Consider the following 57,671-nt stretch of genomic DNA (forward strand, 5'->3'; position numbering starts at 1 on the left):
AACCATTTCAGTAGAAGATGTAACTGGTTTTCCAGAAATTCTTGATGGACGAGTAAAAACGCTGAATCCATTTATTCATGGAGGATTACTCGGACGAAGAGATTTGCCAGAGCATGTCAAAACAATGGAAAAATTGCATATTCAACCTATTGATTTGGTTTGTGTTAATCTTTATCCGTTTAAAGAAACAATTGAGAAACCCGATGTAACTCTCGCTGATGCAATTGAAAATATTGATATTGGTGGACCAAGTATGTTGCGGAGTGCTGCCAAAAATTATCATGATGTAACAGTAGTTGTTGATAGTGCTGATTATCAGGTTATTGCAAATGAATTGGACGAATTCGGAGATACAAAGTTAGAAACACGTGCCAAATTTGCCGCTAAAGTTTTTAGACACACAGCTGCTTACGATGCGCTGATTGCAAGTTATTTAACCGAAAAAGCTGGTATTGTTGCACCAGAAAAACTAACGCTGACCTATGATTTAGAAGATTCAATGCGCTATGGTGAAAATAGCCACCAAAAAGCATGGTTTTACAAAGATGCTTTACCAAAGGAATATGCAATTACAAATGCTAAACAATTACATGGTAAGAAGCTATCATATAATAATATTAAGGATGCAGATGCTGCAATTAGGATTGCTCGCGAATTTTCTGAACCAACAGTCGTGGCACTTAAGCACATGAATCCTTGTGGAATTGGCAAGGGAAATACGATTGAGGAAGCTTGGGATAGAGCCTACGCAGCAGATTCCATCTCAATTTTTGGCGGTGTAATTGTTTTAAATCGCAAAGTTGATTTGGCAACAGCCAAAAAAATGCATGCGTTATTCCTAGAAATTATTATTGCACCTGCTTACACAGATGAAGCTTTTGAAATCTTAGCTAAGAAGAAAAATATTCGTTTACTGCAGTTAGATTTTGTAAATAAAGATGAACAACCTCGTAAGGAAACTGTTTCTGTAATGGGTGGTTTACTTGTACAGGAACAAGATGTTTTGGAAGAGGATCCAGAAACATGGACAGTAGTAACAGAAAAGCAACCTACAGCGCAACAGTTGAAAACACTCTTATTTGCTTGGAAGGCAGTTAAACATACCAAGAGTAATGCAATTGTTGTGACAAACGATGATCAAACACTTGGAATTGGTGCGGGACAACCTAATAGAATTGATTCAACCAAAATTGCTATCAAGAATACAGGAAATAATTTGGATGAGACAGCTGTATTAGCCAGTGATGCATTTTTCCCTATGGATGATTGTGTTGAATATGCTGCTGAACATGGAATTAAGGCAATTGTACAACCTGGTGGTAGTATTCGTGATAAAGACTCAATTGCAATGGCTAACAAATACGGAATCACAATGGTAATAACAGGTATCCGTCATTTCAGACACTAAGCTGGGGGATGTAATTGTGAGTAAAAAACTTAATCTATTGGTAGTTGGTTCTGGTGGACGTGAGCATGCCATCTGTAAGTCGTTTAGTAAAAGTCAAAAAATTGCTAATATATATTGTGCTCCTGGAAATAGTGGGATGGAATCAGTAGGAATCAATACGATAAATATTTCAGAGCTAGATTTCAGAGCTTTAGCTGATTTTGTAGTTGAGAAACAAATTGATTGGACTTTTGTCGGACCAGAAGATGCTCTTGTTGCAGGAATTACTGATTATTTTGAAGAACGTGGACTTGCAATTTTTGGGCCAAATAAATTCGCTGCTCAATTAGAAGGATCAAAAGATTTTGCGTTGAAATTCATGATAAAACATGGCATTCCAACAGCTGATTATCAAACTTTTCAAGATGCGGATGAAGCTAACACAGCACTTAAAGATTTTGTTACTCCCATCGTGATTAAAGCCGATGGTTTGGCTGCTGGAAAGGGAGTAACTATTGTGAAGTCAAAAGAAGATGCACAAATAGTTATTAGCAAGATGTTTAAGAATGGGGAGAAACAGATTGTTCTCGAAGAGTTCTTAAATGGTCCTGAATATTCTTTATTTGTTGTAGTCAATGGAAATGATTTTCAAATTTTACCAATGGCACAAGATCACAAACGGGCTTATGACAATGATGAAGGTCCTAATACAGGTGGGATGGGTGCCTACAGTCCAGTTCCACAACTTTCAGATGAAGATTACCAAAAAATGATTTCAAAGGTAGTTGCCCCCTCAATTGCTGGCCTAAATAAAGACAACTTTGATTATCATGGTATTTTGTATATTGGCCTAATTTTAACCAATCAAGGTCCAAAGGTTATTGAATATAATGTTAGGTTGGGTGATCCCGAGACTCAGGTAGTACTACCGCGATTAGAGTCAGATTTTGCAGAATTAATTGATAATTGTCTTAACGGTGTAAAAATGCAACAAATAAAAGTCAATTCGAAAGCATGTCTTGGGATTGTTCTGGCCGCAAAGGGGTATCCGAACTTGCCCGTTAAGGGTCAGGCACTTCCTCATTTTGATGAAGAAGAAGGAATTTCAATTGATTATGCTAATGTAATTGCCAAAAATGGTCGTTTATATGGTAATGGGGGAAGAATCCTAAGTATTGTTGCATTACAGGATACAATTAATAATGCACAACTTAAAGCTCGTAAATACATTAGTACCCTTGTGCTTAATGACTGCTACTACCGTAACGACATTGGAAACAAAGCGCTAAAATAATAATATAGCTGAATTCAAAATAATTGTATGAAAAAAAGAGGAGATAGATCAAAATTTGACTTTTGACCTACTCTCCTTTTTAAAATAGAATACTATCTGAAATCCAAGCAAAGTCAAAAAGACTAGATTGCTAGTGACAAAAGAGCATGCTTGATGGTATTACCAAGGTCGATACAACCTTCTTTAATTTGTTTTTCTGTAATTCCAGTAAAGTTAAGTCTAAGGTGATTTGTTTCCTTAGAAGTTGCAAATAGCGATGATCCTTCTAAAAATGTTACTTTTCTCGTTTTATTTAACAACTCGCGCGCATCAAGTGATTCAGGTAAATTTACCCAAATGAAGAAGCCACCTGTTGGCTTAGAAAAACTACATTCCGTAGGGAGATTTTCTGAAAGGCCAGTCAACATTGCATTCATTTTGTGTTGATAGACATCGCGCAATTTAGAGATATGTGTTGCAATATCATTATGATCTAAGTATTCATCTATTCCTTCCAATAAAATGTTTGAGGACTGGCAATCATACGATAGTCTTAATGAAGACAATTGATCAACGATTTCTTTAGCGCCAATTAACCAGCCACACCGAAGAGCAGGTGATAAAATCTTAGAAAAACTTCCCAAGGTAACAACATTTTCAGTTAAGTCGAAGGATTTAATTGAAGGAAGAGCATTGCCAGTATAGCGCAGTTCACGATAAGGGTCATCTTCAATAACCATAACATTGTGTTTGGAAGCAAGCTTAGCAAGGCGTTTTCTTTTTTCAATTGACATACAGTATCCAGTTGGATTTTGAAAATTAGGAATTGTATAAATCAACTTAACGTTATTTTCTTCTAATGTTTTTTCCAAGATATCTATGTTCATACCATCATCTTCCATTGGTATTTCATAATAAGTTGGTTTGTGATCATTAAATGCTTCAAGCCCACCAGCATAAGTAGGTGCTTCAACGACGACGCCATCAAAATCATCTAGAAAAAGACCTGCAAGTAGCTTAATTCCTTGTTGTGCTCCTTGTGTAAGCATAATGTTTTCAGGTTGACAAGTTATGCCAGTTGTTTCAGCATAATTAGCAATTCTTTTGCGCAATGGCTCGTAACCCAAGATTGAGCGATATTGAAAAATTTCAGAGGAAGATTTTTTAATTCTGTTTTCAAATGCATTATTGAGTTCTTTTTTTGGAAATAGAGCAGGATCTGGATAGCCACCAGCGAATGAAATCAAGTCAGCTCGACCACTCAACGCGAATAAGGCGTCAAGGCTAGTTGGTTCTTGATTTATGCGACTAGAAAAAGTTGGTATCATAATAAATCCTCCTCGAATAATTTTTACTTGTTTTGTTGATGTTTAAAGTGTACCGTTATTTCTAAGTTAAGTAAAATTCATTTTTTTCAATCTAAGATGAAGATAATTCATTATTAAAATATTGAGGTGTTGATCATGTCCACATTTTCCTATGAAGTTTTCAGTGAAGTTGCAAAGCGTAAGACATTTTTTGCCGCGGCAACACAATTAAATGTTACTCCTTCAGCAATTAGTCATTCAATTGCAGGACTAGAAAAAGAACTTGGTTTTGCATTATTTATTCGTAATCGAACAGGTGTGAAATTAACACCAGATGGGCAGAAGATTTTACCGGTTGTTCAAGATATCTTAAATTCAGAGGCAAAATTGGTAGAAGAGGCTGCACGAATTAATGGATTAAATCAGGGACGGATTCGAATTGGAGCGTTCAGTAGTGTCTGCATTAATTGGTTACCAGACATTATTCAGAGCTTCAAAAAGAAATATCCAGATATTGGTTTATCAGTTACACAGGGTAATTTTAATGAAGTTGCGGAACAAGTGAGACTAGGAATGCTTGATATAGGGTTTAGTGCACTACCAATCAAAGAAAAACTAGAAGTTTTACCGTTGCATCGTGACCCGATTTACTGCATTGCCCCTGAGAGCTTCAATCCGCAAGCTGGTGTGGTCACAAAAGATGATATTAAAAATGAAAACTTCATTTTGCAACAAATAGATTATGATCGTGATACCAAGAGGGCGCTGGACACATATGATGTTTCTGTTAATTCAATCCAGTATAGTATTGATGATGCTTCCATTATTGCAATGGTAGAAAGTGGACTTGGGTTAGGCATTCTACCTGAATTAGCCTTGCAGAAATTATCGGGGAATGTAAATCATTATCCCTTTAAAGAACATTTTTATCGCACAATTTGTTTAATTTCTCATTTTGAAACAAAACAAACACCTTCTACAAGAGCATTTGTTAATGAAATTCAAAACTATATTGCAAAGCGATATCCACAAGAATAAATCTGTTAGAAATTTTTTTGAGTTAGGTCTTCATTTGTTTTTTTTCATATGCTACCATGATAAAATATGATCTTAATAAAACGACATTTATTGTAAATTTTGAATTGGGGGTAAACGATTGAAGGAGCTAACAAAAGGAAGTCCAATAAAACTTATTTTAATGTTTACCATTCCATTGTTGGTAGGCAATCTTTTTCAACAATTATACAGTATCTCTGATACGTTGATTGTTGGACAGACGCTTGGAGTCAATCAATTAGCAGCGGTTGGAGCGACCGGTAGTATTCAGTTTTTGATAATCGGGTTTGCTCAGGGACTAACTGCGGGACTTTCCATTATTACAGCCCAATATTTTGGTGCGGGTAATTATCGCAAAGTTCGGCAAAGCTTTGCAGTAAGCATTGTTATCAGTGCTATTGCAACTGTCATTTTAACTTTTTTAAGCCTTTATTTTATTGGTGATATTTTAAATTTAATGCAAACACCTAAAGCAATTGAAGCAGATGCACAACTATTTATCTCAATTATTTTTGGAGGAATTTTTTCCTCTATGGCGTTTAATCTCTTAGCAAATGTTATTCGTGCTCTTGGCGACAGTCGGACACCTCTTTATTTTCTGATTGTTGCGGCTGTTGTTAATATTGTTCTTGAGTTGATTTTTATTTTGGTGTTTCACATGGGGGTTGATGGTGCAGGGTATGCAACAGTTATTGCACAAATTTTCTCAGTGGTATTGTGTATTATTTATATTATGAGAAGAATTCCTTTACTACAGGTTAGAAAAAAGGACTTTACAACTTTTTCAGCGAAAGACTTTAAACAGCATCTTTATATTGGCTTACCAATGGCCTTTCAAGCATCAATTATTGCAATTGGTGGTATTATGGTTCAATCAGCTTTAAATGGATTAGGGACAACTGCAGTAGCTGCTACGACAGCAGCAAGCAAAATTGACCAATTGGCAATTCAGCCGATGATGTCCTTTGGCGTTGCAATGGCAACTTTTACTGCTCAAAATTATGGTGCTGGAAAATATGGCAGAATTATAAAAGGTGTGAAGCAGTGTCTGTTGGTCTCAGGGTTATTTAGCATTATTGCAGGTGCACTCGTTATTTTTTTTGGAAGAGATTTAGTTGTATTATTTGTCGGCAATTCAGAAGAAAAAGTATTGCAGTTATCGCAAGTGTACTTTAATGCAAACAGCAGCCTATATGTCCTTTTAGCAACATTATTTATTTTACGATACACGTTGCAAGGGTTAGGTCGCAGTATTATCCCTACTATTGCGGGTGTTATGGAATTATTAATGAGGTGTTTAGCGGCAATATTCTTGGCAACAACAGTTGGGTATGTTGGTGCATGTTTTGCTAATCCCTTGGCATGGCTGGGTTCGTGTTGTGTATTGATTGTATCTTATTTTAAAGCAATGAAAATGTTGAAAAAGAAACAATATGAAAAAGATCAGCAAATATCGTAATTTTTTGAAAAACATAATAAAAAATAGTTTGATTTGTTGATTTGCATATCTAAATTTGATATTATGCTAAAGATTATTGAATGAAGGTAGGTAAAGCAGATGGAAACAGAGTTTAAAATTGGCGAAAAGGTCAAGTGCAAAAAATTCGGAACGTTAAGTCATGATTTTGTTGGTGCTGTGGAGAAAATCTATGAAAACTCTGCGATGGTGGCAATTGTTGAACATGATATAACTGACGAAGTGGCTGTTAACGATTTTCATAATCGAGTAATTGTAAGACTGAAAGATATGAAGAAAATCACTGTAAAATAATGCTGACAGCGAGAATATTTTATGCTATACTACTACTTGTTCTGCGGGTGTAGTTTAGTGGTAAAATCCCAGCTTCCCAAGCTGATGTCGCGAGTTCGATTCTCGTCACCCGCTTTTATAGTAGATATATTTATATAATTCCAATCATGAAAAATAGTAGATTAGTGAATTTTCAAGCGACCTTGGGTTGATGTGAGCCAGGGATTGAAACTAATACGAAGCGTACTTTCTAGGAAGAAAATTTAATAACGAGTGGATTACTAATCAATTAGAGTGGTACCGCGGGTTTAACTCGTCTCTTACATTTTTTTAAATGTAGGAGTTTTTTTATACACAAAAAAGGAGAAGGTTATGGATTACAAAAAATTAGTTACAGATGCATTAGTGAAGGTTTTAGATGGGCAGATTGCTGCAGATAAAGTATATCAATTACTTGAAAAACCAAAGAGTTTAGAGTTAGGTGACTATGCATTTCCTGCATTTCCATTAGCTAAAGTGATGCATAAAGCTCCACAAATGATTGCAACAGAGATTGTGGAGAACATTAATCAAGATGGATTTCAAAAGATTGAGGCAGTAGGACCATATGTTAACTTTTTCTTAGATAAGAGTAATTTCAGTGCGGAAATTTTGCATCAAGTAATTACAGAAGGCTCAAAATATGGGGATCAAAATATTGGTAATGGTGGAAGTGTGCCTATTGATATGTCTTCACCTAACATTGCAAAACCAATGTCGATGGGTCATTTGCGTTCAACAGTTATTGGAAATTCAATTGCCAAGTTGTTAGAAAAGACCAATTATGAACCTATCAAAATTAATCATTTGGGTGATTGGGGCACACAATTTGGGAAATTGATAGAGGCGTATAAGCTTTGGGGAAGTGAAGAAGAAGTTAAAGCTGATCCAATCAATAAATTACTTGAATATTATGTAAGATTTCATAAAGAAGATGTTGATCATCCTGAACTGGACGAAGAAGCACGGGCTTGGTTCAAGAAATTAGAGGATAACGATGAAGAAGCAGTTCATTTATGGAAATGGTTCCGGGAAGAGTCGCTTAAATCATTTATGAAAATCTACGGTGTATTAGGTGTTGAATTTGATTCATACAATGGTGAGGCTTTTTATAATGATAAGATGGATGAAGTGGTTTCAATGCTTGAAGAACATCATCTGCTTAAGGAGAGTCAAGGGGCACAGATTGTTGATCTTGAAAAATATAATCTTAATCCAGCATTAATTAAAAAGACAGATGGAGCAACTTTGTATATTACAAGAGACCTAGCAGCTGCAATTTATCGTAAACGAACTTATGACTTCGCACAATCACTTTATGTTGTTGGCAATGAACAAACAAATCATTTTAAGCAATTAAAAGCAGTTTTGAGCGAAATGGGTGAAGATTGGTCTGATGATATTCACCATATTCCATTTGGTTTGATTACTCAAGGAGGGAAGAAACTTTCTACTAGAGCTGGTCGTGTTATTTTGCTTGAAGAAGTTTTAGATGATGCTGTTAAGTTAGCAGAAGAACAAATTGCTGCAAAAAATCCAAATTTAAAAAATAAGGAAAAAGTTGCGGATCAAGTTGGAGTAGGAGCAGTAATATTCCATGATTTAAAAAATGAAAGAATGAATAATTTTGATTTTGACTTGGAAGAAGTTGTACGCTTTGAAGGTGAGACTGGTCCATATGTTCAATACTCACATGCTAGAGCAATGAGTATCTTGCGGAAAGCAAATAACCCTGAATTTGATTCCAAAATGAAATATCAATTGGCAGATGAAGACTCATGGGAAGTGATTACTAAAATTGCCACATTCCCAGATATAATTAAGCGTGCGACTGAAGAATATGAACCCTCAGTCGTTGCGAAGTATTCTTTGCATCTTGCAAAAGCATTTAATAAATATTATGCACATACAAAAATCTTGGTTGAAGATGAAAATAAGCTGGCACGCCTTGCTTTAGTAAAGAGTGTTGCAACGGTGTTAAATGAGTCGCTACGCTTATTAGGAGTTCAAGCACCAGAGGAAATGTAATTTTATGCTCTAGCTTATAAAAATTAAATTGGTTATTATAAAGTTCTAGCAGATGTAATATTACCTAATTCTGTCAGGACTTTTTTTGTGATTAAAACTGATTTTAATATTGTGATTATGAACATTTGTATTATACAAAAGAGCATGTTTTATGTTGACATAACATAGTTTTACAACGTAGAATACAGTGGTATGGATAAATTAAATACATCTAAAAAGTAATGATTATTTATTTGTTAATCATTTTTTGACGATGTGGAGGTGAAAGTTTGATTTCAACAATTATTATCCTCGCCATCGCTATTATAACTTTTGGAATTGGATTTGCTGGGGGCATCGTGGCTCATAAGAAGAGTTACGAGAAAACACTCGATATTGCTACGCAAACTGCGCAAGGAATTTTGAAGAATGCTGAAAAAGAGGCAGAGACACAAAAAAAAGAAGCTATTTTAGAAGCTAAGGATGAAAGTCATCGTTATCGTGGCGAGATAGAAAATGAATTAAAGGAACGTAGATCGGAAGTTCAAAAACAAGAAAATCGTTTACTGCAAAGAGAGGAAAACCTAGACAGGAAAGACGGTATACTTGAAAAACGTGAACAAGGATTGACCCAAAAAGAGAATCATATAGAGCAGCAGCAAAAAGAAATAGAAAAAAAAGAAGCTAAAGCTGATGCATTGGTTCATGAACAAGAGTTAGAGTTAGAGAGAGTCGCAGAGTTAACGCATGAGGAAGCTCGTAAGGTAGTGATGTCTGAGACTAAAGAAGCATTGAGCCATGAGATGGCAGTTATGATTAAAGACAGTGAGGATGAGGCCAAAGCTAGTGCTGACCGAACTGCTCGAATTTTAATTGCACAGGCTATTCAAAGAAGTGCAGCGGACACTGTTTCAGAGACAACCGTATCGGTGGTTTCATTACCGAACGATGAGATGAAAGGACGTATTATTGGTCGTGAAGGTCGAAATATTCGAACGTTAGAAACATTAACGGGGATAGACTTAATTATTGATGATACTCCAGAAGCGGTTGTTTTGAGTGGATTTGATCCAATTCGAAGAGAAATCGCTAAAATGACACTTGAAAAATTAATTCAAGATGGTCGAATTCATCCTGCTAGAATTGAAGAGATGGTCGAAAAATCAACAAAAGAGATGGATGCGAAGATTCGCGATATTGGTGAAGAAGCCATCTTTGAATTGGGATTACACTCAATTCATCCTGATTTGATTAAAACAATTGGTCGTTTGAAGTTTCGGACTAGTTATGGTCAAAATGTTCTTGATCATTCGATTGAGGTTGCAAAAATAGCAGGTGTATTGGCCTCTGAATTAGGCGAAGACGTTACTATGGCAAAGCGGGCAGGTTTATTGCATGATATCGGTAAGGCTATTGATCATGAGGTTGATGGGTCACATGTTCAGATTGGTGTTGAACTTACCAAAAAGTATCATGAAAGTGACACCGTTATTAATACAATTGCTTCACATCACGGTGATGTTGAAGCTAAGTATACAATTGCTGTTTTAGTTGCAGCTTCAGATGCAATTTCTGCTGCGAGACCTGGTGCTCGAAGTGAATCACTTGAAAGTTATATTCATCGTCTTGAAAAACTTGAGGAAATTACTAATGCTTTTGATGGTGTCAAGAAGAGTTATGCAATTCAGGCTGGACGTGAAGTGCGTGTAATTGTAAAACCTAATGAAGTTAGTGATTTAGAGTCAACGGTGTTGGCACGAGATATTAAAAATCAAATTGAAGAAGAGATGGAATATCCTGGACATATCAAAGTTACTGTCATCAGGGAAATTCGTGCGATTGAGTATGCCAAATAACTGACTGTTTATAGCTTTAGGGCTACTTTGTACCAAGAACAGAGTAAAAGATCTAAGTGATAATTTGGACTGAATAAAAAAGCTGTGACGTTATAATAAAGATGTCGCAGCTTTTTTGATTGTGCAAATAAAATTAGCAAAAAAATACTTCAAGATACACAACAATTCAAGAAAAATGCTAAAATTAGGATTATGAGTTTTGTAGAAAAGAGGAAAAGAATGCGAATTTTGTTCATTGGTGATGTTATGGGTAATTCAGGTCAAAATATGATTGAAGAATATCTCCCAAAATTAAAGAGAAAATTTCATCCGCAAGCAACAATTGTTAATGCCGAGAATGCAACCAGAGGAAGAGGGATCAATGAAAAGGTCTATAAAAAAATTCTAAGTCTGGGTGCAGATGTTATCACAATGGGTAATCATGTCTGGGATAATCCAGAAATAAATGAATTCATAGGAAGTGCAAAAAAAATGGTACGACCCGCTAATTTACCTGCGGGCAAGGTTCCAGGTGTTGGATATACGATAATGCAAATAAATCAACAAAAACTTGCTGTAATTAATATGCAAGGAAGAGTCTTTATGACACCTTCTGACGATCCTTTTGCTGTTGCAACAAATTTAGTTGAAAAATTAAAAAAAGAAACAGATTTTATTTTCGTTGATTTTCATGCTGAAACAACGAGTGAGAAACAGGCATTTGCCTGGTTCTTTGATGGTCAAGTTTCTGCGGTAGTTGGGACACATACACATGTTCAGACTAATGACGCGCGCGTTTTACCACAGGGAACTGCATTTTTAGCAGATGTTGGAATGACAGGACCTTATGACGGTATTATAGGGATGCGGCGTGAGAATGTAATTGAAAGATTTCTTAATCAAATGCCAACAAGATTTGAAGTTGATGAGAGTGGAAGACAGACCTTATCAGGATGTTTAATTGATTTAACAGACGATGGAACTGCGAAGAAGATTCAAACAATTCAGATTAATGCAGATCATCCTTTTGAAGACTAAAAAAGTAAAGGAGATTAAAGGATGCCGCAAAAGACAAAGAATACCCCTATGATGGAACAGTATTTGAAGATTAAGGAGCAATATCCTGATGCTTTCTTGTTTTATCGCTTGGGTGATTTTTATGAAATGTTTTACGATGATGCGATTAAGGGATCACAGTTATTAGAACTCACCTTAACAACACGAAATAAAAATGCTGCTGACAAAATTCCAATGTGTGGTGTTCCCCATCATGCCGCACAAAACTATATTGATATTTTAATTGAACAAGGTTATAAGGTTGCAATTTGTGAGCAAATGGAAGATCCAAAACTTGCACAAGGAATGGTGAAACGTGAAGTAATTCAATTAATTACACCTGGTACAGCGATTGATAGTTCTGTAAACGAGGCTAAAGAAAACAATTATTTGACTGCACTTCATCAACAGGGAAAAGCATATGGTTTTGCGTATACTGACTTATCCACGGGAGAATTAAAATCTGCAAGTTTGAATTCACTTGAACAAGTAATAAATGAATTAATTAGTTTACAAACAAAGGAATTGGTTGTGGATCAGACTGTAACAACAGCTACACTAGAAGATTTAGCACCATTGAAGATATTGATTTCAAAACAAACTGAAACTACCGAAAATTCTGAATTGAATTATGCAATACAAGATTTGAAGAATATATTGGAAGTTGATACAGTCCGACACTTAATTAGTTATTTAAGTGCTACTCAAAAACGTAGTTTGGGTCACCTACAACGAGCTATTCATTATGAGCCAAGGTATTTTCTTAAAATGGATCATTATTCAAAGAGAAACTTGGAACTTCTTGAAAATAGCCGTACAGGAAAAAAAGCAGGAACCTTGCTGTGGTTACTAGATGAAACAAAAACAGCAATGGGAGGAAGACTTTTAAAACAATGGATTGATCGGCCTTTATTAGAAAAAGATAAGATTACAAACCGCTATAATATGGTTAAGCTGTTGCTTGATCATTACTTTGAGCGAAGTGCATTGCAAGAAGATTTAACGCAAGTATATGATTTAGAAAGACTTGCTGGCCGAGTTGCTTTTGGAAGCGTTAATGGGCGCGATTTGATTCAATTAAAACAGTCTTTGCAACAAGTTCCTAAGATTAAATATGTCCTAGAAACAATTAATGACGATTCTTTAACTTCAATTATTGAAGAACTTGATCCAGTTGAAGATGTAGTTGACTTGATAGAACAAGCGGTAGTTGATGAACCGCCTTTGTCAGTTACAGATGGAGGTCTGATCAAAGAAGGATATAATGCTGAACTTGACAGCTACACGGATGCCATGAAGAATGGGAAAAAATGGCTGGCACAAATGGAAAAAAGAGAACGGGACGAAACTGGAATATCGACACTTAAAATAGGTTTTAATAGGGTTTTCGGATATTTTATTGAGGTATCAAAAGCAAATTTAGCTAAGTTACCGGAGGAACGGTATCAACGCAAACAGACGCTGACAAATGCTGAAAGATTTATTACACCAGAATTGAAGGAAAAAGAAGAATTGATTCTTGGTGCACAAGGTAAGGCTACTGACTTAGAGTATCGTTTGTTTGTGGATATTCGTGAACGGATTAAAGATCAAATTAAGCGACTACAAAGGCTTGCAAAGGCGATTGCAGCTTTAGATGTAGTGCAAGGATTTGCAGTAGTCAGTGAACGTCAGCATTTTGTTATGCCAAAATTGGTAAAGAATGGAAATGATATTGAAGTAAAAGATGGTTGGCATCCAGTTGTGCAAGAAGTTATGGGTAAACAAAGTTATGTACCCAATGATGTTGTAATGCCTGGAAACTTGAGCATTTTATTAATTACTGGGCCAAATATGTCTGGTAAAAGTACTTACATGAGACAACTTGCCTTAACGGTTGTGATGGCTCAAATTGGTTGTTTTGTACCGGCTAGTTCCGCAAAACTGCCGATTTTTGATCAAATTTTTACAAGGATTGGTGCAGCTGATGACTTGATAGCGGGCCAATCTACATTTATGGTAGAGATGAAAGAAGCCAATCAGGCACTGGCACATGCTACAAAAAACTCACTTATTTTGTTTGATGAAATTGGTAGAGGAACTGCAACATATGATGGAATGGCGCTGGCACAAGCGATTATTGAATATGTGCACGATCACGTTCATGCTAAGACACTCTTTTCCACGCATTATCATGAACTCACAGGTTTATCGGAAACTTTATCTGAGTTAGAAAATATACACGTTGGTGCAGTTGAAAAAAATGGTGATTTGATATTTTTGCATAAAATGCAGGCGGGTGCAGCAGATAAGTCTTATGGAGTACATGTGGCAAAATTAGCAGGAATGCCGACAGATTTATTGGAACGTGCAACCGAGATTCTTTCCACGTTGGAAAGCGATACTAAAGATCTTTCTAAGACAGTACCTAAAAAAAATGACAAACAACCGGAATATGCAGAAAAAGTGCAACATGATTCTGAATTAATCGAAGAAGAACAATTATCCTTATTCGGCCCTCCTGAGAAGAAAAACTCAAGTAAAAAAGAAAAAGTGATGTCTAAAATTAAAGAAGCGGATTTAATGTCTTTAACACCACTTGAGGCTCTTAACAAATTATATGAGTGGCAAAAAGAATTGAAAAAGTAATAAGACTGGCAAAAAGAGGTGATTTTCTTGGGAAAAATCCATGAATTAACAGATATTTTGGCGGATCAAATTGCAGCTGGTGAAGTGCTTGAGCGCCCTGCATCTGTTGTCAAGGAGTTAGTTGAGAATGCGATTGATGCCAATAGTTCGCAAATCGATGTTTTGGTTGAAGAAGGCGGATTAGCTAAGATTCAGGTCATTGATAACGGAGAAGGCATTGATAGCAGTGATGTCGAACTTGCTTTCAAAAGACATTCAACTAGTAAAATTTTGACAAAAAAGGATCTATTTAAAATAAAGACACTTGGTTTTAGAGGTGAGGCCCTTCCAAGTATTGCATCAGTATCGGAAGTCGAACTAGAGACGTCTGCTATGAATACTGCTGGAACTGCCATTAAGATTAAAGGTGGAAAAATTCTTGAAAAAAAAATGACATCACGGTCACAAGGAACAACCATCACAGTAGCTGAGCTGTTTTTTAATACACCTGTTAGACTAAAATATCTTAAGAGCATTCAAACTGAGCTAGCTGCAATTAGCGATATCATGAATCGGTTGGCATTAAGCAACACAGACATAGCTTTTTCATTTTCAAGTAATGGCAAGAACTTGTTACAAACTGCTGGTAATGGAAACTTACAACAGACAATTAGTGCGATCTACGGAGTTAATAATGCCAGAAAAATGCTGGCTTTTTCGAATGAAGATCTTGACTTTAAGATTAGTGGATTTGTGTCTTTGCCTGAATTAACAAGAGCATCAAAAAATTATATTAGTATTTTGATTAATGGTAGATATATAAAAAACTACCAATTGACAAATGCGATTATTAAAGGGTATGGATCTAAGTTGATGGTTGGAAGGTATCCATTTGCGGTTCTTGCAATTTCGCTGGATCCGCTTCTAATTGATGTGAATGTTCATCCTACAAAACAAGAAGTTAGAATCAGTAAGGAAGAACAGCTTGGAAAATTGATAAAAAAAAGCATTGCTCAAAGGATTGCGCCAGAAAATCTAATCCCTAATGCATTGAAAAATCTTGAGAAAAAAGAAAAATCAACAGTTGATTTAAAACAATTAGAAATCGATTTGAACGAATCATCTAGGCTTTACCAAACCAAAAATGATAATTACTTAAATTTATCTAAAAATGATAATGCTACAGAAACAGTAAATGATCAAGTACGAGAAAAAAAGGAAGCATACAAAGAAGTTAGTCCTGAGGTTTTTGTAGTTCAAAAGAGAAAGGATTTAACAACTAATTTAGGTGCATGGGATAAAAAGTATGGTATTGAAGTTAATGCAAAAAAAGACGATAATGAAACTTCGATAGGAAAAACCGAGATACTAAAAGAAAGGCCAAGCAAAAGATTTCCAGATTTAGTTTATATTGGTCAAATGCATGGGACATACCTTTTTGCACAGAGCGATGATGGTTTATATATTGTTGATCAGCATGCGGCACAGGAACGTTGTAAGTATGAATTTTATCGCAAAAAAATTGGTGAGGTTGGGACTAGTCAGCAAAGCTTGTTGGTACCGATTGTATTAGATTATTCTACTAGTGATATTTTGTTGATAAATCAAAATCTCGATAAGCTCGCTGCGGTTGGAATTGAGCTTGAAGAATTTGGTAAAAATAGTTATATTGTTCATCAGCATCCCACTTGGTTTAAAGCGGGCCAAGAGGAATCAATTTTACGCGAATTAATTGATTATATCCTAAAAGACGGTAAGATTGATATTGCAACTTATCGTGAAAAAACAGCAATTATGATGAGTTGTAAAAGATCAATAAAAGCAAATCATCATTTGGATGACTTGCAGGCAAAAGCGTTGTTAGAAGAATTAAAAAAATGTGAAAACCCATTTAATTGCCCTCATGGCCGACCAGTTTTGGTACATTTCAGCAATGCGGATATGGAACATATGTTTAAGCGGATTCAAGATTCACATCAGAGTCAGCGTTCGCTGGATTAAGGAAGGAATAAATCATGTACGAATATTTTGATGGGTTAGTTACAAGCGTTACGCCATATTACATTGTTGTTGAAATTCAGGGCATTGGTTACCAAGTTTATGTTGCAAATCCATTCAGGTACCATGCTGACTCCAAAAAGAAGGTATATATATATCAAGCGGTGCGTGAAAATGCAATTACATTATATGGATTTTGGAATCTTGCTGAGAAGAATCTTTTTTTAAAGTTATTAAATGTTTCCGGAATTGGACCTAAAAGTGCTTTAGCTATTTTGGCGAATGATAATCATTTAGGGCTAGTAGAAGCAATTAATGGTGAAAACATCACTTACTTGACTAAGTTCCCAGGGGTAGGTAAAAAAACAGCACAGCAAATCATCTTGGATTTAAAGGGAAAACTCGAGGACTTAGATGAACAGAGTGACTTTATAGGACAACAGAGTTTGGAATTTAAAGAGGATGCCACTAATAGTAACCTAGTAGAGGCACTCGCAGCCTTAGATGCTTTAGGGTATACTAAAACGGAAACTAAGAAGATAACGAAACAATTAAAGCAGCTGAATGCTGATTCAACTGATGATTATTTGCGGGCAGCGCTTAAATTGTTGATGCATAATTAATTAACAGGAAAAAGGAGGCCTTTTAATGGTTGATAAAGATCGCGTTGTTTCAGGTGATTCACAAATCGAAGATGATGAAAATGAATTGTCCTTGCGACCACGATTCTTTGCACAATATATCGGGCAACAAGATTTAAAAAATGAATTAGCAGTATATATTGAAGCAGCCAAAACTAGGGAAGAAGCACTTGATCATGTTCTCTTATATGGTCCTCCAGGCCTTGGTAAAACCACGCTTGCGATGGTGATAGCAAATGAGATGCAAGTCCAAATAAAGACAACAAGTGGGCCAGCAATTGAGCGTCCAGGTGACTTAGTTGCACTTTTGAATGAACTTGAGGCAGGGGATGTGCTATTTATTGATGAAATCCATCGTTTGCCCAAAGTAGTTGAAGAGGTTTTGTACTCAGCGATGGAAGATTACTTTGTTGATATTGTAATTGGACAAGGGCCAACTGCACATCCAGTTCATTTTACATTGCCTCCTTTTACATTAATTGGAGCAACAACGCGTGCAGGGTTGCTTTCAGCACCTTTAAGAGATCGTTTTGGAATAATTGCACATATGAATTATTATTCCGAAACGGAACTAGCTCAAATTATAATACGTTCAGCAGGGATATTTGATTCAAGAATTACTCCTGAAGGAGCAAAGAAGATTGCATTACGCTCGCGCGGGACACCACGAATTGCTAATCGCTTATTAAAGCGCGTTAGGGACTTTGCACAAGTGGCCCAAAAAAAAGTAATCGAAGCAGAGATTGTTAATTCTTCGTTAGATTTGCTGCGTGTAGATGATAAGGGACTGGATGCTACAGATCGTAAGATGTTGAAAATGATGATTACTTTTTATGGTGGTGGTCCAGTAGGTGTAAATACAATTGCTGCAAATATTGGTGAAGACGTTGAGACGATTATTGATATGGTCGAGCCCTATCTTCTTCAAATTGGTTTTATTAAGAGAACTCCAAGAGGACGAGTTGCGACAACAGCAGCATATGAGCATCTTGGAATAGCAATAGGAAAAAATAATTATTGAAAAGGGTGGCTATTTTGTCAGAGAAACATCTAACAACAGAAGATTTTGATTATGATTTACCACAAGAATTGATTGCACAAACTCCATTGAAGGAACGTGATCATTCTAGAATGTTGATTTTGGATAGTAAGTCAGGTGAATACCGGGATGATGTTTTCTACAACGTGATTGACCAATTAAATCCTGGTGATGCGCTTGTAATGAATGATTCACGAGTTATGCCTGCACGTATTTATGGCACAAAACTAGATACAGATGGACATTTGGAAGTCCTTTTACTTAATAATACAGAAGGGGACAATTGGGAGACATTAGTGAAACCTGCCAAAAGAGCAAAAGTCGGTACTAGAATTAATTTTGGTGATGGACAGCTTAGTGCTGTGGTAACAGAAGAATTAGAGCATGGTGGACGCATGATTCGTTTTGAGTATGATGGTATTTTTATGGAAATTCTAGATAAGTTAGGTGAAATGCCATTACCTCCTTATATTAAGGAAAAGTTAGATGATCCTGAAATGTATCAAACTGTTTATTCAAAAGAAATTGGATCAGCAGCGGCTCCAACTGCAGGGTTACATTTCACAAAAGAATTGTTGCAAAAGATTGAAGACAAAGGTGTTCATCTTGTTTATTTGACCCTCCATGTTGGCTTAGGAACTTTTAGACCTGTTAGTGTTGATAATATTGAAGATCATAAAATGCATAGTGAATTCTATCGTTTGAATGAAGAAGCTGCAAAAGTATTGAATGATGTTCGAAAAAATGGCGGTAAAATTGTTGCGACAGGAACTACTTCTATTAGAACTCTTGAAACAATTGGGTCTAAGTTTGACGGTGAAATTAAACCTGATAGCGGTTGGACAGATATTTTTATTAAACCAGGCTATGAATGGAAAGTTGTACAAGCATTTATCACAAACTTTCATTTACCAAAATCGACGCTTGTGATGCTTGTTTCTGCGTTTACGGGACGTGAAAATATCTTGAATGCATATAAACATGCAGTTGACGAGAAGTACCGTTTCTTTAGCTTTGGGGACGCAATGTTTATTAAATAATTGTTTTTAGAAATGGAGAATTTAAATGACTGAACCGGCGATAAAGTATCGTTTAATAAAAAAAGAAAAGCATACTGGGGCACGTTTAGGAGAAATTATAACGCCCCATGGAACTTTCCCTACACCGATGTTCATGCCTGTCGGAACGCAAGCATCTGTTAAATCTTTAGCACCTGAAGAACTTGATGAAATGGGAGCCAATATAATTCTTTCTAATACGTATCATCTTTGGTTGAGACCTGGAGAGGATCTTGTAGAAGAAGCTGGTGGTTTGCATCAATTCATGAATTGGAAGAAAGGAATCTTGACGGATTCGGGTGGATTCCAAGTATTTTCACTTGCTAAGATGCGTGATATTACTGAAGAAGGAGTTCATTTTAGGAGCCATTTAAGTGGTGAAAAACTCTTTTTATCTCCAGAAAAGGCAATTCATATTCAAAATGCACTTGGTTCAGATATCATGATGAGCTTTGACGAATGTCCGCCTTTTTTTGAGAGTTATGATTATATTAAAAAGTCGGTTGAACGTACAAGTCGTTGGGCTGAACGCGGATTAAATGCACATTTACATCCCAATCGTCAAGGCTTATTTGGGATTGTTCAAGGTGGAGGACATAAAGATTTGCGTGAATTAAGTGCGAGACAGTTGGTCTCACTTGATTTTCCAGGTTATTCCATTGGTGGGCTTTCTGTTGGTGAAAGTAAGGCGGAAATGAATCATGTTTTAGATTTTACAACACCACTTCTCCCAGAAAATAAGCCACGATATTTAATGGGGGTAGGCTCTGCAGATGCACTGATTGATGGAGTGATCCGTGGAGTTGATATGTTTGATTGCGTCCTACCGACAAGAATTGCACGCAATGGGACATGTATGACGTCCCATGGCCGCTTGGTGGTGAAAAATGCTGCCTATGCTCGTGACTTTAGGCCACTTGATGAGAATTGTGATTGTTATACCTGTCGCAACTTTACGAGAGCTTACATTCGTCATTTGATAAAAGCAGATGAAATTTTTGGCTTACGTTTAGCAAGTTATCATAATCTTTATTTCTTATTGAATTTAATGAAGAATGTTCGACAAGCGATTATGGATGATAATTTGTTGGAGTTCAAAGAAGCGTTTTTTGAAGAATATGGTTTTAATGAAGAAAATGCACGTAATTTTTAATTTTTTTTGCAAAACGCTAGTAACTAACATGAATCTTTGCTAAAGTTAAACTTAGTAAATGTTAATAGGAGTGAATATAAAATGAATAGTTCAGTTTCAACTATTATAATGTTTGTTGCCGTTATGGGTCTGATGTACTTCATGATGATTCGTCCACAAAAAAAGCAACAACAAAAACGTAAAGAAATGATGAATCAGTTAAAAAAGGGTGATCAAGTTATTACCATTGGTCGTTTACATGGTGTTGTTGATAGCATTAATGATGCTGACCAAACGGTAACGCTTGATTGTGATGGAATCTTTCTAACATTTGACCGCTCAGCAATTGGTCGAGTTGTTCCCGCAGCAAGTGCTCCAGAGAAGACACCTACCAAATCAGCAGTTGTTGAGGATTCAAAGATAATAGAAAAGACAGATGATAAATCTGAGGAAGATATAAAGTAATAATTTGGAGAAATAGGGATGCTACTACAAAGTGATGATTTTGTGGTAGTATCTTTTTTGTATGTCAGTATAGGAATAGGATAAAGTCTATTTTTAATTATTAATTTTAGATTAGAATTTGTCCAAATTGTTTAGAAATACGATGAATAGTAAAAAAAACTTGTTTTCTTCTATTTTAAAAGTTATGGTATTATAAGATAAAAATTAATTTGATATTCAAGATAATTGCCTTGAAGTTGAAGATCACATGAAATAATAAAAAAATAATTCTATGTCGATCTTGCTATTTGAGCTTATATATTTAATGAAAATAAATATACATTTTGTGTGAAAAAGTGACTGTTTGACAATTTTTGGCGATTGTAATATTATTCAATCATCGAATAGTTTGATGTTCGAAATATTATTTTTAGTGAGGTGACGGATGTGGCATTCATGGATACACAAGAAATAATGGATTTGATACCTAATCGTTTTCCGATAATCTATATTGATTATGTTGATGAACTGGTTGCAGGTGAAAGTATTGTAGCAACAAAAAATGTTACAATCAATGAATCTTTCTTTCGTGGGCATTTCCCAGGGAATCCAGTTATGCCTGGAGTATTGATTATTGAAACTTTAGCGCAAGCAGCATCAATTTTAATTTTGAAATCACCAGAGTTTTTCGGAAAAACAGCATATCTGGGAGCAATTCATAAGGCCAAGTTTCGTCGAGTTGTTAGACCAGGTGATGTTTTAAAATTACACATTACCTTGACGAAGAAAAAAGAAAATATGGGAATTGTGGAAACAAAGGCAGTTGTTAATGGAGAGAATGCTTGTGTTGCAGAGTTGATGTTTGTTGTAGCTGAGAGAAATGAGAAAATATAAGCAAAAGGGTTGTTTTTTTACTCATTTACTTTGATAATCAAAGTATGAAATATACAAAGGAATGGAAGCATAATGAATGAAAAAGCAAGTGAAAACAATCAATGATTCCCTAGTTAGGATATACGGAGATATATTGTGGATTGAAGAAAATGAGTTGCGGCAAAGTCGTTTTAAGGACTTAACAATCAAGGATATGCATGCAATAAGCGCGATTACAATGTATGACCAAAAAACTGCGTCTCAAGTTGCAAAGGAACTACATTTAACGCCTGGAACGTTAACATCTACCATTGATAGGTTGGAAAGAAAAGATTATGTCAAAAGAATTCGTAGCAATAACGATAGAAGAGTGATTCGTTTGGGTTTAACTAAAAGAGGACGCCTAATGTATCGCGCGCATGATGCCTTTCACCGAATGATGGTCGATAGTTTTTTGAAAGATGTTGAACCCGATGAAATCAAAACAATTGAAAAAGCTCTACGAAATCTGGAAAGCTTTTTGCGGGAGCATTCATAGAGTTAAGGAGTAAGTATTACGTTGGAAAAATTAAGAATTAATGAAATTGCTAGTTATGTTCCGCCAAAAGTGGTTACAAATGATGACTTAGGCAAGATAATGGATACGTCTGATGAGTGGATTAGTAGTCGGACAGGCATCCGGCAAAGACATATTAGCCTTAATGAAAATACCGCGGAACTTTGCAGTAAAGTAGCGTTAAAGCTTCTGGATGAAAGTTCTTGGAGCCCTGAATCAATTGATTTGATTATTATTGCAACTATGTCGCCTGACAGCTACACGCCAGCAACGGCTGCATTGGTTCAAGGAAAGATTAAGGCTGTTAATGCAGTTGCCTTTGATGTCAGTGCAGCATGTTCAGGATTTGTGTACGGACTTGCAGTTGCTGAGGGCTTCTTATTGCAAGATGATATTAAAAGAGTAATGTTGATCGGCGGAGAAGTACTCTCAAAGGTAATTAACTGGTCGGATCGAACTAGTGCTGTTTTATTTGGAGATGCAGCAGCAGGAGTATTGCTTGAAAAAGCAGAGAGCGATTCTGGGATACTAGCGAAGGATTTAAAAACTTATGGTGAACTAGGTGATAAGTTGGAAGCTGGGAAAACGGATGCGATTGAAGAATTCCCTCGAATGGGAAAACACGAAATTTCGGCCTTCTCAATGTCTGGCAGGGATGTCTATACATTTGCAACGCATAAAGTACCACAATCAATTCAAAATGCTGCTGCAAAGGCAGGAATAACTCTTGACCAAATCGATTGGTTTGTCATGCATCAAGCTAATTCACGAATAGTTACTCAGATTTCTAAGAAGTTGCAACAACCGATTGAAAAGTTTCCAATGAATATTGCTGAATATGGAAATACCTCAGCTGCAAGCGTACCGTTGCTGCTGGATGAATTAGTAAAAAATGGTAAAGTTAAACGAGGCCAGATTATTGCATTAAGCGGATTTGGTGGAGGTTTGACAGTTGGTACACAAATTATAAAATATTAAATAAATAGAAAATAGGAGTGTTATAAAATGACAGAACAAGAAATTTTTGAAAAAGTACAAGGTATCGTAGTTGAACAATTGGATGTAGACGCAGCAGATGTAAAAATGGATGCAGATATTAAGGAAGATCTTGAAGCAGATAGTTTAGATGTTTTTGAAATCATGAATGAACTTGAAGATGAATTAGATATTAAGCTTGAAGCTGATGAGAATGTTAAAACAATCAAAGATGTTGTTGATTATGTAAAAAAAGAAGTTGCCGCAAAATAGTTTGGAGATTCGATTATGAGAATTGGCTTTTTATTTAGTGGTCAAGGAGCACAGTATTCTGAGATGGGATTAGACTTTTATCAAGAAGATGAACTTTTTCGTTCATTGATTGATGAAGTAAGTTCAAGTATCGGAATTGATTTACCTACTGTTTTTAAAAATCAGGATGGACAACTTTCTCAGACCAAGTTTGTTCAACCTGCGATTGTAGCAATGAGTCTTGGGATATATCAGATGTTGCGCAGAGACTTGCCTGATTTAGATGTTCGCGGGATGCTTGGATTGAGCCTTGGAGAATACTCCGCTTTGATTGCATCTGGTGCTTTTGATGTTGCAGATGGTTTTAATGTTTTGAAAGATCGTGCAGCATACATGCAAGCAGATGCCGATGAGACAGAGGGTGCAATGCTTGCAGTTATGAAGACAGAACATGATGTTATCGCTGAAATCTGTGAACAAGCAAGTACCAATGATGAAGTTGTTACTTTTGCCAATTATAATTCACCAAGTCAAGTTGTGATTGGTGGACATAAGAAAGCAGTAAATCGTGCACTTGATTTATTTAGAGAACAAAATATAAAAAAGGTCATTCCATTGAATGTTAGCGGGGCGTTTCATACCCCGCTTTTTCAAAAGACAAGCTTTCAAATGGAAAGACGCTTAGCAGATGTCACAATTCATAAATTAACGGTTCCAGTATATAGTAATACCACGGGTAAGCTGTTTTCAAAAGATACTATTAAGCAAATACTTGCACAACAAGTTATCTTACCTACTCATTTTGGCGAATGTTTGCAAGAGATGATTACAACAGATGAAATTGACACTGTGGTAGAGCTTGGGCCTGGTAAAACATTATGTAAATTCACCAAGCAAATTGATAGGCAAATTAATAATTTTAATATAGAAAATATTACAACTTATACTAAATTTGTTACAGCAAACCATGATGATTAAGAGGTTAATAAGATGAATTTAAAAGGAAAAACAGTGTTTATCACTGGAAGCTCTCGCGGAATTGGAGCAGCTACTGCATTAGCTTTTGCTAAAGAAGGTAGCAAAGTTATTTTGAACGCAAGAAAAGCTATTCCAGAAGAACTGCTTTCTGAGATAAAGAGTCTAGGTAGTGAATACCAGATAGTTTTGGGTGATGTTTCAAAACTAGAAGATGTTAAACGAATGCAAGAAGAAATTTTTCAAGAAAATGAACAGTTGGATGTCTTAATTAATAACGCGGGAATTACAAATGATAAGTTATTGATTGGCATGAAGCAAGAAGATTTCCGCAGTGTTATTGAAACGAATTTGATGGGAACCTTCAACTTAACACAACCGCTTTTCAAGAAAATGTTGCGGAAACGTAGTGGCGTAATTATCAATATGGCTAGTGTAGTTGGCCTTCATGGTAATATAGGCCAGGCTAACTATGCGGCCAGTAAGGCAGCTATCATTGGCTTAACGAAGACACTTGCCCGTGAAGGGGCGCTCAGACATATTAGGTGTAATGCAATTGCTCCTGGGATGATTATGAGTGATATGACGAATGTTTTAGATCAGAAAGTGAAAGATCAGGTTTTAACAGAAATTCCATTGGGACGCTTTGGGGAAACGCAAGAAATTGCACAGACAGCAGTTTTTCTTGCACAAAACGACTACGTAACTGGTCAAGTAATTACAGTTGACGGTGGAATGACTATTTAGGAGGTTGTTTGATGAGTAGAGTTGTAATCACAGGAATGGGTGCAGTAACACCTGTTGGAAATGATGTTGAAACATTTGTTGCAAACATTTTTTCCGGTAAGATTGGTTTTGGTAAAATTACAAAGTTTGATGCATCAGAGACGGGAATAACAATTGCTGCTGAAGTCAAGGATTTTGATCCTACATTGAGAGTTGGGAAAAAGCCGGCCAAAAGAATGGATTTATTTTCTCAGTATGCTGTTGATAGTGCAATTGCTGCTGTTGAGCAGGCTGGAATTGATGAAACGAATACTGATTCATTTGACATGGGTGTTATCTATGGTTCTGGTATAGGTGGATTGACTACTATTCAAGAACAGGTAACTAAAATGAATGAAAAAGGGCCACAAAGAGTTTCACCACTTTTTGTTCCGACTTCAATTGTTAATATGGCTGCAGGTAATATTGCATTGCGTTTTAAGGCTAAGAATATCTGTACAGCGGTTGTAACAGCTTGTTCTTCAGGAACAAACGCAATTGGTGAAGCTTTCCGCCAAATTCGTGAAGGCCGTGCACAAGTAATGTTAGCAGGTGGATCAGAAGCTTCAGTTAATGAGATTGGAATTGCTGGTTTTGCTGCCTTAACAGCCTTGTCAAAAGAAACTGATCCAACACGTGCTTCGATACCTTTTGATGTTGATCGCTCAGGCTTTGTAATGGGTGAAGGTGCAGCTACTTTGGTCTTAGAAAGTTTAGAACATGCACAAAAGCGTGGAGCTAAAATTTACGGTGAGATTGTTGGTTACGGCAGCACATGTGATGCTTTCCATATGACTTCTCCTGATCCAACAGGTGAGGGTGCAGCTAGGGCAATGCAACAAGCAATTACTGAAGCAGGTGTGACACCTGAAGCTGTTGGTTATATTAACGCTCATGGAACTGCCACACATGCAAATGATGTGGGAGAATCTGTTGCAATCAATCGTGTTTTTGGTGAGGATAGCAAAGTTAAAGTAAGTAGTACTAAAAGTATGACAGGCCATTTATTAGGGGCTGCAGGTGCACTTGAAGCAGTCATAACCTTGGCAGCACTTGAAAAAGGTAAACTACCAGTTAACGTTGGGTTGAAGACACAAGATCCCGAATGCCATGTTAATGTAGTTACTGAAAATCAACAAGAGGCGCCAGAACTTGAATACGCAATTAGTAATTCACTAGGTTTTGGTGGTCACAACGCTGTTTTGGCATTTAGAAAATGGAGTGAATAAGTTTGGACTTTATTGAAATACAAAAATTAATATCTGATTTTAATGATTCACCAATGCGTGAACTTGAGATTGAAACAGAAGGTTTAAAACTGAAATTAAGCAAAAATGAATTATCTACAAAGATGGTTCAACAGTTGCAACCGAATGTAAAACCTCAGCGAGAATCTAAAAAAGCAGAGCAAGACTCCACACAAACATCTCAAAATCAAACAGTTCCAACTCCGGGGTTGACAATTGATGCGCCAATGGTTGGGAGTGTTTATTTACAGCCAGAACCTTCAAAACCGACATTTGTAAAGGTCGGCTCGGCGGTTAAAAAAGGTGACGTTGTTTGTGTCATCGAAGCAATGAAAATGATGACGGAAATCAAAAGCGATGTCACTGGAGTTGTTAAGGAAGTTCTTGTTAAAAATGAAGAACTCGTTGAGTTTGGGCAACCACTTTTTAGAATTGAGGAGAATTAAAGATGGTATTAGATGTTACTGAGATTCAAAAAATTATTCCGCATCGTTATCCAATGCTTTTAATTGATCGTGTCGATGAATTGGTTCCAGGAGAATCTGCAATAGCACGACGCAATGTTACAGCACACGAAGAGGTCTTCAATGGCCACTTTCCTGGTAATCCAGTTATGCCAGGTGTCTTGATTGTCGAGGCACTTGCACAAACTGGTGCAGTAGCGTTGTTATCTTTACCTGAATTTAAGGGTAAGACAGCTTATTTTGGAGGAATCAAAAATGCTAAGTTCAGGAAGGTAGTTCGTCCTGGCGATACAATGATTCTTGAAGTTAAGCTAGATAAAATCCGAAATAATGTTGGTCTTGGGAAAGCATTGGCGACAGTTGACGGTCAAAAAGTCTGCTCAGCTGAACTGACTTTTATGATTGGTTAAGGTAGGGTGATTTGATGTTTAAAAAAGTCTTGGTTGCTAATCGTGGCGAAATAGCGGTGCGAATAATCCGTTCATTGAAGGAAATGGGAATAAAGTCTGTTGCAATTTATTCGGATGTTGATCGTGAAAGTTTGCATGTCCAATTAGCAGATGAAGCAGTTTGTGTTGGAACTGCAAAAGCTCAGAATTCATATTTGAATATGAAAAACATTTTGAGTGCTGCTGTGGGAACTGGAGCCGAGGCGATTCATCCAGGCTTTGGTTTCTTGTCAGAAAATAGTCGATTTGTTGAAATGTGTGAAGCATGTGGAATAGTATTTATTGGACCAAAATCAGAGACAATTGATTTAATGGGAAATAAAGCAAATGCACGTGAACAAATGCGATTGAGCGGAGTCCCAGTCATTCCAGGTAGCGAAGGTTTTATATCTGATGTAGAAGAAGCTCAAAAGGTTGCTTTAAAAGTTGGATATCCCGTGATGTTGAAAGCAGCAGCAGGTGGTGGTGGCAAGGGAATTAGGCGTGTTGCAACCCCTGACGATCTTGGCAAAGCTTTTGTTGAAGCTCAACAAGAAGCACTGGGTTCATTTGGTGATAATCGAATGTACTTAGAGAAGATCATGGAAAATGTAAAACACATTGAGGTTCAAATCTTCCGTGATCAACAAGGCAATGCGGTATTCTTTCCAGAAAGAGATTGTTCATTGCAAAGAAATAAGCAAAAGATGATCGAGGAGAGCCCATGCGATTTAGTTTCTGCAAAACAAAGAGAATTCTTGGGAGAAATTTCAATTAAAGCAGCCAATGCAATTGGCTATATCAATACGGGTACTTTGGAATATTTAATGGATGAGGAACATAATTTCTATTTCATGGAGATGAATACACGTATTCAAGTTGAACATACTGTGACAGAAATGGTAACTGGAATTGATTTAGTTAAGGTTCAGTTACAGGTCGCAGCAGGTGAAGAATTACCGTTTGAACAAAGCGATATTAATTGTCTCGGTCATGCGATTGAATGCCGAATTAATGCAGAAGATCCTGCAAATGGCTTTGCACCTTCAGTTGGTAAAGTTTCATATCTTTATATTCCAGTTGGGAATCTTGGGATGAGAATTGATTCTGCACTTTATGCAGGTGCAATGATTTCACCTTTTTACGATTCAATGATTGCCAAAGTCGTTGCACATGGAAAAGATCGAAGTGAAGCAATTGCCAAGATGAAGCGTCTATTAAATGAATTGGTTCTTGATGGGATCAAGACAAATCAGCAGTTTCATTTAGCAGTTTTATCAGATAAAAACTTTGTGCAAAATAAATTTACAACGGAATATTTGGAAAAAGAATTTATGAAGGTATGGAAGGGAGACAAGTAGAGTATGCAACTGTTCAATGAATTAAAGACACTTGGTCAGCAGCATATTAAAGCTGATAAAAAAGCTGGTGAACGTGTTCCTTCTGGATTGTGGATAGCTTGTCCTAAGTGTCATCAATCTTTATACCATAAGGATCTTGGAGTATTTCAAGTATGTCCAAATTGTGAATATGGTTTTAGAATTACAGCAAGAGAGAGAATTTCTTGGTTAGCCGACGATTTTGCAGAAATCGATGCGGAAATGCGAACTACTGATCCGTTGAATTTTCCTGGTTATGACAAGAAGCTAGAAAAGGGCCGTAAGGATACCGGATTAAACGATTCTATTCTGACAGGAACTGCAAAAATTAATGCTACGGAATTTGCTTTAGGAATAATGGATCCGAACTTTATAATGGGATCTATGGGAACAGTTACTGGAGAGAAAATTACCCATTTGTTTGAATATGCATTGAAAAAAAGATTACCTGTTGTCTTGTTTACTGCTTCTGGCGGTGCAAGAATGCAAGAAGGAATTCTTTCGTTGATGCAAATGGCAAAAATTTCAGCCGCCATAAAGCGTCACTCTAACGAAGGATTGCTTTATATTACGGTGCTGACTGATCCAACAACTGGTGGTGTAACAGCCAGCTTTGCGATGCAAGGCGATATTATTTTGTCTGAACCAAGAGCTCTAATCGGCTTTGCCGGAAAAAGAGTAATTGAGCAGACCATTCATCAAAAAGTTCCAAATAATCTGCAAGATGCTGAGACAGTGTTGGAACATGGATTCATCGACGGAATTGTCCAACGGAAAGACTTAAAGCAAAAGTTAGAGTGGCTAATAAGTTCTCACATTGAAGGGGGATTGACTAATGGTTAATATCCTAGATAGAAAAAAGACTGCTGCACAAATAGTTGCTGGTGCACGTAATCAAGAGAAAATGTCAGCTTATGATTTAATCAATGGTATTTTTGATAATTTTTTTGAGTTGCATGGTGACCGACTTTCAGGTGATGATGCTGCGATTGTTGGTGGCATCGCAACACTGTCTGGAAAACCTGTAACTGTAATTGGAACTAATAAAGGTGAAAGTGCACAAGAACGGATGCTAACTCATTTTGGGTGTCCCCAACCTTCTGGTTATCGAAAATCATTACGGCTAATAAAACAAGCCGAAAAATTTGGACGACCAGTTTTTATTTTTGTAAATACGGCAGGTGCTTATCCAGGAAAATCGGCTGAAGAAAATGGTCAAGGAGAAGCACTTGCTCGCAACTTACTAGAAATTAGTGATGTAAAAGTACCAATTATTTCAGTAATTTATGGTGAAGGTGGTAGTGGTGGAGCTCTCGCATTAGCTTGTGGAGATTCAGTCTGGATGGTCGAAAACAGTATGTATTCAGTATTATCTCCTGAAGGATTTGCTGCAATTTTGTGGAAGGATAGCAAACGTGCTGATGAAGCTGCAGAAGTGATGCAACTTACTCCTGAAAAGCTGCTTGCACAGAAGATTATTGAAGGTATTATTCCAGAGTCACATTCTCATAAAAGAGTATGCCGAGCTATTAAAAAAACAATTGAGCAAGAAATGAAAGAATTAGTGAAATTGTCCCCAGATGAATTACTTGTGAGAAGATATGAGAGATTTAGAAAGTTTTAGATGGTAAGTGGAGGTATAAAATTGGAAAAGTTACTTAGTGGTAAAAAGATATTAATAATGGGGGTTGCAAATAAGCGCAGTATTGCATGGGGTTGTGCCCAAGCAATGCTTGATAATGGTGCAGAACTGATATTTACATATCAGAATGCACGACTCAAAAAGAGCTTATTACGACTTATTTCAGATGAAGAACGTTTAGTTGAATGTGATGTTTCAAGCGATGACAGTATCAAAAATGCTTTTGAGATAATCAAAGAAAAATTTGGTAAGATTGATGGAATTGTCCATGCAATTGCATATGCAAATAAGGATGAACTTGCTGGCGATATCATGAATTCTAGTCGTGAAGGATATGCATTAGCCCAAGATATCTCTGCATTTTCATTAATTGCTGTAGCAAAATATGGAATTGAAATTCTTAATAACCCAGCAAGTATTGTTACTTTAACGTACTTTGGTTCAGAACGTGCTATTCCTAACTATAATGTGATGGGAGTTGCCAAGGCAGCACTTGAAGCTAGTGTACGTTACCTTGCACGTGATATGGGTAAGTATGGCGTTCGTGTCAATGCAATCTCAGCAGGGGCAATTAAGACACTTGCAGTTACCGGAGTGAAGGACCATGGTGATTTGTTACGCATTTCTGAAGAAAGAACTGTCGATGGTAAGTCCGTAACTACTAGTGAAGTTGGTGGAACTGCAGCATTCTTGGTCAGTGATCTTTCAACAGGTGTAGTTGGAGATGTGATTTACGTCGATAAGGGAGTACATCTTATTTAATTTGCTAATCTAAAAAGTTGCTGAACACTTGTTTTATCAAAAAATTGCAAGTACACTATTAACAGGATGCAACAAGTATAGATGAAAGCGGTGCTAGCTATTATGGAAATTGAACAAAAAGCGCTCTTTGTTATTTTTGGTGGAACAGGTGATCTTGCCAAACGTAAGCTTTATCCTTCACTTTTTCAATTGTACAAAAAAGGAATTTTACAAGATAATTTTGCAGTAATTGGCACTGCTAGGCGGCCATGGACTGATGAACATTTACAAGAAGTTGTAAGGACATCAATTGCAAGTAATGATGAATCGCAAAAACAAATTGATGAATTTGTAAGACATTTCTATTATCAATCACACAATGTTAATGATACAGAGCATTATGTAACTCTACGCGAATTGGCAGAAAAATTGGACTTAAAGTATCAAATTAATGGTAACCGTCTATTTTATCTGGCTATGTCTCCGCGTTTCTTTGGAACAATTGCACAGCACTTAAAGTCACAGAATATTGTGACAGATGAGGGATATAATCGAGTAATAGTTGAAAAACCATTCGGACGTGATTTTGAATCCGCAAAAGAACTGAATGATTCAATTAGTAAATACTTCCCAGAAGAAGCTTTTTTTAGGATTGATCATTATCTAGGCAAAGAAATGATTCAGAACATAATGGCACTGCGCTTTAGCAATAATTTATTCAGAGCTGTATGGAATAATCGCTATATAGATAATATCCAAATTACTTTAAGTGAAGCATTAGGTGTCGAGGAACGTGCAGGGTATTATGAGACGGCAGGAGCATTAAGAGATATGGTGCAGAATCATATTCTTCAAATCGTTTCCTTGCTTACAATGAATATGCCTGCTTCTTATTCGGAGTCTGATATTCGACGTGAGAAGATATATGCGCTTAAGTCACTGAAAAAGTATTCTCCTGCAAAGGTAGCTGAAAATTTTGTTAGAGCACAATATATTGGCAATGATGGACAAGTAGGATATCTACAAGAAAATGAAATTGCAGATGATTCAACCACAGAAACATTTGTTGCAGGCAAGCTTTTTGTCAACAATGAGAATTTTTCAGGTGTTCCGATTTACATCAGAACTGGTAAGCGTCTTACTCAAAAAACGACTAGAATAGATATTTCGTTCAAAGAAATGGAAACTAGTTTTTTTGACTCTAAAAAGCTTGGTCGCAATATTTTGACAATCAACGTTGAACCTGAGGGTCAGGTCTATTTGCAGACTAATATAAAGAAAATTGGTCAAGGCTTCGATTTGAAACCTAGTCGAATGGACCTACAGCTTAATAATGAAAATGAAGTTGTGCCAGAAGCATATGAAAAACTATTGTTGGATGCATTACTTGGAGATGCAACTAATTTTGCCCACTGGGAAGAAGTAGCTTATGCTTGGAAGTTTGTTGATTCTATTCGTGAAGCTTGGGATGCAGGTAATGGAGATTTGTCTGAGTACAAATGTGGCTCAATGGGGCCAAAAGAATCAGAAGATTTATTGAAACACGATGGAAACCACTGGGTATTCACCGGTGAATAAATAACTGAGTAGTGTGCCATAAGTTGGAAAATTTGAGTCTTAATTCGAAATTGCGAACATAGCGAGTAATTTGCTATGAGTAATTCGAGCTAAACGAAGAATTTAGACTTATGAAACGCATTTATCAGAAATAAATAAAAAGATGGGTCAAAATTTATTTGGCCCGTCTTTTTTATTTATTTGTAATCGAACGCTTGTTCCTGTATTATTTATAGTAAGATAAGATAGGAAAGATGGATGTTTTATGGTTGAACAACGGAAAATAATTCATGTTGATATGGATGCTTTTTACGCATCCATTGAAATGAGAGATAATCCTAAAATTAGAGAAAAAGCAGTTGTTATCGCAAAAAATCCTAGGCATACAGGAGGAAAGGGCGTTGTGGCAACTGCTAATTACATTGCACGGAGTAAGGGAATACATTCTGCAATGAGTGCACAACAAGCAATGGAATTATGTCCAGAAGCCATATTTGTGAAACCAGATTTTAAAAAATATCGGGCAGTTTCAGCTCAAATTCATGAGATATTTCACGAATATACAGATATAATTGAACCAATTGCCTTTGATGAAGCGTACCTTGATGTGACACAAAATAAAAAAGAAATCCATAATCCTTTAATTATTGCAAGAATGCTACAACAAGAAATATTTTCAAAAACCCATTTGACATCATCTACGGGAATTTCATACAATAAATTTCTTGCGAAAATGGCTTCTGATTACCATAAACCTGTGGGAACAACTTTAATTAGAGAAGAAGATGTACTATCTTTTTTGGCGCCTTTACCAATTGAAAAGTTTCGTGGTGTTGGGGTTAAGACAGCTAAAAAAATGCATGAGTTAGCTATTAATACAGGATTGGATTTACTAAAAAAGAGTGAGCTTGAGTTAATTGCGAATTTTGGAAAAATGGGAGAAGCATTTTTCCAACATGTCCGTGGAATTGATGAACGTCCTGTTGAGTGGAAAAGAGAGCGTAAGTCAATGGGAAATGAACGAACCTTTGCTCAGGCGTTAAAGAGTACTACCGAAGTTGAAGAAATGTTCAAATATTTAACAAATCTTTTAATTGACCAGCTGAGCAGGCGGCAACTACATGGTAAGACAATCGTGATAAAAGTTCGAAATAGTAATTTTGAAACTGTAACTAAAAGGCGAACCTTAGACAACTTTTATCAAAACAATCAAGAAACTTTAGTTTTTCATGCTTTACAATTATTTGATGAGGTTCAAAGTGAAGTTGATGTTCGACTACTGGGGCTAACTATGACAAATCTAGCACCCTTGCAATTTGAAAATATTGAATTGCCATTATGGCAGATGTGACCTATTTTGTATTTATCTGATTTTATCGGTATACTAAGGATATTAAAGTTTTTTTGATAAGGGGAGATATCAAATGCAGATTGTATGGCACGGACATTCTATTATTGAAATAATTACAGCAAATGAAACGAATATTTTAATTGATCCTTTTATTACTGGAAATGATTTGACTGACTTAAAGATCGCTGATTGTCATCCAGATTATATTCTTGTGACTCATGCTCATTATGATCATGTTGGTGATACTATAGAGATTGCAAAAAAAACGGGTGCACAGGTGATAGCAATCACAGATTTAGCAGCTTACTTGGGTGAACAAGGAGTTACAGCAGAAGGATTGAATTTTGGTGGCTCATATCAAACTGATTTCGGTAAGTTCAAGTTAGTTCCTGCTTGGCATACTGCAGCATTGCCAGTTGGAGATAAGGCCCCACGAACACTGGGTGTAGCCGCTGGATTTGAGATGCACATAGATGGTAAAGTCTTGTATAATTCGGGTGATACTGCATTATTTTCAGATATGAAGCTGATTAATCACGGTAAAGGGGTTGATGTAGCCTTTCTTCCGATTGGAGATCATTTTACAATGGGAATTGAAGATGCTGTGATTGCTGCAGATTTTGTAAAAGCAAAACATGTTTTACCAATTCATTTCAACACTTTTCCTGCTATTAAGCAAGATCCAACAGAGTATCTTGAGCAACTAGAAGATGGTGTTGGAATATCTGTTGCAATTGGTGAGAGTTTTGAAATTTAAGGAGAATTAGAATGACAGTAGAACAAAAAATATTAGCAAAAATCGAGGAATTTGACACGATTATTATTCATCGTCATCAAAGACCCGATCCTGATGCGTATGGGTCTCAATGCGGGTTGGCCGCTATCTTGAGAGCAAACTTTCCACAAAAGAAAGTTTATCAAGTTGGAGAAAAAGTCCATGGGTTAGCGTGGATTGCTGAGCCAGAGGAAATCGCTGATGAAGTATATCGAGATGCACTAGTGATTGTAACTGATACTGCAAATCAACCACGAGTTGATGACCAACGCTATTTAAGTGGAAAAGCTCTAATCAAGATTGATCATCATCCTAATGAGGATCCATATGGAGATCCTTGCTGGGTTAAGACAGATGCATCAAGTTGTTCAGAAATTATTGTAGATTTTGCAAATGCAAATAATTTAGTGATACCAGACGAAGCAGCAAGAATGCTTTATGCTGGTATAATTGGTGATACTGGGCGATTTATGTATGATGCTACGACGTCGCATACATTGAATGTTGCTGCCCAATTAATTGAGCACAATTTCGATGCTGCGCAGATTAATCGTCGACTTGACAGTATTGAATTGCCGGTTGCCAGATTAGCTGCTTATGTTTATGAAAATATGGAATTTACTGAACATGGTGCAGCCTATATTATTTTGACTAGCGAAGTTATGAAACAATTTAATCTGAAGGATGCAAGCACCGCACCGATTGTTCCATTGATTGGAAAAGTTGTAGGTGTAAAGTGTTGGACGATACTTGTACAGCAAAAAGATGGATCATTTAGATTACGGATTCGCTCTAAAGCACCAATTATTAATGAGTTGGCAAAAGAATATGGTGGCGGCGGTCATCCACTAGCTAGTGGCGCATTTATGCATGATGATCAGCAAATTCCCGAGTATATAAAGAAACTTGACGCGATTGCAGAAAGTTACAATGGAGAAGATTAATGAAAGAAACATTTGAACAATTCGGTTTTAATGAGTATATCAACAAGGCTTTAAAGAAAATAAATTTTGACACACCAACAGAAGTTCAACAGCGGTTAATTCCGTTGATAAAAGAAGGAAGAAGTGTAGTTGGACAATCACAGACTGGAAGTGGGAAAACACATACTTTCTTGTTACCAATTATTAATGCTATTAATTCTTCTGTTGCAGAAGTCCAAGCAGTTATTACGACACCTAGTCGTGAGCTAGCATATCAGATATATGAAGCAACAAAGCAAATTATAGAAGAATATCCTGCTCAAGAGCTTTCTGCGGCTAATTATGTTGGTGGAACTGATAAGCAACGACAGATTGACAAGTTAAAACATCGGCAGCCACAAATTGTAATTGGAACACCTGGCCGTGTACTTGATTTGGTGAAGAATGGTGCACTAGACATTCATAAGGCCCATTTCCTTGTAGTGGATGAAGCTGATATGACCCTTGACTTGGGTTTCTTAAAGGAAGTTGATGCAATTGCTTCAACACTGCCAACTGATTTACAGATGCTGGTTTTTTCAGCAACTATTCCAGAGAAACTAAAACCTTTTTTGAAGAAGTATATGCAGTCCCCAGTTGTAGAAGTTGTTGAGAATAAAAATGTAATTAGTCCAACAATTGACAATTGGTTGTTATCAACCAAAGGTAGAGACCGCAATGGGATAATTTACAAATTATTAACGATGGGACAGCCCTATTTGGCTTTAGTTTTCACTAACACGAAAACAAGAGCGGATGAGTTGACGGATTATCTGCGTGCTCAAGGGTTGAAAGTAGCCAAAATTCATGGTGGAATTGAACCTCGTGAGAGAAAACGAGTAATGCGAGATGTCCAAAATCTTGACTATCAATATGTTGTTGCAACCGATCTTGCAGCACGTGGAATTGATATTGAAGGAGTATCACATATTATTAATGATGATATTCCAGACGATTTAGAGTTTTTCATTCATCGTGTCGGAAGAACTGGTCGAAATGGAATGAGCGGAATTGCGATTACCTTATATGCACCAAGTGATGATGAAAAAATTGCTGAACTTGAGGAATTGGGTGTGAAATTCAAACCTAAAGCAATTAAGAATGATGAAGTTGTTGATTCTTATGACCGGGATCGGCGTGAAAAACGTCATGTTAAGAAGGACAGACTTGATGGTAAGCTTGTTGGAATGGTAAAAAAGGAAAAGAAGAAGAAAAAGCCTGGGTATAAAAATAAAATTAAACGTGCAATTAAAAGGCAAGAACAGCAAGATCGAAAAATTACAAGAAGACAGAAAACACGTGAAGAACGAAAGAAACACTGATTGACTTTTTTTTGCAGATTAGCTATACTTTTAGTGTTTCAGGATATGTTTATAATTATTTTAGTTTTTAGAGAGAGTTCATTGTAGGTGAAAGAACTCAGCTAATAATTTAAATGCTCCCTGGTATATGGTTCAGTAGCTATTTACGTTAACTCAACGTTATCGAGTCTAAAGAGGTAAACGACAAACATCGTTGCAAGTAAGGTGGTACCGCGCCAAGAGGCGTCCTTACTAGCAACGGTGTTTTTATTGTTTTTTTGAAAGGAAAGGGAAGAAATGAAGCAATTATCAAGTGCACAAATTCGACAAATGTATTTAGACTTCTTTAAGAGTAAGGGACATAAGGTAATGCAAAGTGCCCCACTTGTTCCACATGATGATCCAACCTTACTTTGGATTAATTCTGGAGTTGCGACTATGAAGAAGTTTTTTGATGGTTCTGTAGTTCCAGATAATCCTAGAATTACTAGTTCACAAAAAAGTATTAGAACAAATGATATTGAAAATGTTGGTCATACTGCTAGACATCATACGTTATTTGAAATGTTAGGTAACTTTTCAGTTGGAGATTATTTTAAAGAAGAAGCAATTACTTGGGCTTGGGAATTATTAACTAGTCCAAAGTGGTTTGGAATGGATTCAGAAAAGTTATATGTTACTGTCTATCCAAAGGATACTGAGGCAAAACGAATTTGGCTAGAAGAGGTTAAATTACCTAAAGATCATGTTTATGAAGTTGAGGATAACTTTTGGGATATTGGTGAAGGCCCCAGCGGACCAGATTCAGAAATTTTCTACGATCGTGGGCAAGAATTTAATAATCTGGCAGAAGATGATCCAGAGAATTATCCTGGTGGTGAGAATGAGCGTTACCTTGAAATCTGGAATATTGTCTTTTCAGAATTCAATCATAAACCAGATGGCACATATGAACCACTTCCACATAAAAATATTGATACGGGGATGGGACTAGAACGTGTTGTTTCTGTTTTCCAGAACGCAAGGACCAACTTTGAAACTGATTTATTCTTGCCTTTAATTGAGAAATCTGCAGAATTGGGTAATGGTGTAAAATATGGCGATTCTCCAGTGACCGACGTTTCATTTAAGGTTATTGCTGATCATATCCGTGCCGTGACTTTTGCAATCGGAGACGGAGCGTTGCCTTCAAATGAAGGACGAGGATATGTCATTAGAAGGCTGATTAGAAGAGCTGTAATGCATGGACAAAAGCTTGGAATTGATGAGGCATTTCTATATCGGTTAGTACCAATTGTTGGACAAATAATGAAGTCACATTATCCGGAAGTTCTTGAGCAATCTGAATATATCGCTAAGGTAGTAAGAATGGAAGAAGACCGCTTTAACGAGACATTGAAAGACGGTTTGCAGTTATTGAACGAAATGATTACAGCTGCAAAGGAAAAGGGAGCACACAAGCTCTCAGGCAAATTAGCCTTTAAACTTTATGATACTTATGGTTTTCCATTTGAACTAACAACTGAATATGCGCAAGATCAAGATTTCATAGTTGACGAGGTTGAATTTACTGAACAGATGAAGCAACAAAAAGAGCGTGCTCGTGCAGCTCGTAGTAATGCCAAGTCAATGGGTGTTCAAAATGGACTTCTGACCGATATTAAAACAGAAAGTAAGTATGTCGGGTACGAGAAATTAGTTACGAGCGGTATCTTGAAAAATATTATCGTTAATAATCAATTAGTTGATAAAGTTACCACTGGAACCGCCGATTTGATTTTCAGTGAGACACCTTTTTATGCCGAAATGGGTGGTCAGGTTGCTGATCAAGGGGTAATTATGAATAAGTCTGGTGTCGTGGTAGCAGAAGTTACAAATGTTCAACATGCACCAAATGGACAAAATATGCATACGGTAAAAATTCTTAGTCCATTAGCAGTCAACGAGGAGTACAAACTGATTGTTGACGAGACATTCCATAATAAGGTACGTAAGAATCATACAGCAACGCATTTGTTGGATCAGGCATTGCGGGATGTTTTAGGAGAACATACACACCAAGCAGGTTCACTAGTCGAACCAACTTATTTACGATTTGACTTCACAAATCTTGGGTCGGTAACTCCTGAAGACCTACAGAAAGTCGAACAGATTGTTAACGAAAAAATATGGGCTAATCTTGAAGTTAAGACCGTTGAGACAGATTTGGAATCAGCTAAGAAGATGGGTGCAATTGCCTTATTTGCTGAAAAATATGGTGACTTGGTACGTGTTGTAAAAATTGGCGATTATTCAATGGAATTTTGTGGAGGCAATCATGCTGTTAATACTGGCGAGCTTGGATTATTTAAGATAGTTGCCGAGTCTGGTGTTGGTGCTGGTGTTCGTCGAATTGAAGCTGTTACAGCGCGAGAAGCATTTGAGTTCTTAGAGCAAAAGAGCGATTTATTGCAAGATGTTGCTACTCAATTGAAGGTCACTCAAATTAAGGAAGTTCCACGAAAAGTAGAGGCTTTGCAGGCTGAAATTAAAAATCTGGAGCAACAAAGAAGCTCTTTAGAGGCCAAATTTGCAAACCAGCAAGCTGCCAATATCTTCAATGAAAGTGAAAATATTGGTGGATTGACGATAGTCGCTTCACAAGTTAAGGTATCCGGTATGGATCAACTACGTCAATTAGCAGATCAGTGGAAAGAAAAAAATGTTTCAGATGTCCTCGTTTTGGCGACAGCAACTGTTGAAAATAAAGTCAACTTGATTGTTGCAGCAACTCCAACTGCTATTAAAGCAGGCATAAAAGCTGGAGAGTTAATTAAGTCAATTTCACCACTTGTAGGTGGTGGTGGCGGTGGACGTCCTGATATGGCACAAGCTGGTGGGAAGAAACCAGAAGGAATCAGTAGTGCTTTGAAAGCAGCAAAGGATTATTTAACAAAATAGAAAAAGCTTAATTGTATAGCACATAGAGTAGTTGAGAAACTATAAGGATTAGCGTGTAAAAAGTGCCCCATATTATTAGACCCCTTTTGAGGTCTAATAATATGGGGCACTTTTTATAATTAAATAAACAACTAAATTCAAGGTTAATTAGCTAGAGTTGAGTTGTATTTATAAAGATAGATATTTAAAATTTATGCTCGTGGATAAGAGTGTTCTAGACGAGCATTATTTTTAAGTTCTTTAATATCAGTCACTCCAGCAAGAAGCATTGTATTTAATAGTTCAGTACGAAGTTGTTCTAAAACAGATGTCACACCCCTAGCGCCGCCAAAGTGAAGACCATAAAGTGGGGCACGACCAACAGCAACTAAATCGGCTCCAAGAGCAAGAGCTTTGAAAACGTGCTGTCCACGTCTGATACCACTATCAAAAACAATTGGAACCCGTTTATTTACTGCTTCGACAATTTCTGGAAGAGCTTTAATAGTTGAACGAATGCCATCTAGTTGACGTCCTCCTGTATTTGAAATCCAGATACCGTCTGCGCCATTTTCAATCGCTCGAATTGCATCTGCACCAGACTGAATACCTTTGACCAGAACAGGTAAACCAGTTTGTTCTTTAATCTTAGCGATTTCCTCTGGATTAATATCCCTTTTACGATTATTAACTTTTAAAATATCAAGGCCCGATGGATATTCAGGAAATGCAGCAAGTTGACGAAATGGTAAATCAGAATCAAAATCAAAATGATTACGAATATCGCGTTCTCTTCGACCAAAACTTGCTCCAAATACGCCAACTACGATAGCTTTTGCTCCTTGTCGAATAGCTTCATTTAATAGAAAATTATTTAAATTCTGATTTTGATCAAAGCTAAATTGATAAAACCAGGGAGCAGCAGACTCTGCTTCATGAATTGACTTTAATAATTCATTGCTAAATGTCGAAACTGTCATTAAACTGCCAGCATCAAATGTTCCTTTAAGTGTTCCTAATTCTGCGGTTGAATGTACTAAACCATGAGCCGCACTTGGTGAAACAATAATAGGTGTCTTTAACTTTATTCCAAAAATTTCTGTAGCAGTATTTCCCCGACTTTCATCAAGTCCACGGATAACACTTGGTACAATTTCCCAATTATCAAAATCACTAATATTATGCTGGAGTGTGTACTCGGAACCAGCACCGCCAATAATAAAATCAGCTTCCTTTTTATGATTAACTGCACTCATTGATTTTTCAAATTCTTTTTCTAAATCAGGAATATTAATAATTTCAAGTTCTTTTTCAATTGAGTTTGCATGATATGACATATTGACCACTCCTTTTAGCTTTAGTCAGTAATTAAATTATTAAGGTTTAAAATGGTTTGGAAAGAAATAGTAGTATGAGATAAAGTGCAATTTTTTAATAATTTTGTTATTTTTCTGAAATAAAAAAGCGGCTCTTGCTTATGCAAGGGACGCTTTAGCGTGGTACCACCCATATTCGTAACAAAACATATTACCTCAAAGACACAAAAATATCTGTAATTATAACGTATTTCAACGTATCTTGAGCTTGCACTCTTGATATGACTAAGGACTCATCTTCAAAAGTTCGTTTAATCTGTCCTTGCACCATACGACAGTCGCTTAAATTTACTAGAACAATCTACTCTTTCCATTCATGTCTTAATATTTAAATCACTAATTTTCTTTAGAGCTTATATTATTAGAAAAAAAATGTCAACTGAAAAAGAATGAATTTTTACAGATGATCCTATATCTAATTAAAATAAAAGAAAAACGTTTTAGGATGAAAACAGATAAAAAGGTTTTGTATTACTTTTTTTATTTTTTTCTTGACAAAAATAAAGATTCGATTAGAATAATATACATAGTTATTAATAATCGAATGAAAACATCTTGAAGGGTAGAGTACAGAATTGAGTTTCTAAGAGAGCTTCTGGTTGGTGTGAAGAAGCGAAACAAGATATTTTGGAAGATGGACTTGGAATGGTGGCGGTGATTTTTAAGCCGTTGACGTGGTTGCAGACGTTATACTTGCAAGATTGTTGTATAGTTTTCTAGAGGCTATACTACAGTTTACTGAGGTGATAATTTATTATCACGAACTAAGGTGGTACCACGAGTAACTCGTCCTTTTTATAGGACGGGTTTTTTATTTCGATTAAAAAAATATGGGGGATAGGAAGAAAAAAATAAGTTTGTTATAGAAATTATAGATTATACAAAATTGAAAAAAGAGGAGCATATTTAATTATGAAAAAGAAAAATATTATTATTTGGGCAATTGTAGCCATTGTAGTTATCATTGCAGGATATTTTAGTTTTGGTGGGGGACAAAAGAAAGCTTCAGGTAAGACAGTGACTATCGGAATTATGTCAGGTGTTAAGCAAGAGGATGCAATCTGGAAGACAGTTGCTAAAACGGCTAAGTCAAAATACAACATTACTTTGAAATTCAAGAAATTTACTGATTACTCACAGCCTAACAAGGCTTTGACAAATGGTGATGTTGACCTCAATGCCTTCCAACATTATGCATTCTTAAATGCCTGGAACAAGGCTAACAAAACGAATATCGTAGCAATCGGTAAAACGTTCATTACACCGATTCGTTTATACTCTAACAAGGTAAAAAATGTTAAGGATATTCCAGATGGTGCAACAATTGCAGTACCTAACGATGCAACAAATGAGTCAAGAGCTTTGTATCTCTTAAAGAATGCAGGTTTGATCACCTTAAAGAATGATACTGACTTGGCAACAATTAAGACAATTGCTAAGAACCCAAAGCATTTGCAGATCAAAGAATTAGATGCTAGTCAGACAGCACGTTCATTATCAGATGTAACTGCAGCAGTTATCAATACCAACTATGCACAGGCAGCAAAAATTGATTACAAATCTGCAATTTATGTAGAACCAGTTAACAAAGACTCAGAACAATGGATTAATGTTATTGCAGCTAATAAGAAGGACAAGAACAAACAAGAATACAAAGAAGTTGTTAAGGCTTATCAAACAGAAAAGACTAAACAAGTAATTAAGAAACAATATGGAACAGCAGAAATCACTGCATGGGACATTAAATTAAAATAATTACATTCGTTCGTAAGTAGGAGGCTAAGAATATATGGCTGTTGAAGCGATTAGATTAGAAAAGGTAAGTGTTACATTCACGCAAAAAAACAAGAAAGTTGATGCCGTTAAAGATGTAACCCTGCATGTTGAAAAAGGTGATATATACGGAATTGTGGGCTATTCAGGTGCAGGTAAGTCAACTTTAGTTCGTGTAATCAACTTGCTACAGCGTCCTACTTCCGGAAAAGTTGAAGTCAATGGTGAAACTTTGTATGAAAAAGATAGTTCTGGCGAGAAGATCATTAGTGACAAAAAGTTGCGTGAAAAAAGACGAAAAATAGGAATGATTTTCCAACACTTCAATCTGCTTAATGAACAGACTGTAATACAGAATGTTGCTTTTGCTTTAAAACACAGTAATTTGAAAGAAAAGAATATTTTAGAAAAATCAAAGAAGCTACTGGAACTTGTTGACTTAAGTGACAAGGCAGATGTGTATCCAGCACAGCTTTCAGGGGGACAACAACAACGTGTTGCGATTGCGAGAGCTCTGGCAAACGATCCAGATATTTTGATTTCAGATGAGGGAACTTCTGCACTTGATCCAAAAAATACTATTCAAATTCTTGATTTATTAAAAGAAATCAATGAGAAACTAGGGTTAACGGTTGTTTTAATTACACACGAGATGGACGCCGTTAAGCGAATTGCTAATAAAATAGCGGTTATGGAAGAAGGCCAAATTATTGAACGTGGTGACCTAATTTCAATCTTTACTGATGCTAAGGAGAAGCTGACACGCGAGTTTTTGGGTGGTGGTTCTGCAAAGGCGCTTGCAACTTTACAAGAATATGAACTTGGAAAGCTAGCTGAGGATGAACGATTGGTACAGCTCATTTATATGGGTTCAAAGGTTAGCGAACCAATTTTGGTTAAGCTCTATCGTGATTTTAATGTAGAGGCCAATATTATTTATAGTAATATTGAAGTTTTACGTGGGACCCCCATTGGAACACTTTTTGTTATTTTGAAGGGTAATAATGATAGTCGTAATAAAGCAATTACTTATTTAAAAGAACAAGGAGTTATTATCAAGGCTGTTAAAGAACAGGATGTGAAGAAGAATGGCTGATTTTTTTGCAAAATATTTGCCTAACGTTGTGTCTCAAGGATGGAGCGGTGATGGTGGCTGGTTGACTGCAATTGGCGAAACCTTTTATATGATTTTTTGGCCAGCAGTTTTTGGCGGCTTACTTGGATTATCGTTTGGAATTGGGTTAGTCTTAACCGACTCAGATGGAATTTTGCCAAATAAAACATTCTTTAGTATTTTTGACAAGATTGTTTCTTTCTTCAGAGCTATTCCTTTTATCATCTTACTGGCACTTATAGCTCCTGTAACCCATTTTCTTGTTGGAACACAAATTGGAACTCTTGGTGCCTTGGTTCCTTTATCATTAGGATTATTTCCATTTTATGCACGTCAAGTCCAAGTTGCTTTGAAAAGTGTTGATCATGGAATTATCGAAGCAGCTCAATCGATAGGTGCAACTTTTTGGGATTTGATTTTTGAAGTTTATCTTAGGGAAGCACGTTCCGAACTGATTCGGGTTACTACTGTAACGATGATTAGTTTGGTTGGTTTAACAGCGATGGCCGGTGCAGTTGGGGCTGGTGGACTTGGTAATATGGCAATTGCCTATGGTTATGGGCGCTTTGCAAATGATATTACATTTATAGCCACATTTTTGGTATTGGTAATTGTTTTGGCTATTCAGTTGTTAGGTGATTTTTTAGCCAAAGTCTTCAATCATAAATCAGTTTAATAAACTTGGTTATAATAAAACTAGAAATCAAAAAATATTAACTATTTTATATAAAGTGAGTTAAAATAAGAAAGAGTTGTGATCAGATTATTATTTGATCAGACTCTTTTTTATGCAAAAAAAATCAAAATATATTATGATAATTGATATCAATTAAAATTTAACAATTTGACAATTATATTACGGTATCATTACAAGCGCGTGTTTTGATTGTGACAATCTTTTTTCTTTAGTAAAATAGTAATAGGTTATGCATGCGGAGGTGCTTACGATGAGTTCGTTAGATAAAACAATGTATTTTGATTTTGGTGATAATCATCAAAAGGATGTACATGAAACTTTAGTAACTGTATACCAAGCTTTAGAGGAAAAGGGATATAACCCAATTAATCAAATAGTAGGGTATCTTCTTTCGGGAGATCCTGCTTATATTCCAAGACTAAATGATGCACGTAATTTGATTAGAAAACATGAACGTGATGAAATTGTTGAAGAATTAGTTCGTTCTTACCTACATAAGGAGGATAAGAAGTGACGAGATTAATGGGACTTGATGTTGGATCTAAGACGGTTGGAGTTGCGGTTAGTGATCTGCTTGGGTGGACAGCACAAGGAATTGAAATTATTTCTATAGATGAAGATAATGAAGAATTTGGAATTGAACGTGTTAAGGAACTTGTTCAGCAGTATGAAATAAGCGGTTTTGTACTAGGTTTACCTAAGAATATGAATAATACTTCTGGACCAAGAGTTGAGGCGTCAAAGAGGTATGGTGAATTATTGACAAAAACTTTTGGATTGCCGATAGACTTTCAAGACGAGCGACTTACAACAGTTGCTGCGGAAAGAATGCTGGTTGAACAGGCTGATACATCGCGTAAGAAGAGGAAGAAAGTAATTGATAAGGTAGCGGCTGGTTTAATTTTACAAAACTACCTAGATAAAAAAGGACCTCTTTTGCAGAATTAATAAAAAATAAGAATATGAGGTATTACACGATGAATGATAATGATAACTTGATGACTTTAGTCGACGAAAATGGAAATGAAACATTATATGAAGTTCTTTTTACTTTTGAGTCTGATGATTATGGTAAGTCATATATCTTATTAATCCCTGCGGGTGCACAACCTGAAGAACAAGTTGATGTTTTGGCATTTTCATTTGATCCTAATGAAGATGGAGAAGCTGTTGATGCACAATTGCATGACATTGAAAGTGATGAAGAATGGGATATGGTCGAAGGTGTGCTTGATACATTTTTGAATGATGAAAATATGCAATAGTTAGCCTAAATTCACTTGAGCAGGATTATTTACCATAAATGAGGAGAGTGTGACATAAGTTGAGAAATTTGAAGTTCGGCGGAGTATCTTGACTTATGAAACACGTTTATCTGGAATAAATAGAGAGGGTGGGTCAAAATTCAACTTTTGGCTCACCTCTTTATGTTTTAGCCTATTGTTGAATGATTAGCGTAATTAAATAATAATTTGAATTAGATGTTTAGCAGTTATGAAATTTTTAGTTTTCAATTAGAATAAAGATTATGTTTTTTTACTAAGATATTGGGAAAGTGCACTAATTTGTTGCGATAGTATGCTAAAATTAACGTCATATAATTCAATGTGGGAGGGGAGAAAATGTCTGACGAAAAACGCCGGTTTAGAGCAAAAATTGCCGGTGAGAACTATACTATTATCGGAAATAGTACAGACGAACATATGGATACAGTAGTAAGCCTTGTTGAAGAACAGTTTGAAGAAATCCAGAAGTTAATGCCAGGTCTAAGTAAAGAACGAGCTGCTGTTTTATTGGCAATTAACGCTATTTCAGATCAGCTATACAAAGAAGAAGAGATTGAAAAGCTGCGAGCATTGTTGGACTCAAGAGAAAAGTAGGTGATTAGATGATATTATCCTTAATTATTATTGTAATATTGTTCTTGTCTTTTATACATGGAATGCACCGGGGATTGATATTGATGCTGCTTAATTTAATAGGATTAGTCGTACTATTCTTTATTGCGCATAGTTTTGCTGGCACAGTGGGTGGCTGGTTGCAGCAATTAGTAGAATCATTCAATCAGAGTTCTGCAACTTGGAGTGCGGATCAAGGGAGCCTAAGTGGTAGTTCAACATTTTATTATGGATTAGCATACTGGTTAATTATGATTATAGGTGGTTTTATAATTTATCGAATAATCAGAACATTTAATTTAGTAAAAAAGATTCCTGTGATTGGACAGCTTAATGCCTTGGCTGGTGGAGCGGTTTCGATTATATTAACGTATTTAGTTATGTTTGCGGCATTAATTATTATGCAGTCGTGGCCAACTACAAGTGTCAGAGAGACAGTTTCTGAATCAAATGTAGCTCAATTTATTCTGGAAAAAACACCTGTGATGTCACAGAATTTAAAAGATTGGTTGCAAGAAAATGATAGCAGTGTATAGGGGGAAGTTTTGTGAACAGTAAAACTTTGAAGACTCTAGAGTTTGCCAAAGTTAAAAAAAATCTATTGCCTTTTGTAAGTACTCCAATGGGGGAAAAGCAAGTTACTGCACTTGAACCAAGCAGCGACATAATAGAAATAAAAAAGCAAATTGCACAAACTAAAGATGGTGCTGATATTTTGAGGATGAAAGGCGGAATTCCGGTTCCCAAATTATCGGATATTTCGCAGTCATTAAAGCGGTTAGACATAGATGCTAGCTTGAATGGTAAAGAATTAGCAGCTATTAGTAAAGTTTTGCGTGCAACAAATGAAGTTAGAAATTTTTTTGTAAAGCTTGATGATGATGCAATTGAACTAGTTTCTTTGGATGAGTTGGCAGATAACTTGCAAGTCTTGCCTGGGGTTAATAAGCGATTATTAACTTCGATTGAAGGCGATGGACATGTAACCGATGAAGCTTCAACTGCTTTAGCTGGGATTAGGCGTTCAATTGCAGCTGTTGAAGGTCAACTGAGAGATCAATTGAACGTATTAGTTCATGGCAGTTCATCCAAGTATTTGAGTGATGCTGTAATTACAATTAGAAATGATAGATATGTGATTCCTGTCAAGCAGGAGTATCGTAATCATTTTGGAGGCGTTGTACATGATCAAAGTGCTTCCGGTCAAACTGTATTTGTTGAGCCAAGGCAGATTGTAGAACTAAATAATCGCTTGAAACAGCAACAGGCAAACGAAAAAGAAGAAGTTATACGAATATTACGAGAACTCTCGGAATTAATTGCACCATATACAACGGAAATTCGGCAGAATGTACATGTACTCGGTATTTTTGATTTTGTAAATGCAAAAGCAAAATATGCTGCGCAAATTAAGGCAACAGAACCTTTACTTTCACCAGAAAATAAGGTTTATTTACGTCAGGTATGGCATCCTTTAATTGATATGAAAGTAGCTGTAAAAAACGATATCATGCTTGGAGATGATTACAAAGCAATTGTTGTTACCGGACCAAATACGGGTGGAAAAACGATTACTTTGAAAACTTTGGGATTAATTCAACTTATGGGTCAATCAGGACTTTTTATTCCGGCATTCGAGGAAAGTCGGATTGGTATTTTTGACAATATTTTTGCGGATATTGGGGATGAACAGTCGATTGAACAAAGTCTAAGTACCTTTTCATCACATATGACAAATATTGTCTCAATTTTATCTGAAGTTGATGATAAATCACTGATTTTATTTGATGAACTAGGAGCTGGTACGGATCCACAAGAAGGAGCTGCACTTGCAATTTCTATTCTTGACTATGTGGGTTCTAAGAGTAGTTATGTAATGGCAACAACACATTATCCGGAGCTCAAAGCATACGCTTATGAACGCCCTCAAACTATTAATGCAAGCATGGAATTTGATATAGAAAGCCTAAAACCAACTTATCATTTGTTGCTAGGAATACCTGGTCGCAGTAATGCTTTAGATATTTCAAAGAAATTGGGCCTTGATGAAGTTATTATAATGCAAGCAAAGCAGTTAACTGCGGGGCAAAATCAAGATTTAAATGATATGATTCAGGATTTAGTATCAAAAAGACATCGGCTTGAAGAAGAATCAATAGAACTGCATAAAAACTTAGATGAGTCACGAAAACTTCATGATGATTTAGACAAAAAATACGATGATTTTGTTAATCAACGGGAAAATTTGCTTGATGATGCAAAGAGAAAAGGTAATGAAATTGTTGAACAAGCTACCCAAAAATCTGAAAAAATTATTGCAGAATTACGGCAAATGAGATTAAATGCTGGAACAACAATTAAAGAAGATGAGTTGATTTCTGCAAAGGCAAGGCTAAATAATCTTGAGCAACCGACGAATTTGAAGAAAAATAGGGTTTTACGCCGTGCAAGAGAAAATCAAACTCTGAAACCAAATGATGATGTCCTTGTGAAATCATACGGACAACGAGGTGTATTGTTAAGGAAAGCCGGAAATCATGAATGGGAAGTCCAACTAGGAATCCTTAAGATGAAAGTTATGGCAGATGATTTAGAAAAAATAAAAGTTGAAGATAATAAGAAGACGGCAATTAGAACAAGTGTTAAATCCGCTAATACAGCGCATGTTTCTCCAACTTTGGATTTACGTGGTGAACGTTATGAGGAAGCACTTGTGAAGGTAGATCGTTACTTAGATGCTGCTGTTTTAGCAGGTTATTCAACTGTGACAATTGTTCACGGCAAAGGAACTGGCGCATTAAGAAAAGGAATTACCGATTTTCTAGCGCAAAATCGAGCAGTAAAAAGTTTTAAATTTGCGGCACCTAATGCAGGTGGAAATGGAGCAACTGTAGTATATTTTAAATAGTAGAGCAGAAATATTGATTTTATTGCTTAATCTGTTATTATTTACTTACGAAAAGATAGTAGGAGGCGTTTTAAATGATTAAAGAATTAACAGATTCAACATTTGATAAGGAAACAAGTACAGGCGTTACACTAACTGATTTTTGGGCAACATGGTGTGGTCCTTGTCGGATGCAGTCGCCGGTTGTAGAACAATTATCGGAAGAAATGGGTGACAAAGTAACTTTTGCTAAGGTTGATGTTGATCAAAATCAAGCAACAGCAAGTGAGTTTGGAATTATGAGTATTCCAACGTTACTGATTAAGAAAGATGGTAAAGTGGTTGATACTCTAGTAGGTTATCATCCAAAGGAAAGATTACAGGCTAAGTTGGAACAATACATTTAATTTACTTTATTGTTAATAGCGATAAAAAAATGCAGAAGGTCATTTGACTTTTTGCATTTTTTTTATATAATAATTACATAAACAATATTATATTACGTATAATATTATGAGGCGTAAAGCTAGAGGAGGTTAAGCTATGAAAATAAAAATATCAGCTGATTTGCTGGATGGAATGGTTCTAGCATTACTATCACAAAAAGACTATTACGGCTATGCGTTGACTCAAGATATGCAAGCTGCCATCGATATTTCAGAATCAACAATGTACCCAGTTTTACGCCGCCTTCAAAAAGATGGTTTTTTGACGACTTACGATCAACCTTATCAAGGAAGAAATCGACGTTATTACAAAATTACTGATAAGGGATTTGATCATCTTAAAGCAGTTGAGACAATGTGGCAAAGCTATAAGCTAAGTTTAGATCAAGTCTTTTTTGGGGGAAGAGGAGGAAAAACGAATGGATAGTCAAGGGTATTTAGATGAATTAAGAGGGTTATTAAGGGGATTATCAAAAACTGAAATTGAAGAAGCAGTAAGTTTTTATTCTGAATTTATTTCTGATGCAGGGATTACAACAAGAAAGGAAATTGAAACACGGTTAGGTACTCCGAAACAATTGGCACGAAAAATAATGGCAGATCACTCAGTCAAAATGGACGATGAAAGTGAAGAAAAAATTAGACCAGCACATAAAAGTTCAAAAATGATTTGGCTGATAACTTTAGTGATTTTATCATCACCAGTGACACTTGGAATTGGTGGGGGATTACTGATTGCCTTAGTAGCAGTTATTCTCTCAATGGTAATTCTGGTTGTTGTTTTATTTGCTGGTCTGATTGTTGGAATGGTGGGTGCATTGTATGCAGGTATTTTATTATTGTTTCAGAGTTTAAATACTGGCCTTTTTTATATGGGGATATTCCTGACAACTTTAGGACTTTTACTGATATTATTGCCAATTATTTATTGGATTTGTCGTGTTGTACTGCAATGTACTGCCAATTTTGCAAGATATTTGTATAAGAAGTTCGGAAATAGGCAAGAAAGTGGTGAAAGAAAATGAAGAAAACGATAATTATAGGATTTTTCATCATGGTAATTGGTCTCCTTCTTACAGGATATGGGTATATAAAAAATGGTGCCAAGCCACTGTATATTGATGGGTGGAAACCCAAAGTAGCAACGCGGATTGAAAAGAAACAGATTTTATCAAAAAATGTTAGTTTTGATAAGATAAACGTCAATGATACCATAAATGATATTGTAATTACTCGAGGATCGCATTTTCAAATTAGTTATCAGGGAAACAAAAAATATCTACCAACTGTTTCAATTTCTAATGGGATTTTAAATATTCAGCAAAAAAAGAGTTTGAGTAACTATATTAGTATTTCAGGTAGTGTTGAAAACAGTGAAAGAGTAATAATTACAGTGCCTAAAACGGCTACTTTGCAAGATATCGGTGTAACTATTACTGAAGGAGATTTAAGTATCCAAAATATTAAAACCCAAAAAATTAGTGTTGATGATACAGATGGAGATATTAGTATTGGAAACTTGACTGCAGGTGAACTCAAAATAGATAATGAAGATGGGGATGTAGATGTAACAGCGCAAAGCCAAATAACTAATGGGACATTTTCATTAGTTGATGGTGATCTAACTGCACATGAAAGTAGCTTTACTAATGTGAAAATGACCAATTCTGATGGTGACATCAGTCTTTATGATTCAACTATTAATGGTGGAGAACTTAAGTTGACGGATGGTGATTTTGAGGGGACAAAGATTGGAATAACAGGAGAGCTTAATGTGGTAAATAATGATGGTGATAACTCAATATCGCTCTTAAATGATAGTGGGATAGGGTATTCAATGAGCAATGAAGATGGCGATAATACTTTGTTTGGAAAAGGTGTCAAAAGTAGAGTGTCAAGTCGAAGTAATCAAGCAAATCAGATTAAGCTAATTAATATATCTGGGGATAACGAGATAAAATAAGGAGGAAATGGTCATGAGAAATAAGAAATTAATGAAATCAAAGGATAAAGTATTTTCAGGGGTTTTGGGTGGATTAGCCGAGTATTTGGAAGTGGATAAAGCAATTGTGCGTATTATTGGGGCAATTTTAATAATTTTTCCAGGTCAAATATTCATTGGATTAATTATTTATATTGTGGCAGCGGTTGTTATGCCAGAAGATGATGGAAGTAATCGTAAAGATGAACATATTGTTGAGGGTGAATTTAGAGATAAAAATAACTAAAAAGTAGTAATTGGAATAAGAAGGGCTGGATTAAAATTCTAACTTTTAATCTGGCTTCTTTTTTTAGGATTTAACAGCGAAAATGAAGAATGTAGTTCGATTTAATTTTATCTTTTTTACAAAAATATTACAAAAATAAGTTAATTTTACAAATTCTTTAAGAAATCTTATAAGATAAACTATTGTAACAATTTCCAAGAAATGTAATCATAGTAGATGTATAGAATATGAATAAATTGTGAATTTTATATGAATTTAAATTTTTTTCAACATTCAAGAATTGGAGGGATTTTTTTGAAACAATTTAGTAATATGTTGATTAAAAATGAAGTTGCAAAGTTTATTTTAAAAACTGTTTTTTATGCAGTGATTATAATGGGCTTGGTATACTTTTTTAGTTATAGCGGTATGAATGGTCCGCACTTTATTTATAACGAGTTTTAATTTAAGGGAGGATAATTTTATCGTGAATATTATTCAACAAATCGACAAATGGGCTGAAATTATGCCAAATAAGACTGTATGTGACTATCTAGGAGATAAGAGGACATACTTAGAGCTAAAGCAGATGTCAGACTCACTAGCTCAAAAATTAGTAAATTTAGAATTACCTAAAAAAGCACCCATTTTGGTATTTGGGGGCCAAACTTTTGAGATGTTAGTTTCTTTTTTAGCAGTCGTAAAAGCTGGACATTCATACATACCATTGGATGTGGAATCACCAAATGAAAGAATTACACAGATTGTTGAGATCGCAAAACCAGCAGCGTGTATTGCGGTCGAAAAATTACCAGTAGAATTAGGTGACCTCATTATTTTGAATAATGAAGAGTTGACAAAGATTTTCCAAAGTAACATAAGGGCATTTGATGCAACCAAGTATCAGGTTAGCGGTAATGATGTTTTTTATACGATTTTTACTTCGGGAACAACTGGGATGCCTAAAGGAGTACAAATAAGCGCTAATAATCTACAAAGCTTTTTAGACTGGATGAAAAGTGATTTTGGAATTACAGCAGGAAAAACCTTTTTGGCACAGGCAGCATATTCATTTGATTTATCTGTGATGTCCATTTATCCTGCATTAACTCAGGGAGGCAAATTGACTGTCCTGCCTAAGAAGGTAACGGATAATTTTAAGAATCTATTTGAAACATTACCAAAAATGGAATTAAATATTTGGGTGTCCACTCCTTCATTCATGGATATTTGTTTGCTTGATAAAAATTTCAATGAGGATAACTATCCAACGGTTACACATTTTCTATTTTGCGGGGAAGAGCTTACACATAAAGCCGCACAAATGCTGAAAGAAAGATTCCCTAAGGCGGGTATCTATAACACATATGGACCAACTGAAGCAACAGTTGCAGTTAGCCAGGTATTGATTGACAAGAACATTCTTACTAATTATCCACGATTACCAATTGGAATCAGTAAAGAAGATACAGAGTTGCTGATTGTGGATGAAGATTTGCATGAAGTACCAAGCGGAACGTCTGGCGAATTATTGATAATTGGTCCAAGTGTTTCAAAAGGATACTTGAATAATCCAGAAAAAACGCAGCAAGCATTTATTAATTTTAACGGAAAACAAGCTTATCGTACTGGGGATCTGGCTGAAATTGATGACAAGGGACAGCTGTTATATCATGGCAGAATTGATTTTCAAGTAAAGTTACATGGTTTCAGAATTGAACTTGAAGAAGTTGATCATCATTTAAATCAAGTTTCATTAATCAAACAAGCTACATGTGCGCCTAAGTATGACCAAAATCATAAAGCTACACAAATTGTGGCTTATGTAGTACCAAAGGAAAATGAATTTGAATCAGAATTTGCGTTAACGAAAGCCATCAAAGCAGAACTAACAACGATGATGATGCCATACATGATTCCACAGAAGTATGTTTATGTGACATCCTTGCCACTGACGAATAACGGTAAGGTTGACCGCAAGGGAATTTTGCACGAGGTTAATAGCTAATGATTAGTATGCAACCTTATCAAAATCCAACATATTTTCTATTAATAGCATTATCATTTGTGCCAATAATTATAGCGAATCTTTGTGAAAAGAAAATATATTGGTATCAAACTCTTATTTCTCTTGGCTTTTTAACATTATCTTTTGGCGGAATAAAATGGCATCAAGGAATAGCCTTAATAATCTATATCATCTTAGAAGTTATTTTAATTAAACTGTATTTTAATTATAGGATGAGGCTAAACAATTCGTGGGTGTTTTATCTGGCAGTGATTATCTCAATTGTTCCTTTGGTTATTGTCAAAGTCACACCTGCAGTTTACGGGGGACAGGTTTCAATTATTGGATTTTTAGGAATCAGTTACATTACTTTCAAAATTGTTGGAATGATTATGGAAATTCGTGATGGAGCAATTAAGGACTTCAATTTATGGAAAACACTCCAATTCTTATTATTCTTCCCAACTATTTCCTCGGGTCCAATTGATCGTTATCGTCGATTTATCGGAGATTATGATAAAAAACTCTCGCGTGAAAAATATTTAGACTTACTTGAAAAGGGAATTTGGTATATTTTCTTGGGCTTCTTGTATAAGTTCTTTATTGCATACTTTTTTGGAACACTTCTAATGCCACAAGTTGCTCAAAATGCATTAGCACATGGCGGATTATCTTGGTGGCTGGTTGCCTACATGTATATTTGGTCAATGGATTTGTTTTTTGATTTTGCGGGATATAGCTTATTCGCGGTTGGGACGAGCTATATTATGGGAATTGCAACGCCAATGAATTTCAACAAACCGTTTGCTGCTCCAAATATTAAGGAATTCTGGAATAGATGGCATATGTCATTGTCATTTTGGTTTAGAGATTACATTTATATGCGACTGGTATTTTTTATAATGAAGAAGAAACTAATTAAAAGTCGTATAACGATTGCCAACTTAGGGTACTTAACATTATTCTTAATAATGGGATTCTGGCATGGGGTAACATGGTATTACATTGTTTATGGTTTATTTCATGCATGTGCAATCATTATTTGTGATGCATGGTTGCGTTTTAAAAAGAAGCACCGCCAGCAAATTCCAAGTAATCGTTTTACGAAATTATTTGCTATCTTTCTAACATTTAATACAGTTTGTTTTAGTTTTTTGATTTTTTCAGGTTTCTTAAACACAATGATGTTTCACCATATTATGAAATAAAAAGGGAGTTTTTAAAATGAAAGAACAAGTTATTGAGATTTTACAAGATTTAACTGGAAGTGAAGAAGTTGCTACTAATCTTGACATCAATCTTTTTGATGCAGGATTAATTGATTCAATGGCAACTGTTCAATTACTACTTGAATTGCAAGCACAATGTGGGGTCGATGTTCCAGTTTCTGAATTTGAACGTAGTGAGTGGGAAACACCTAATAAGATTATTGCGAAAGTTGAATCATTAAAGGCATGAGTATGTTCAAAAGACTATTTTTGATTTTTGGTCCAATTGTGTGCGCAGTCATAATCGTCATGGGCTTCTTATTTTCTCCGTTAAGACCAGATAAAATCTCACAAAGTACAATTCAAAGAGCAGCACTTTCACAATCACCCCAAGTCTTTAAGGGTATGGCTGTTAAACGAGCAGCTTTTAAAGAAAATTATGTTCCTTTTTTTGGATCATCGGAACTTTCACGGATAGATGCACTTCATCCATCTGTATTAGCACAAAAATATCATCGTAGTTATCGTCCTTTTTTACTTGGAACTGCTGGAACACAATCAATAACGCAATTTTGGCAGATGCAAGGTTTTGGTAATGAGTTGAATAATAAGAAGGCTGTATTTATTATTTCACCTCAATGGTTTGTTAAAGGCGGGATAGATGCTGCTGCATTTAATTATTTTTACCCACGTCCAGAAATTGTAAACTGGTTATTAAAGGCAAAACCAACAACTCAAAATAGGTATGCAGCTGAAAGATTACTTGCACTCAATGCCAAAGATTCTACAGATGTAATCGATGATAGTGTTTTGCGGATTGCTGCAGGACAACACTTAACTAATTTTCAAAAGAATTATTTGCGTTTGGTGAAAAATGAATTGGATCATGAAGATCAGCTATTTTCAACAATTTCACTAAATAATCGAGAAGCATTAATTAGAAGAAGAGAAAAAGAATTGCCCACAGTTTATAACAAATATCGACTTGATAAAATAGGATATGAATTGGGTAAAGCAAATACAACAAGCAATAAGTTATACATTGATAATAACTTTTGGAATTACAAATTAAAACCAGTTTATAAGAAGTTAGCAGGGGAGCAAAGGAATTTTAGCTACATTAAATCTGTAGAATATTCAGATTTTCAGCTTGTATTAAATGAGTTTGCTAAGCATCATATCAATGTCTTGTTTATAATCCCACCTGTTAATGAGAAATGGGCAAAATATACTGGGTTATCAATGTCAATGATTCAAGCTTTTAATAAAAAAATCACGTATCAATTGAAGTCGCAAGGATTTACACATATTGCAAATCTGACCAAAGAAGGTAAGAAACCATATTTCATGCAAGACACAATTCATCTTGGATGGAGAGGGTGGTTAGCTGTTGATCAGTATGTGAATCCGTTTTTGACAAAGAAACAGACAAGCCCACAGTATAAAATGAAGAACTATTTCTATACAAAGAAATGGCAGAACATGAGTTATTAATTAACTCAGCCAAGGTCATTTACAAGAAGACTTGCATAATAAAGTTATTTAGTTTTCACAAGATATAAAATAGGATTGGATCAAAAATTAAATTTTGATTCAGTCCTATTTTTATGGCTAATATCTGTTGTTTGTTCTCTGAATATTCTTTATCATTATTGAGGTAAATGGCTGACAAACTTTACAATCTTGAAATGTGGCTGTCCTTTGAGTGTTACACTATTGATTCGAACGTCCATCACAGTGCTAAAACGTTGGTTAAAAAAAACAGTTCCACAAACATAATTAATATAATAAACATGTGGTTGCCGTGTTTTCCAAATTTCTATAGTATAGTCATGAAGACCCTTAAAATTATAATTATGAAGTTGCTGTTTAATTGCATATTTGGTTAGACGTACAAAAGCATAATATTGTTGTGATGTTAAACGGTGAACTGCTTGGTCATCAGAGACTAGTTCAACACGTTGATGGCTGTTATAGTACGGAGTTTCCCATATCCATCCCTCATACCATTTGTAGATGCTAAATACGATCAAGAAGTCCAAAGTCACAATTAGTATGACTATTTTTATCCAAAAACGCATATCAAATCCTCCGTCCATGATGTTATTCAAAGTAAATAGTGTAAAAACATAAAATATATTTTGAAGCAAAGCTTTTAGTTGATTATGTAATAAATGTATTTCATAAGCTAAATTTTTTGTGAAATAGATAATACTATATTTTTAAAATTTCATTTTTTGGTAGGTACCAATATATAATATATATT

Annotated in this window: 56 protein-coding genes, 1 tRNA gene and 1 other annotated feature (1 of these 58 cut by a window edge); of the genes, 54 read left to right on the forward strand and 3 right to left on the reverse strand. The window is 35.8% G+C overall.

All coding sequences use genetic code 11. The features are described from left to right. Positions 1-1,408, forward strand: partial view of a bifunctional phosphoribosylaminoimidazolecarboxamide formyltransferase/IMP cyclohydrolase gene (gene purH / locus G6O70_RS06200; protein ID WP_057868897.1) — the 3' portion only. 131 nt of this gene lie to the left of the window's left edge; 1,408 of the gene's 1,539 nt are visible here — the last part of the coding sequence; its start codon lies beyond the left edge, outside the window; its stop codon occupies positions 1,406-1,408. Positions 1,409-1,424: 16 nt separating this feature from the next. After that, on the forward strand, positions 1,425-2,681 hold the full coding sequence (gene purD, locus G6O70_RS06205) for a phosphoribosylamine--glycine ligase (protein WP_057868898.1): 1,257 nt from the start codon (positions 1,425-1,427) through the stop codon (positions 2,679-2,681). 122 nt (positions 2,682-2,803) lie between these two features. On the opposite strand, the gene G6O70_RS06210 is transcribed toward purD, so the two are convergent. Continuing rightward, on the reverse strand, positions 2,804-3,988 hold the full coding sequence (locus G6O70_RS06210) for an aminotransferase-like domain-containing protein (RefSeq protein WP_057868899.1): 1,185 nt from the start codon (positions 3,986-3,988) through the stop codon (positions 2,804-2,806). A gap of 135 nt (positions 3,989-4,123) precedes the next feature. Here G6O70_RS06210 and G6O70_RS06215 point away from each other — a divergent pair, with 135 nt between their 5' ends. The 33 genes from G6O70_RS06215 (at position 4,124) to alaS (ending at position 39,812) form a co-directional block, all read left to right on the forward strand. Beyond that, positions 4,124-5,005 carry a LysR family transcriptional regulator gene (locus G6O70_RS06215; protein ID WP_057868900.1) on the forward strand — a complete coding sequence of 294 codons (882 nt, stop codon included), beginning with the start codon at positions 4,124-4,126 and terminating at the stop codon, positions 5,003-5,005. 118 nt (positions 5,006-5,123) lie between these two features. Beyond that, positions 5,124-6,482 carry an MATE family efflux transporter gene (locus G6O70_RS06220; protein WP_057868901.1) on the forward strand — a complete coding sequence of 453 codons (1,359 nt, stop codon included), beginning with the start codon at positions 5,124-5,126 and terminating at the stop codon, positions 6,480-6,482. A gap of 99 nt (positions 6,483-6,581) precedes the next feature. Next, positions 6,582-6,794, forward strand: a complete 213-nt coding sequence (locus G6O70_RS06225) for a hypothetical protein (RefSeq protein ID WP_057868902.1) — start codon at positions 6,582-6,584, stop codon at positions 6,792-6,794. 43 nt (positions 6,795-6,837) lie between these two features. Continuing rightward, positions 6,838-6,908: transfer RNA gene (locus tag G6O70_RS06230), tRNA-Gly, on the forward strand. A gap of 237 nt (positions 6,909-7,145) precedes the next feature. Continuing rightward, entirely contained in the window at positions 7,146-8,840 is a 1,695-nt protein-coding gene (gene argS, locus G6O70_RS06235; RefSeq protein ID WP_057868903.1) for an arginine--tRNA ligase, read from the forward strand. A 269-nt stretch (positions 8,841-9,109) separates the two neighbouring features. Further along, positions 9,110-10,675 (forward strand): ribonuclease Y, encoded by a 1,566-nt coding sequence (gene rny / locus G6O70_RS06240; protein ID WP_057868904.1) that lies wholly within the window; start codon positions 9,110-9,112, stop codon positions 10,673-10,675. A 219-nt stretch (positions 10,676-10,894) separates the two neighbouring features. Next, on the forward strand, positions 10,895-11,692 hold the full coding sequence (locus tag G6O70_RS06245; RefSeq protein WP_057868905.1) for a TIGR00282 family metallophosphoesterase: 798 nt from the start codon (positions 10,895-10,897) through the stop codon (positions 11,690-11,692). A gap of 21 nt (positions 11,693-11,713) precedes the next feature. Beyond that, positions 11,714-14,338, forward strand: a complete 2,625-nt coding sequence (gene mutS, locus G6O70_RS06250; RefSeq protein ID WP_057868906.1) for a DNA mismatch repair protein MutS — start codon at positions 11,714-11,716, stop codon at positions 14,336-14,338. A gap of 27 nt (positions 14,339-14,365) precedes the next feature. Beyond that, positions 14,366-16,318, forward strand: coding sequence for a DNA mismatch repair endonuclease MutL (gene mutL, locus G6O70_RS06255; RefSeq protein WP_057868907.1), 1,953 nt, complete (start codon positions 14,366-14,368; stop codon positions 16,316-16,318). A gap of 14 nt (positions 16,319-16,332) precedes the next feature. Beyond that, positions 16,333-16,938, forward strand: a complete 606-nt coding sequence (gene ruvA / locus G6O70_RS06260; protein ID WP_057868908.1) for a Holliday junction branch migration protein RuvA — start codon at positions 16,333-16,335, stop codon at positions 16,936-16,938. Positions 16,939-16,963: 25 nt separating this feature from the next. After that, a complete protein-coding gene (gene ruvB, locus G6O70_RS06265; RefSeq protein ID WP_057868909.1) occupies positions 16,964-17,977 on the forward strand; it encodes a Holliday junction branch migration DNA helicase RuvB in 1,014 nt (337 codons plus the stop codon). Positions 17,978-17,991: 14 nt separating this feature from the next. Further along, a complete protein-coding gene (queA, locus tag G6O70_RS06270) occupies positions 17,992-19,035 on the forward strand; it encodes a tRNA preQ1(34) S-adenosylmethionine ribosyltransferase-isomerase QueA (protein WP_057868960.1) in 1,044 nt (347 codons plus the stop codon). A 25-nt stretch (positions 19,036-19,060) separates the two neighbouring features. Further along, positions 19,061-20,206, forward strand: a complete 1,146-nt coding sequence (gene tgt, locus G6O70_RS06275) for a tRNA guanosine(34) transglycosylase Tgt (RefSeq protein WP_057868910.1) — start codon at positions 19,061-19,063, stop codon at positions 20,204-20,206. Positions 20,207-20,287: 81 nt separating this feature from the next. Next, the gene (yajC, locus tag G6O70_RS06280; protein WP_057868911.1) at positions 20,288-20,650 is read left to right on the forward strand and encodes a preprotein translocase subunit YajC; all 363 of its coding nucleotides are present in this window, start codon (positions 20,288-20,290) and stop codon (positions 20,648-20,650) included. 426 nt (positions 20,651-21,076) lie between these two features. After that, a complete protein-coding gene (fabZ, locus tag G6O70_RS06285) occupies positions 21,077-21,523 on the forward strand; it encodes a 3-hydroxyacyl-ACP dehydratase FabZ (RefSeq protein ID WP_003688293.1) in 447 nt (148 codons plus the stop codon). A 76-nt stretch (positions 21,524-21,599) separates the two neighbouring features. Continuing rightward, a complete protein-coding gene (locus G6O70_RS06290; RefSeq protein ID WP_057868912.1) occupies positions 21,600-22,040 on the forward strand; it encodes a MarR family winged helix-turn-helix transcriptional regulator in 441 nt (146 codons plus the stop codon). 21 nt (positions 22,041-22,061) lie between these two features. After that, the gene (locus G6O70_RS06295; protein WP_057868913.1) at positions 22,062-23,036 is read left to right on the forward strand and encodes a beta-ketoacyl-ACP synthase III; all 975 of its coding nucleotides are present in this window, start codon (positions 22,062-22,064) and stop codon (positions 23,034-23,036) included. 27 nt (positions 23,037-23,063) lie between these two features. After that, the gene (locus tag G6O70_RS06300; RefSeq protein WP_057868914.1) at positions 23,064-23,306 is read left to right on the forward strand and encodes an acyl carrier protein; all 243 of its coding nucleotides are present in this window, start codon (positions 23,064-23,066) and stop codon (positions 23,304-23,306) included. A gap of 15 nt (positions 23,307-23,321) precedes the next feature. Next, the gene (locus tag G6O70_RS06305; RefSeq protein ID WP_057868915.1) at positions 23,322-24,263 is read left to right on the forward strand and encodes an ACP S-malonyltransferase; all 942 of its coding nucleotides are present in this window, start codon (positions 23,322-23,324) and stop codon (positions 24,261-24,263) included. A gap of 12 nt (positions 24,264-24,275) precedes the next feature. After that, the gene (gene fabG, locus G6O70_RS06310; RefSeq protein WP_057868916.1) at positions 24,276-25,007 is read left to right on the forward strand and encodes a 3-oxoacyl-[acyl-carrier-protein] reductase; all 732 of its coding nucleotides are present in this window, start codon (positions 24,276-24,278) and stop codon (positions 25,005-25,007) included. An 11-nt stretch (positions 25,008-25,018) separates the two neighbouring features. Then, a complete protein-coding gene (fabF, locus tag G6O70_RS06315) occupies positions 25,019-26,254 on the forward strand; it encodes a beta-ketoacyl-ACP synthase II (RefSeq protein ID WP_057868917.1) in 1,236 nt (411 codons plus the stop codon). A gap of 2 nt (positions 26,255-26,256) precedes the next feature. Continuing rightward, complete coding sequence (gene accB, locus G6O70_RS06320; RefSeq protein WP_057868918.1) at positions 26,257-26,718, forward strand: acetyl-CoA carboxylase biotin carboxyl carrier protein; 462 nt, start codon at positions 26,257-26,259, stop codon at positions 26,716-26,718. A gap of 2 nt (positions 26,719-26,720) precedes the next feature. After that, entirely contained in the window at positions 26,721-27,146 is a 426-nt protein-coding gene (fabZ, locus tag G6O70_RS06325) for a 3-hydroxyacyl-ACP dehydratase FabZ (protein ID WP_057868919.1), read from the forward strand. Positions 27,147-27,160: 14 nt separating this feature from the next. After that, positions 27,161-28,525, forward strand: coding sequence for an acetyl-CoA carboxylase biotin carboxylase subunit (gene accC, locus G6O70_RS06330; RefSeq protein ID WP_057868920.1), 1,365 nt, complete (start codon positions 27,161-27,163; stop codon positions 28,523-28,525). Positions 28,526-28,528: 3 nt separating this feature from the next. Next, positions 28,529-29,386, forward strand: a complete 858-nt coding sequence (accD, locus tag G6O70_RS06335; RefSeq protein WP_057868921.1) for an acetyl-CoA carboxylase, carboxyltransferase subunit beta — start codon at positions 28,529-28,531, stop codon at positions 29,384-29,386. Next, positions 29,379-30,167, forward strand: coding sequence for an acetyl-CoA carboxylase carboxyltransferase subunit alpha (gene accA / locus G6O70_RS06340; RefSeq protein WP_057868922.1), 789 nt, complete (start codon positions 29,379-29,381; stop codon positions 30,165-30,167). Before accD ends, accA begins: the two co-directional genes overlap by 8 nt. 21 nt (positions 30,168-30,188) lie before the next feature. Then, positions 30,189-30,947: an enoyl-ACP reductase FabI gene (gene fabI / locus G6O70_RS06345; RefSeq protein WP_083481875.1), complete on the forward strand. Its 759-nt coding sequence runs from the start codon at positions 30,189-30,191 to the stop codon at positions 30,945-30,947. Positions 30,948-31,028: 81 nt separating this feature from the next. Then, positions 31,029-32,504, forward strand: coding sequence for a glucose-6-phosphate dehydrogenase (gene zwf / locus G6O70_RS06350; protein ID WP_162255352.1), 1,476 nt, complete (start codon positions 31,029-31,031; stop codon positions 32,502-32,504). Positions 32,505-32,748: 244 nt separating this feature from the next. Beyond that, a complete protein-coding gene (gene dinB / locus G6O70_RS06355) occupies positions 32,749-33,834 on the forward strand; it encodes a DNA polymerase IV (RefSeq protein WP_057868924.1) in 1,086 nt (361 codons plus the stop codon). A gap of 73 nt (positions 33,835-33,907) precedes the next feature. Continuing rightward, positions 33,908-34,591 carry a metal-dependent hydrolase gene (locus tag G6O70_RS06360; protein ID WP_057868925.1) on the forward strand — a complete coding sequence of 228 codons (684 nt, stop codon included), beginning with the start codon at positions 33,908-33,910 and terminating at the stop codon, positions 34,589-34,591. Positions 34,592-34,602: 11 nt separating this feature from the next. Continuing rightward, positions 34,603-35,553, forward strand: a complete 951-nt coding sequence (locus G6O70_RS06365; RefSeq protein ID WP_057868926.1) for a DHH family phosphoesterase — start codon at positions 34,603-34,605, stop codon at positions 35,551-35,553. After that, positions 35,553-36,893, forward strand: a complete 1,341-nt coding sequence (locus tag G6O70_RS06370; protein WP_057868927.1) for a DEAD/DEAH box helicase — start codon at positions 35,553-35,555, stop codon at positions 36,891-36,893. Before G6O70_RS06365 ends, G6O70_RS06370 begins: the two co-directional genes overlap by 1 nt. A 276-nt stretch (positions 36,894-37,169) precedes the next feature. Beyond that, a complete protein-coding gene (gene alaS / locus G6O70_RS06375; RefSeq protein ID WP_057868928.1) occupies positions 37,170-39,812 on the forward strand; it encodes an alanine--tRNA ligase in 2,643 nt (880 codons plus the stop codon). A 191-nt stretch (positions 39,813-40,003) separates the two neighbouring features. Here alaS and G6O70_RS06380 read toward each other — a convergent pair whose 3' ends face one another. Then, entirely contained in the window at positions 40,004-41,128 is a 1,125-nt protein-coding gene (locus G6O70_RS06380; protein WP_057868929.1) for an alpha-hydroxy-acid oxidizing protein, read from the reverse strand. Positions 41,129-41,713: 585 nt separating this feature from the next. Continuing rightward, positions 41,714-41,964: a binding site (T-box leader), on the forward strand. A 115-nt stretch (positions 41,965-42,079) separates the two neighbouring features. On the opposite strand from G6O70_RS06380, the gene G6O70_RS06385 reads away from it, so the two are divergent. From G6O70_RS06385 to dltD, 19 genes are all read left to right on the forward strand, one after another. Further along, entirely contained in the window at positions 42,080-42,922 is an 843-nt protein-coding gene (locus tag G6O70_RS06385) for a MetQ/NlpA family ABC transporter substrate-binding protein (RefSeq protein WP_057868930.1), read from the forward strand. Positions 42,923-42,956: 34 nt separating this feature from the next. Further along, a complete protein-coding gene (locus tag G6O70_RS06390) occupies positions 42,957-44,036 on the forward strand; it encodes a methionine ABC transporter ATP-binding protein (RefSeq protein WP_057868931.1) in 1,080 nt (359 codons plus the stop codon). Next, the gene (locus G6O70_RS06395; RefSeq protein WP_057868932.1) at positions 44,029-44,730 is read left to right on the forward strand and encodes a methionine ABC transporter permease; all 702 of its coding nucleotides are present in this window, start codon (positions 44,029-44,031) and stop codon (positions 44,728-44,730) included. Before G6O70_RS06390 ends, G6O70_RS06395 begins: the two co-directional genes overlap by 8 nt. Before the next feature lie 271 nt (positions 44,731-45,001). Beyond that, on the forward strand, positions 45,002-45,265 hold the full coding sequence (locus tag G6O70_RS06400; protein WP_057868933.1) for an IreB family regulatory phosphoprotein: 264 nt from the start codon (positions 45,002-45,004) through the stop codon (positions 45,263-45,265). Further along, positions 45,262-45,699 carry a Holliday junction resolvase RuvX gene (ruvX, locus tag G6O70_RS06405; protein ID WP_057868934.1) on the forward strand — a complete coding sequence of 146 codons (438 nt, stop codon included), beginning with the start codon at positions 45,262-45,264 and terminating at the stop codon, positions 45,697-45,699. Before G6O70_RS06400 ends, ruvX begins: the two co-directional genes overlap by 4 nt. Positions 45,700-45,728: 29 nt before the next feature. Then, positions 45,729-46,016, forward strand: a complete 288-nt coding sequence (locus G6O70_RS06410; RefSeq protein WP_057868935.1) for a DUF1292 domain-containing protein — start codon at positions 45,729-45,731, stop codon at positions 46,014-46,016. Positions 46,017-46,373: 357 nt separating this feature from the next. Then, positions 46,374-46,631, forward strand: coding sequence for a cell division protein ZapA (gene zapA, locus G6O70_RS06415; protein WP_057868936.1), 258 nt, complete (start codon positions 46,374-46,376; stop codon positions 46,629-46,631). 8 nt (positions 46,632-46,639) lie between these two features. Next, complete coding sequence (locus tag G6O70_RS06420; RefSeq protein WP_083481876.1) at positions 46,640-47,185, forward strand: CvpA family protein; 546 nt, start codon at positions 46,640-46,642, stop codon at positions 47,183-47,185. A gap of 11 nt (positions 47,186-47,196) precedes the next feature. Then, a complete protein-coding gene (locus G6O70_RS06425) occupies positions 47,197-49,557 on the forward strand; it encodes an endonuclease MutS2 (RefSeq protein ID WP_057868938.1) in 2,361 nt (786 codons plus the stop codon). 74 nt (positions 49,558-49,631) lie between these two features. Further along, positions 49,632-49,943: a thioredoxin gene (gene trxA / locus G6O70_RS06430; protein WP_057868939.1), complete on the forward strand. Its 312-nt coding sequence runs from the start codon at positions 49,632-49,634 to the stop codon at positions 49,941-49,943. Between the two features lie 136 nt (positions 49,944-50,079). Next, positions 50,080-50,409, forward strand: coding sequence for a PadR family transcriptional regulator (locus G6O70_RS06435; RefSeq protein ID WP_057868940.1), 330 nt, complete (start codon positions 50,080-50,082; stop codon positions 50,407-50,409). Next, positions 50,402-51,007 carry a DUF1700 domain-containing protein gene (locus tag G6O70_RS06440; protein WP_057868941.1) on the forward strand — a complete coding sequence of 202 codons (606 nt, stop codon included), beginning with the start codon at positions 50,402-50,404 and terminating at the stop codon, positions 51,005-51,007. Before G6O70_RS06435 ends, G6O70_RS06440 begins: the two co-directional genes overlap by 8 nt. Then, positions 51,004-51,945, forward strand: a complete 942-nt coding sequence (locus G6O70_RS06445; protein WP_057868942.1) for a DUF4097 family beta strand repeat-containing protein — start codon at positions 51,004-51,006, stop codon at positions 51,943-51,945. The genes G6O70_RS06440 and G6O70_RS06445 overlap by 4 nt, the downstream gene beginning before the upstream one ends. 13 nt (positions 51,946-51,958) lie before the next feature. Beyond that, positions 51,959-52,210 (forward strand): PspC domain-containing protein, encoded by a 252-nt coding sequence (locus G6O70_RS06450; RefSeq protein ID WP_057868943.1) that lies wholly within the window; start codon positions 51,959-51,961, stop codon positions 52,208-52,210. 294 nt (positions 52,211-52,504) lie between these two features. Further along, positions 52,505-52,654: a teichoic acid D-Ala incorporation-associated protein DltX gene (locus tag G6O70_RS06455; RefSeq protein ID WP_083481877.1), complete on the forward strand. Its 150-nt coding sequence runs from the start codon at positions 52,505-52,507 to the stop codon at positions 52,652-52,654. Beyond that, on the forward strand, positions 52,623-54,197 hold the full coding sequence (dltA, locus tag G6O70_RS06460) for a D-alanine--poly(phosphoribitol) ligase subunit DltA (RefSeq protein WP_057868944.1): 1,575 nt from the start codon (positions 52,623-52,625) through the stop codon (positions 54,195-54,197). Before G6O70_RS06455 ends, dltA begins: the two co-directional genes overlap by 32 nt. Next, positions 54,197-55,405, forward strand: a complete 1,209-nt coding sequence (gene dltB / locus G6O70_RS06465; RefSeq protein ID WP_057868945.1) for a D-alanyl-lipoteichoic acid biosynthesis protein DltB — start codon at positions 54,197-54,199, stop codon at positions 55,403-55,405. The genes dltA and dltB overlap by 1 nt, the downstream gene beginning before the upstream one ends. A gap of 16 nt (positions 55,406-55,421) precedes the next feature. Next, positions 55,422-55,655 (forward strand): D-alanine--poly(phosphoribitol) ligase subunit DltC, encoded by a 234-nt coding sequence (dltC, locus tag G6O70_RS06470; RefSeq protein ID WP_057868946.1) that lies wholly within the window; start codon positions 55,422-55,424, stop codon positions 55,653-55,655. Next, positions 55,652-56,899, forward strand: a complete 1,248-nt coding sequence (dltD, locus tag G6O70_RS06475; RefSeq protein ID WP_057868947.1) for a D-alanyl-lipoteichoic acid biosynthesis protein DltD — start codon at positions 55,652-55,654, stop codon at positions 56,897-56,899. Before dltC ends, dltD begins: the two co-directional genes overlap by 4 nt. Before the next feature lie 155 nt (positions 56,900-57,054). On the opposite strand, the gene G6O70_RS06480 is transcribed toward dltD, so the two are convergent. After that, positions 57,055-57,486 (reverse strand): hypothetical protein, encoded by a 432-nt coding sequence (locus tag G6O70_RS06480; protein WP_057868948.1) that lies wholly within the window; start codon positions 57,484-57,486, stop codon positions 57,055-57,057. Positions 57,487-57,671: the final 185 nt, after the last annotated feature.

It is taken from the genome of Liquorilactobacillus hordei DSM 19519 (assembly GCF_019443985.1).
GTDB lineage: Bacteria > Bacillota > Bacilli > Lactobacillales > Lactobacillaceae > Liquorilactobacillus > Liquorilactobacillus hordei.

What these genes read in the sequence shown, in the direction of transcription:
- G6O70_RS06210 (WP_057868899.1), bottom strand. Translation starts at nt 3,988, where the DNA reads ATGATACCAACTTTTTCTAGTCGCATAAATCAAGAACCAACTAGCCTT.
- G6O70_RS06215 (WP_057868900.1), top strand. Translation starts at nt 4,124, where the DNA reads ATGTCCACATTTTCCTATGAAGTTTTCAGTGAAGTTGCAAAGCGTAAG.
- G6O70_RS06225 (WP_057868902.1), top strand. Translation starts at nt 6,582, where the DNA reads ATGGAAACAGAGTTTAAAATTGGCGAAAAGGTCAAGTGCAAAAAATTC.
- argS (WP_057868903.1), top strand. Translation starts at nt 7,146, where the DNA reads ATGGATTACAAAAAATTAGTTACAGATGCATTAGTGAAGGTTTTAGAT.
- G6O70_RS06245 (WP_057868905.1), top strand. Translation starts at nt 10,895, where the DNA reads ATGCGAATTTTGTTCATTGGTGATGTTATGGGTAATTCAGGTCAAAAT.
- mutS (WP_057868906.1), top strand. Translation starts at nt 11,714, where the DNA reads ATGCCGCAAAAGACAAAGAATACCCCTATGATGGAACAGTATTTGAAG.
- ruvA (WP_057868908.1), top strand. Translation starts at nt 16,333, where the DNA reads ATGTACGAATATTTTGATGGGTTAGTTACAAGCGTTACGCCATATTAC.
- ruvB (WP_057868909.1), top strand. Translation starts at nt 16,964, where the DNA reads ATGGTTGATAAAGATCGCGTTGTTTCAGGTGATTCACAAATCGAAGAT.
- tgt (WP_057868910.1), top strand. Translation starts at nt 19,061, where the DNA reads ATGACTGAACCGGCGATAAAGTATCGTTTAATAAAAAAAGAAAAGCAT.
- yajC (WP_057868911.1), top strand. Translation starts at nt 20,288, where the DNA reads ATGAATAGTTCAGTTTCAACTATTATAATGTTTGTTGCCGTTATGGGT.
- G6O70_RS06290 (WP_057868912.1), top strand. Translation starts at nt 21,600, where the DNA reads ATGAAAAAGCAAGTGAAAACAATCAATGATTCCCTAGTTAGGATATAC.
- G6O70_RS06300 (WP_057868914.1), top strand. Translation starts at nt 23,064, where the DNA reads ATGACAGAACAAGAAATTTTTGAAAAAGTACAAGGTATCGTAGTTGAA.
- G6O70_RS06305 (WP_057868915.1), top strand. Translation starts at nt 23,322, where the DNA reads ATGAGAATTGGCTTTTTATTTAGTGGTCAAGGAGCACAGTATTCTGAG.
- fabG (WP_057868916.1), top strand. Translation starts at nt 24,276, where the DNA reads ATGAATTTAAAAGGAAAAACAGTGTTTATCACTGGAAGCTCTCGCGGA.
- fabF (WP_057868917.1), top strand. Translation starts at nt 25,019, where the DNA reads ATGAGTAGAGTTGTAATCACAGGAATGGGTGCAGTAACACCTGTTGGA.
- fabZ (WP_057868919.1), top strand. Translation starts at nt 26,721, where the DNA reads ATGGTATTAGATGTTACTGAGATTCAAAAAATTATTCCGCATCGTTAT.
- accC (WP_057868920.1), top strand. Translation starts at nt 27,161, where the DNA reads ATGTTTAAAAAAGTCTTGGTTGCTAATCGTGGCGAAATAGCGGTGCGA.
- accD (WP_057868921.1), top strand. Translation starts at nt 28,529, where the DNA reads ATGCAACTGTTCAATGAATTAAAGACACTTGGTCAGCAGCATATTAAA.
- accA (WP_057868922.1), top strand. Translation starts at nt 29,379, where the DNA reads ATGGTTAATATCCTAGATAGAAAAAAGACTGCTGCACAAATAGTTGCT.
- zwf (WP_162255352.1), top strand. Translation starts at nt 31,029, where the DNA reads ATGAAAGCGGTGCTAGCTATTATGGAAATTGAACAAAAAGCGCTCTTT.
- dinB (WP_057868924.1), top strand. Translation starts at nt 32,749, where the DNA reads ATGGTTGAACAACGGAAAATAATTCATGTTGATATGGATGCTTTTTAC.
- G6O70_RS06360 (WP_057868925.1), top strand. Translation starts at nt 33,908, where the DNA reads ATGCAGATTGTATGGCACGGACATTCTATTATTGAAATAATTACAGCA.
- G6O70_RS06365 (WP_057868926.1), top strand. Translation starts at nt 34,603, where the DNA reads ATGACAGTAGAACAAAAAATATTAGCAAAAATCGAGGAATTTGACACG.
- G6O70_RS06370 (WP_057868927.1), top strand. Translation starts at nt 35,553, where the DNA reads ATGAAAGAAACATTTGAACAATTCGGTTTTAATGAGTATATCAACAAG.
- alaS (WP_057868928.1), top strand. Translation starts at nt 37,170, where the DNA reads ATGAAGCAATTATCAAGTGCACAAATTCGACAAATGTATTTAGACTTC.
- G6O70_RS06380 (WP_057868929.1), bottom strand. Translation starts at nt 41,128, where the DNA reads ATGTCATATCATGCAAACTCAATTGAAAAAGAACTTGAAATTATTAAT.
- G6O70_RS06385 (WP_057868930.1), top strand. Translation starts at nt 42,080, where the DNA reads ATGAAAAAGAAAAATATTATTATTTGGGCAATTGTAGCCATTGTAGTT.
- G6O70_RS06390 (WP_057868931.1), top strand. Translation starts at nt 42,957, where the DNA reads ATGGCTGTTGAAGCGATTAGATTAGAAAAGGTAAGTGTTACATTCACG.
- G6O70_RS06395 (WP_057868932.1), top strand. Translation starts at nt 44,029, where the DNA reads ATGGCTGATTTTTTTGCAAAATATTTGCCTAACGTTGTGTCTCAAGGA.
- G6O70_RS06400 (WP_057868933.1), top strand. Translation starts at nt 45,002, where the DNA reads ATGAGTTCGTTAGATAAAACAATGTATTTTGATTTTGGTGATAATCAT.
- G6O70_RS06410 (WP_057868935.1), top strand. Translation starts at nt 45,729, where the DNA reads ATGAATGATAATGATAACTTGATGACTTTAGTCGACGAAAATGGAAAT.
- zapA (WP_057868936.1), top strand. Translation starts at nt 46,374, where the DNA reads ATGTCTGACGAAAAACGCCGGTTTAGAGCAAAAATTGCCGGTGAGAAC.
- G6O70_RS06420 (WP_083481876.1), top strand. Translation starts at nt 46,640, where the DNA reads ATGATATTATCCTTAATTATTATTGTAATATTGTTCTTGTCTTTTATA.
- trxA (WP_057868939.1), top strand. Translation starts at nt 49,632, where the DNA reads ATGATTAAAGAATTAACAGATTCAACATTTGATAAGGAAACAAGTACA.
- G6O70_RS06435 (WP_057868940.1), top strand. Translation starts at nt 50,080, where the DNA reads ATGAAAATAAAAATATCAGCTGATTTGCTGGATGGAATGGTTCTAGCA.
- G6O70_RS06440 (WP_057868941.1), top strand. Translation starts at nt 50,402, where the DNA reads ATGGATAGTCAAGGGTATTTAGATGAATTAAGAGGGTTATTAAGGGGA.
- G6O70_RS06445 (WP_057868942.1), top strand. Translation starts at nt 51,004, where the DNA reads ATGAAGAAAACGATAATTATAGGATTTTTCATCATGGTAATTGGTCTC.
- G6O70_RS06450 (WP_057868943.1), top strand. Translation starts at nt 51,959, where the DNA reads ATGAGAAATAAGAAATTAATGAAATCAAAGGATAAAGTATTTTCAGGG.
- dltA (WP_057868944.1), top strand. Translation starts at nt 52,623, where the DNA reads ATGGTCCGCACTTTATTTATAACGAGTTTTAATTTAAGGGAGGATAAT.
- dltB (WP_057868945.1), top strand. Translation starts at nt 54,197, where the DNA reads ATGATTAGTATGCAACCTTATCAAAATCCAACATATTTTCTATTAATA.
- dltC (WP_057868946.1), top strand. Translation starts at nt 55,422, where the DNA reads ATGAAAGAACAAGTTATTGAGATTTTACAAGATTTAACTGGAAGTGAA.
- dltD (WP_057868947.1), top strand. Translation starts at nt 55,652, where the DNA reads ATGAGTATGTTCAAAAGACTATTTTTGATTTTTGGTCCAATTGTGTGC.
- G6O70_RS06480 (WP_057868948.1), bottom strand. Translation starts at nt 57,486, where the DNA reads ATGCGTTTTTGGATAAAAATAGTCATACTAATTGTGACTTTGGACTTC.